General features: G+C 43.6%; 57 protein-coding genes and 2 tRNA genes. 46 read left to right on the top strand and 13 right to left on the bottom strand.

Annotation, left to right across the window (positions count from 1 at the left end; genetic code table 11):
- Nucleotides 1-85 precede the first annotated feature (85 nt).
- From BLP57_RS08520 to BLP57_RS08510, 3 genes are all read left to right on the top strand, one after another.
- A tRNA-Asn gene (locus BLP57_RS08520) sits at nt 86-158 on the top strand.
- A gap of 208 nt (nt 159-366) precedes the next feature.
- On the top strand, nt 367-936 hold the full coding sequence (locus BLP57_RS08515; RefSeq protein WP_092070931.1) for an NUDIX hydrolase: 570 nt from the start codon (nt 367-369) through the stop codon (nt 934-936).
- Nucleotides 937-942: 6 nt separating this feature from the next.
- Nucleotides 943-1,503 (top strand): flavin reductase family protein, encoded by a 561-nt coding sequence (locus BLP57_RS08510; RefSeq protein WP_092070928.1) that lies wholly within the window; start codon nt 943-945, stop codon nt 1,501-1,503.
- Nucleotides 1,504-1,595: 92 nt separating this feature from the next.
- Here the strand turns inward: BLP57_RS08510 and BLP57_RS08505 are convergent, their stop codons facing one another.
- Entirely contained in the window at nt 1,596-2,417 is an 822-nt protein-coding gene (locus BLP57_RS08505) for a Cof-type HAD-IIB family hydrolase (protein ID WP_175442967.1), read from the bottom strand.
- Nucleotides 2,418-2,494: 77 nt separating this feature from the next.
- On the opposite strand from BLP57_RS08505, the gene BLP57_RS08500 reads away from it, so the two are divergent.
- From BLP57_RS08500 to BLP57_RS08485, 4 genes are all read left to right on the top strand, one after another.
- Nucleotides 2,495-2,773 (top strand): hypothetical protein, encoded by a 279-nt coding sequence (locus BLP57_RS08500; RefSeq protein ID WP_092070922.1) that lies wholly within the window; start codon nt 2,495-2,497, stop codon nt 2,771-2,773.
- Between the two features lie 191 nt (nt 2,774-2,964).
- Nucleotides 2,965-3,108: a maltose acetyltransferase domain-containing protein gene (locus BLP57_RS08495; RefSeq protein WP_015526815.1), complete on the top strand. Its 144-nt coding sequence runs from the start codon at nt 2,965-2,967 to the stop codon at nt 3,106-3,108.
- 109 nt (nt 3,109-3,217) lie between these two features.
- Complete coding sequence (gene hydF / locus BLP57_RS08490; RefSeq protein WP_092070919.1) at nt 3,218-4,519, top strand: [FeFe] hydrogenase H-cluster maturation GTPase HydF; 1,302 nt, start codon at nt 3,218-3,220, stop codon at nt 4,517-4,519.
- A 98-nt stretch (nt 4,520-4,617) separates the two neighbouring features.
- Nucleotides 4,618-5,310: a hypothetical protein gene (locus tag BLP57_RS08485; protein ID WP_092070915.1), complete on the top strand. Its 693-nt coding sequence runs from the start codon at nt 4,618-4,620 to the stop codon at nt 5,308-5,310.
- A gap of 197 nt (nt 5,311-5,507) precedes the next feature.
- On the opposite strand, the gene BLP57_RS08480 is transcribed toward BLP57_RS08485, so the two are convergent.
- The gene (locus tag BLP57_RS08480) at nt 5,508-7,271 is read right to left on the bottom strand and encodes an ABC transporter ATP-binding protein (RefSeq protein WP_092070912.1); all 1,764 of its coding nucleotides are present in this window, start codon (nt 7,269-7,271) and stop codon (nt 5,508-5,510) included.
- On the bottom strand, nt 7,268-9,034 hold the full coding sequence (locus BLP57_RS08475) for an ABC transporter ATP-binding protein (protein ID WP_092070909.1): 1,767 nt from the start codon (nt 9,032-9,034) through the stop codon (nt 7,268-7,270). Before BLP57_RS08475 ends, BLP57_RS08480 begins: the two co-directional genes overlap by 4 nt.
- A 320-nt stretch (nt 9,035-9,354) precedes the next feature.
- Between BLP57_RS08475 and BLP57_RS08470 the strand changes: the two genes are divergently transcribed.
- Complete coding sequence (locus BLP57_RS08470) at nt 9,355-10,230, top strand: LysR family transcriptional regulator (protein ID WP_092070906.1); 876 nt, start codon at nt 9,355-9,357, stop codon at nt 10,228-10,230.
- A gap of 32 nt (nt 10,231-10,262) precedes the next feature.
- On the opposite strand, the gene BLP57_RS08465 is transcribed toward BLP57_RS08470, so the two are convergent.
- Entirely contained in the window at nt 10,263-12,422 is a 2,160-nt protein-coding gene (locus BLP57_RS08465; RefSeq protein ID WP_092070903.1) for a SulP family inorganic anion transporter, read from the bottom strand.
- Between the two features lie 205 nt (nt 12,423-12,627).
- Here BLP57_RS08465 and mnmA point away from each other — a divergent pair, with 205 nt between their 5' ends.
- Nucleotides 12,628-13,716, top strand: coding sequence for a tRNA 2-thiouridine(34) synthase MnmA (mnmA, locus tag BLP57_RS08460; protein WP_092070899.1), 1,089 nt, complete (start codon nt 12,628-12,630; stop codon nt 13,714-13,716).
- Nucleotides 13,717-13,977: 261 nt separating this feature from the next.
- Nucleotides 13,978-15,285 (top strand): O-acetylhomoserine aminocarboxypropyltransferase/cysteine synthase family protein, encoded by a 1,308-nt coding sequence (locus BLP57_RS08455; protein WP_015526804.1) that lies wholly within the window; start codon nt 13,978-13,980, stop codon nt 15,283-15,285.
- A gap of 177 nt (nt 15,286-15,462) precedes the next feature.
- Here the strand turns inward: BLP57_RS08455 and BLP57_RS08450 are convergent, their stop codons facing one another.
- Nucleotides 15,463-16,320, bottom strand: coding sequence for a polysaccharide deacetylase family protein (locus BLP57_RS08450; RefSeq protein ID WP_092070896.1), 858 nt, complete (start codon nt 16,318-16,320; stop codon nt 15,463-15,465).
- Between the two features lie 621 nt (nt 16,321-16,941).
- Here BLP57_RS08450 and eno point away from each other — a divergent pair.
- From eno to BLP57_RS08380, 14 genes are all read left to right on the top strand, one after another.
- On the top strand, nt 16,942-18,291 hold the full coding sequence (gene eno / locus BLP57_RS08445; RefSeq protein WP_092070893.1) for a phosphopyruvate hydratase: 1,350 nt from the start codon (nt 16,942-16,944) through the stop codon (nt 18,289-18,291).
- Nucleotides 18,292-18,361: 70 nt separating this feature from the next.
- A complete protein-coding gene (secG, locus tag BLP57_RS08440) occupies nt 18,362-18,595 on the top strand; it encodes a preprotein translocase subunit SecG (RefSeq protein WP_021652956.1) in 234 nt (77 codons plus the stop codon).
- Nucleotides 18,596-18,750: 155 nt separating this feature from the next.
- On the top strand, nt 18,751-21,042 hold the full coding sequence (gene rnr, locus BLP57_RS08435) for a ribonuclease R (RefSeq protein WP_092070890.1): 2,292 nt from the start codon (nt 18,751-18,753) through the stop codon (nt 21,040-21,042).
- A gap of 11 nt (nt 21,043-21,053) precedes the next feature.
- Nucleotides 21,054-21,524: an SsrA-binding protein SmpB gene (smpB, locus tag BLP57_RS08430; RefSeq protein WP_092070887.1), complete on the top strand. Its 471-nt coding sequence runs from the start codon at nt 21,054-21,056 to the stop codon at nt 21,522-21,524.
- A gap of 54 nt (nt 21,525-21,578) precedes the next feature.
- Nucleotides 21,579-22,070 carry an acyl-CoA thioesterase gene (locus tag BLP57_RS08425; protein ID WP_114002727.1) on the top strand — a complete coding sequence of 164 codons (492 nt, stop codon included), beginning with the start codon at nt 21,579-21,581 and terminating at the stop codon, nt 22,068-22,070.
- Between the two features lie 150 nt (nt 22,071-22,220).
- The gene (locus BLP57_RS08420; RefSeq protein ID WP_092070885.1) at nt 22,221-23,249 is read left to right on the top strand and encodes a hypothetical protein; all 1,029 of its coding nucleotides are present in this window, start codon (nt 22,221-22,223) and stop codon (nt 23,247-23,249) included.
- Nucleotides 23,250-23,263: 14 nt separating this feature from the next.
- On the top strand, nt 23,264-23,959 hold the full coding sequence (pyrH, locus tag BLP57_RS08415; RefSeq protein ID WP_021976283.1) for a UMP kinase: 696 nt from the start codon (nt 23,264-23,266) through the stop codon (nt 23,957-23,959).
- 45 nt (nt 23,960-24,004) lie between these two features.
- Nucleotides 24,005-24,556 carry a ribosome recycling factor gene (frr, locus tag BLP57_RS08410; RefSeq protein WP_015526785.1) on the top strand — a complete coding sequence of 184 codons (552 nt, stop codon included), beginning with the start codon at nt 24,005-24,007 and terminating at the stop codon, nt 24,554-24,556.
- A gap of 66 nt (nt 24,557-24,622) precedes the next feature.
- Nucleotides 24,623-25,330: an isoprenyl transferase gene (locus tag BLP57_RS08405; protein ID WP_015526784.1), complete on the top strand. Its 708-nt coding sequence runs from the start codon at nt 24,623-24,625 to the stop codon at nt 25,328-25,330.
- A 3-nt stretch (nt 25,331-25,333) separates the two neighbouring features.
- Complete coding sequence (locus BLP57_RS08400; RefSeq protein ID WP_015526783.1) at nt 25,334-26,128, top strand: phosphatidate cytidylyltransferase; 795 nt, start codon at nt 25,334-25,336, stop codon at nt 26,126-26,128.
- 11 nt (nt 26,129-26,139) lie between these two features.
- Entirely contained in the window at nt 26,140-27,282 is a 1,143-nt protein-coding gene (gene dxr / locus BLP57_RS08395) for a 1-deoxy-D-xylulose-5-phosphate reductoisomerase (RefSeq protein WP_015526782.1), read from the top strand.
- Between the two features lie 10 nt (nt 27,283-27,292).
- Entirely contained in the window at nt 27,293-28,570 is a 1,278-nt protein-coding gene (gene rseP, locus BLP57_RS08390; RefSeq protein WP_303006929.1) for an RIP metalloprotease RseP, read from the top strand.
- Between the two features lie 158 nt (nt 28,571-28,728).
- The gene (locus BLP57_RS08385; protein ID WP_092070879.1) at nt 28,729-29,553 is read left to right on the top strand and encodes a hypothetical protein; all 825 of its coding nucleotides are present in this window, start codon (nt 28,729-28,731) and stop codon (nt 29,551-29,553) included.
- Between the two features lie 80 nt (nt 29,554-29,633).
- Entirely contained in the window at nt 29,634-30,329 is a 696-nt protein-coding gene (locus BLP57_RS08380; protein ID WP_330389385.1) for a carboxypeptidase-like regulatory domain-containing protein, read from the top strand.
- Here BLP57_RS08380 and BLP57_RS08375 read toward each other — a convergent pair.
- The 5 genes from BLP57_RS08375 to BLP57_RS08355 all read right to left on the bottom strand — a co-directional run bounded on the left by BLP57_RS08375 (nt 30,297) and on the right by BLP57_RS08355 (nt 34,946).
- Entirely contained in the window at nt 30,297-31,865 is a 1,569-nt protein-coding gene (locus BLP57_RS08375; protein ID WP_092070876.1) for a recombinase family protein, read from the bottom strand. The genes BLP57_RS08380 and BLP57_RS08375 overlap by 33 nt on opposite strands.
- Nucleotides 31,866-32,035: 170 nt before the next feature.
- A complete protein-coding gene (locus tag BLP57_RS08370) occupies nt 32,036-32,740 on the bottom strand; it encodes an NYN domain-containing protein (RefSeq protein ID WP_242872581.1) in 705 nt (234 codons plus the stop codon).
- Between the two features lie 614 nt (nt 32,741-33,354).
- Nucleotides 33,355-33,822 carry an ImmA/IrrE family metallo-endopeptidase gene (locus tag BLP57_RS08365; protein WP_092070873.1) on the bottom strand — a complete coding sequence of 156 codons (468 nt, stop codon included), beginning with the start codon at nt 33,820-33,822 and terminating at the stop codon, nt 33,355-33,357.
- Between the two features lie 19 nt (nt 33,823-33,841).
- Nucleotides 33,842-34,114, bottom strand: a complete 273-nt coding sequence (locus BLP57_RS08360; protein WP_242872580.1) for a DUF2442 domain-containing protein — start codon at nt 34,112-34,114, stop codon at nt 33,842-33,844.
- 364 nt (nt 34,115-34,478) lie between these two features.
- On the bottom strand, nt 34,479-34,946 hold the full coding sequence (locus BLP57_RS08355; RefSeq protein ID WP_227588762.1) for a helix-turn-helix domain-containing protein: 468 nt from the start codon (nt 34,944-34,946) through the stop codon (nt 34,479-34,481).
- A 175-nt stretch (nt 34,947-35,121) separates the two neighbouring features.
- On the opposite strand from BLP57_RS08355, the gene BLP57_RS08350 reads away from it, so the two are divergent.
- Both BLP57_RS08350 and BLP57_RS18445 read left to right on the top strand, forming a co-directional pair.
- Nucleotides 35,122-35,355, top strand: coding sequence for a DUF739 family protein (locus tag BLP57_RS08350; protein WP_092070867.1), 234 nt, complete (start codon nt 35,122-35,124; stop codon nt 35,353-35,355).
- A 106-nt stretch (nt 35,356-35,461) separates the two neighbouring features.
- Nucleotides 35,462-35,587 carry a hypothetical protein gene (locus BLP57_RS18445; RefSeq protein WP_255363766.1) on the top strand — a complete coding sequence of 42 codons (126 nt, stop codon included), beginning with the start codon at nt 35,462-35,464 and terminating at the stop codon, nt 35,585-35,587.
- 1 nt (nt 35,588) lies between these two features.
- On the opposite strand, the gene BLP57_RS08345 is transcribed toward BLP57_RS18445, so the two are convergent.
- Entirely contained in the window at nt 35,589-36,296 is a 708-nt protein-coding gene (locus BLP57_RS08345) for a DUF4145 domain-containing protein (RefSeq protein WP_092070864.1), read from the bottom strand.
- A 492-nt stretch (nt 36,297-36,788) separates the two neighbouring features.
- On the opposite strand from BLP57_RS08345, the gene BLP57_RS08340 reads away from it, so the two are divergent.
- Complete coding sequence (locus BLP57_RS08340; RefSeq protein ID WP_092070861.1) at nt 36,789-37,118, top strand: hypothetical protein; 330 nt, start codon at nt 36,789-36,791, stop codon at nt 37,116-37,118.
- Here the strand turns inward: BLP57_RS08340 and BLP57_RS08335 are convergent.
- Nucleotides 37,104-37,289: a hypothetical protein gene (locus tag BLP57_RS08335; protein ID WP_092070858.1), complete on the bottom strand. Its 186-nt coding sequence runs from the start codon at nt 37,287-37,289 to the stop codon at nt 37,104-37,106. The two genes, BLP57_RS08340 and BLP57_RS08335, sit on opposite strands and share 15 nt — an antisense overlap.
- 126 nt (nt 37,290-37,415) lie before the next feature.
- Between BLP57_RS08335 and BLP57_RS08330 the strand changes: the two genes are divergently transcribed.
- Complete coding sequence (locus tag BLP57_RS08330; protein ID WP_092070855.1) at nt 37,416-37,613, top strand: hypothetical protein; 198 nt, start codon at nt 37,416-37,418, stop codon at nt 37,611-37,613.
- Here BLP57_RS08330 and BLP57_RS08325 read toward each other — a convergent pair.
- Complete coding sequence (locus BLP57_RS08325; protein WP_092070852.1) at nt 37,587-37,820, bottom strand: hypothetical protein; 234 nt, start codon at nt 37,818-37,820, stop codon at nt 37,587-37,589. The genes BLP57_RS08330 and BLP57_RS08325 overlap by 27 nt on opposite strands.
- A 162-nt stretch (nt 37,821-37,982) precedes the next feature.
- Between BLP57_RS08325 and BLP57_RS17825 the strand changes: the two genes are divergently transcribed.
- From BLP57_RS17825 to BLP57_RS18440, 18 genes are all read left to right on the top strand, one after another.
- Nucleotides 37,983-38,138 (top strand): hypothetical protein, encoded by a 156-nt coding sequence (locus BLP57_RS17825; protein ID WP_173739689.1) that lies wholly within the window; start codon nt 37,983-37,985, stop codon nt 38,136-38,138.
- Between the two features lie 15 nt (nt 38,139-38,153).
- Nucleotides 38,154-38,360 (top strand): hypothetical protein, encoded by a 207-nt coding sequence (locus BLP57_RS08320; protein ID WP_092070849.1) that lies wholly within the window; start codon nt 38,154-38,156, stop codon nt 38,358-38,360.
- 252 nt (nt 38,361-38,612) lie between these two features.
- Nucleotides 38,613-39,371, top strand: a complete 759-nt coding sequence (locus BLP57_RS08315) for a rolling circle replication-associated protein (protein WP_092070846.1) — start codon at nt 38,613-38,615, stop codon at nt 39,369-39,371.
- A 1-nt stretch (nt 39,372) separates the two neighbouring features.
- Nucleotides 39,373-39,885, top strand: a complete 513-nt coding sequence (locus tag BLP57_RS08310) for a hypothetical protein (protein ID WP_092070842.1) — start codon at nt 39,373-39,375, stop codon at nt 39,883-39,885.
- 50 nt (nt 39,886-39,935) lie between these two features.
- Nucleotides 39,936-40,337, top strand: a complete 402-nt coding sequence (locus tag BLP57_RS08305) for a hypothetical protein (RefSeq protein WP_139148832.1) — start codon at nt 39,936-39,938, stop codon at nt 40,335-40,337.
- A gap of 10 nt (nt 40,338-40,347) precedes the next feature.
- Nucleotides 40,348-41,130 (top strand): ParA family protein, encoded by a 783-nt coding sequence (locus BLP57_RS08300; RefSeq protein ID WP_092070950.1) that lies wholly within the window; start codon nt 40,348-40,350, stop codon nt 41,128-41,130.
- Nucleotides 41,117-42,829: a ParB/RepB/Spo0J family partition protein gene (locus tag BLP57_RS08295; RefSeq protein ID WP_175442965.1), complete on the top strand. Its 1,713-nt coding sequence runs from the start codon at nt 41,117-41,119 to the stop codon at nt 42,827-42,829. Before BLP57_RS08300 ends, BLP57_RS08295 begins: the two co-directional genes overlap by 14 nt.
- A gap of 112 nt (nt 42,830-42,941) precedes the next feature.
- Nucleotides 42,942-43,349 (top strand): hypothetical protein, encoded by a 408-nt coding sequence (locus BLP57_RS08290; RefSeq protein ID WP_092070833.1) that lies wholly within the window; start codon nt 42,942-42,944, stop codon nt 43,347-43,349.
- Nucleotides 43,324-43,593, top strand: coding sequence for a hypothetical protein (locus BLP57_RS08285; RefSeq protein WP_092070830.1), 270 nt, complete (start codon nt 43,324-43,326; stop codon nt 43,591-43,593). Before BLP57_RS08290 ends, BLP57_RS08285 begins: the two co-directional genes overlap by 26 nt.
- Nucleotides 43,560-43,814: a hypothetical protein gene (locus tag BLP57_RS18000; protein ID WP_207646696.1), complete on the top strand. Its 255-nt coding sequence runs from the start codon at nt 43,560-43,562 to the stop codon at nt 43,812-43,814. The genes BLP57_RS08285 and BLP57_RS18000 overlap by 34 nt, the downstream gene beginning before the upstream one ends.
- Complete coding sequence (locus tag BLP57_RS08275) at nt 43,811-44,239, top strand: hypothetical protein (protein ID WP_207646695.1); 429 nt, start codon at nt 43,811-43,813, stop codon at nt 44,237-44,239. Before BLP57_RS18000 ends, BLP57_RS08275 begins: the two co-directional genes overlap by 4 nt.
- 187 nt (nt 44,240-44,426) lie before the next feature.
- A complete protein-coding gene (locus BLP57_RS08265) occupies nt 44,427-44,612 on the top strand; it encodes a hypothetical protein (protein ID WP_092070819.1) in 186 nt (61 codons plus the stop codon).
- Nucleotides 44,602-45,525, top strand: coding sequence for an SPFH domain-containing protein (locus BLP57_RS08260; protein ID WP_092070817.1), 924 nt, complete (start codon nt 44,602-44,604; stop codon nt 45,523-45,525). The genes BLP57_RS08265 and BLP57_RS08260 overlap by 11 nt, the downstream gene beginning before the upstream one ends.
- 67 nt (nt 45,526-45,592) lie before the next feature.
- Nucleotides 45,593-46,009 (top strand): hypothetical protein, encoded by a 417-nt coding sequence (locus BLP57_RS08255; protein ID WP_092070814.1) that lies wholly within the window; start codon nt 45,593-45,595, stop codon nt 46,007-46,009.
- Between the two features lie 106 nt (nt 46,010-46,115).
- Nucleotides 46,116-46,202, top strand: a tRNA-OTHER gene (locus BLP57_RS08250).
- Between the two features lie 182 nt (nt 46,203-46,384).
- A complete protein-coding gene (locus BLP57_RS08245) occupies nt 46,385-46,696 on the top strand; it encodes a helix-turn-helix domain-containing protein (protein WP_242872579.1) in 312 nt (103 codons plus the stop codon).
- A 15-nt stretch (nt 46,697-46,711) separates the two neighbouring features.
- Nucleotides 46,712-47,266 carry an ImmA/IrrE family metallo-endopeptidase gene (locus BLP57_RS08240; protein ID WP_092070811.1) on the top strand — a complete coding sequence of 185 codons (555 nt, stop codon included), beginning with the start codon at nt 46,712-46,714 and terminating at the stop codon, nt 47,264-47,266.
- A 190-nt stretch (nt 47,267-47,456) separates the two neighbouring features.
- Entirely contained in the window at nt 47,457-47,585 is a 129-nt protein-coding gene (locus BLP57_RS18440) for a hypothetical protein (protein ID WP_255363765.1), read from the top strand.
- Nucleotides 47,586-47,685: the final 100 nt, after the last annotated feature.

The following is a 47,685-nucleotide window of genomic DNA, read 5'->3' as shown; positions in this document are numbered from 1 at the left end:
AGAATTGATTCAAAGAGTTTGATTAACGATCAACAAGCATGTATGTAGTTTTTAAGGTACAAACCTTAATTAAATATTTAAGTAATCCTCCTTAGCTCAGTCGGTAGAGCATGCGGCTGTTAACCGCAGTGTCGTTGGTTCGAGTCCAACAGGGGGAGTTTTTTTATGCCTGTAAACAAGGAATTGTTTACAGGCACTTTTTATATGTTTGTATAAATATCCGTTATATATATCGTAATATTTAACCGAATCAAGTAATCCTCTATAGAATGTTTTCTGATAACAGACTGGAAACTATTTCGAAATCATGCTAGAATGAAATTGGTTTGGTTAAGAAAGAATAATTTATGAGAAAGAAGCAAAAAAATGGAATTATTTGATATCATAGATGAAAACGGAAATCCCACTGGAAAGATCGTAGAACGGAGTATTGCTCACGCAGAAGGAATCCCTCATCGTACTGCTCATATCTGGATCATCCGTCGGAGGAATGAAAAAACAGAGATCCTTCTTCAGAAAAGATCCAGAAACAAGGACTCCTTTCCTGGAAAATTTGATACTTCATCTGCAGGTCACATACAGGCGGGAGATGAACCAATGGAATCGGCATTACGGGAACTGGAAGAAGAACTGGGAATCCATGCAGAATCAGCTGATCTGCAGTTTGCAGGAAAATTCCCCATATCTTTTGCCAGAGAATTTCATAGAAAAATATTCCGGGATGAAGAAATCGCTTTTGTTTATATTTACGATCACCCGGTAGAGATCGATCATCTTACACTTCAAAAGGAAGAAGTAGAAGAGGTACAGTGGTTTGATCTGGAAGAAACGTATCAGCAATGTAGTCAGCACAGAGATAAATTCTGTGTTCCGCTGGGAGGTCTGCAGCTTGTACGTCAATTTATAAAAAGTAACGGCAATACAATAAAGGAGTGAAAGATCATGAGAAAAGATTTCGGAGCAAAGCCTTACACTTATCCACAGCCGGTATTAATGATCGCTACATATGGTGAAGATGGAAAACCGGATGTTATGAATGCAGCCTGGGGAGGAATCAGCGATGATAAGGAAATTTCCATCTGTGTCAGTGAAAATCATAAAACAACTGAAAACATCCTGAAAAAAGGCGCTTTTACAGTAAGTATGGCAGATGTGGAGCATATGACAGCCTGCGACTATGTAGGAATTGTTTCCGGAAACAAAGAGCCGGATAAATTTGTAAAAGCCGGATTTACAGCAGAAAAATCTGAAAAAGTAGATGCACCTATTATCAAAGAGCTTCCAATCTGTATAGAATGTAAGCTGAAAAGCTATGACAAAGACACCTGCCGGCTGATCGGTGAGATCGTAAATGTCAGCGTGGATGAGAGCGTTCTGGATGAAAATGGAAACGTAGATGTTGCAAAAGCAGCACCGATCACTTTTGATCCGTTCAACAATGCATATATCCGTCTTGGCGAAAAAGTCGGCGATGCTTTTAAAGCCGGAACGGTACTGAAATAAATAATATCTACTGAAATACAGAAAGTCTCTTTCACAGGTACAGATAAAAAATTATCTTCTGGAAGAGACTTTCTATTTGTTATAAATATTCTTTAATTCAGAACTCCCAATTCTTTAAAGGCCTGAAAAATCCCGTCCTGATCATTACTCTTTGTTACAAAAGAGAAATGTTTTTGCAGCTCAGAAGGTGCATTTCCCATCAAAACTCCACATCCTACTGCCTCCAGCATTTCCAGATCATTATAATTATCTCCGAATGCAATAGTACTGGTAAGAGGGATTTTTCGAAGCTCACAAAGATATTTTACAGCTTCCGCTTTGTTTATGCCGCCAGCCATGATCTCCAGAAGAGAATCGGAAGATCTTGCAATAGATAATTCCGGAAAATATTTGCGAAGAAGTGTTTCTGACGGTGACATATATTCAGAATCGCACATACACAGGATTTTATCTACCATAAGCGTATCTGAGAGAGACTGAAGGGATCCCTCTATAGAGGTAGTTTCCACAACCGTTTCTTCATGGATCACATGAGGGTCTGTCCGGTCTTTTACGATCCAGTCTTCTGAGGTAAAAACATTCCAGGTCACGTGAGGACATTTTTTTTCGATCACATCAATGATTTTGGAAGCGTCGGAAATGCTTATTCCTTTTTCGTAAAGGATATTTTGATCTTCATCCAGGATTAGTGCACCACTGAATGCAATGGTACAACAATGGAAATCATTTTTTTTAATAATAGGACGGATGCCGGAAGGGCTTCGTGCTGAAGAAATAGTAAACAGAACGCCCTGATCTGTCAAAGTATGAATGGCGGAACTGGTCAGCGGAGATACCACATGTTCTGAGGTTAGTAAAGTGCCGTCAATATCGCTGAAAACAGCCTGTGGCTTAAATGAAGATAATGGTTTCATATTCGAGATCCTTTCTGCAAAAGATGAGTATAGGTGTTTCTGTATATAAAATAGCACATAAATAACAAAATAAAAATATATCCAGATTTCATTATGACAAAGCTTTTTTTGGAGCCAGTGCAGTAGATGCCTCTTTTGGAGCATCGGCCACTAGAGAGATCGAAGCAGCTGTGAAACGCTGCGTGTATGCCAATGCAGAGGAAAGCTATCTTCTGGCGGACCATACCAAGTTTGGCAAAAAAAATCTCATAAAATATAATGATGTCAGTGAGTACCAGTTGATCTTTACCGATGAAGAATTGGAAACGGAGCAGAAAAATAAAGTGATCCGACAGGGTGGAAGATTTTGTGAATAGCAAAAATACAGAAATCTGTTGACAGAAGATAAATCTGCAGATTATATATAAATATAACAGATTCACGAAAAAACCTCGGATTATTCAGAAAATTCATGCTTGTAGGTGAATATAGGATATGATAACATAAAAAATATCATTTTTGTAAAAACGCAAAAAAGGAGGTGCTGACATGCGCTCAATGAGAAAAAATGCATACAGGAGAGCTATATCTTCCTAATGATGATGAGATCATCCAGGATCAGATCAAAAAGCTGGATCGACTTTATGATTTCAATATGACACGTCCCACACAGTTGGATAAAAGAAATGCTGAAAGAGATACTACACTATGATATAAGAGTGGAAGGAATGTCCGGCTTTTGAAAAATCAAAAAGAAGCAGGTTGATAGGAACAGGAAAGGATGAGGACCTGTCTGATGCTGAAAGAAAAGAGGATAAATTATGGGAATGAATGAAACACCGTCAGCAGACCGTGTACATATCGGTTTTTTTGGCAGAAGAAATGCAGGAAAATCCAGTATCGTAAATAAGGTGACAGGCCAGGAGCTGGCTGTGGTATCCGATGTAAAGGGAACTACTACAGATCCGGTAAGTAAGGCCATGGAACTACTTCCTATGGGCCCGGTGGTGATCATAGATACACCAGGTATTGATGATGAAGGACATCTTGGAGAACTTCGCGTCCGCAAGGCGAAACAGGTGTTGAACAGAGTGGATGTAGCAGTTCTTGTAGTAGATGCCACTGTGGGAAAAACCAGTGTGGATAAAGAATTGATCCATATTTTTAAAGAGAAGGAGATTCCATATCTGGTTGTTTATAACAAGGCAGATCTGCTGAAAACAAAAGATGGGAACCGGCTTTCTTCAGATAATAACTTAAACCGGAATACCCATGCGGGTGCGGTCAAAGAGAGCAGTGTCAGCCAGAAACAGGATCATGAAAACCAGAACACAGAGCAATCTATTTATGCCAGCGCCGCCACCGGTCAGAATATCTACGAATTGAAAGAAAAGATCGCTTCTCTGGCAGTAACGGATGAACTGAAATTGCGTCTGGTAGGGGATCTCCTTGAACCATCAGATTTTGCGATTCTTGTAGTTCCCATAGATAAAGCTGCACCAAAAGGGCGTCTGATCCTTCCGCAGCAGCAGACGATCCGTGATGTGCTGGAAGCCGGAGCAGCAGCCATCGTGATTAAAGAGGATGAGCTTTCCAATACACTGGAAATCCTGGGGAAAAAACCAAAGCTTGTGATCACAGACAGCCAGGTCTTTGCCAGAGTCAGTGAAGAAACTCCAGAAGACATCTGGCTTACTTCATTCTCTATTCTGTTTGCCAGATTTAAAGGAAATCTAAAGACAGCGGCAGCTGGGGCAGCAGCACTGGACCGGCTGAAAGACGGTGACAAGATCCTGATCTCAGAGGGATGTACCCACCACAGGCAGTGTGATGATATCGGAACAGTCAAGCTTCCACGCTGGATCCGTAATTATACGGGGAAAGAGTTGGAATTTGAGTATTCCTCCGGAAGAGATTTCCCGGAGGATGTGACGAAGTACAGTCTGATCGTGCATTGTGGCGGATGTATGCTTAATGAGAGAGAAATGCGTTACCGTCAGAAATGTGCATTGGATCAGGAGATTCCTATCACCAATTATGGAATTGCCATTGCCTACATGCAGGGAATCCTGAAACGTTGTGTGGAAATGTTCCCGGATGTGAGGAAAGAACTGGATCAGTAATTTTTTTCAGGTGTTTACATTTTTTCCGAAAAATGATATAGTAGCGATTGTTCATTTTATAAATTTGCAAAAGGTGACGATAAGGAGTTGCAGATACAATGATCGATCAGACACTTTCACAGGCCCTACAGAAAGAAATTCCAATACTTACAGCTCAGATCCGAAGTCTCTATGCAGAATTCGATAAAAAATTTCATCTTAACGGAGCAAGGATCCCTATAACTTTTGGCATGGAGCCGGATCTGCTGGGATCTTATACAAGAGGCAGCTGCCACGAAAAAGAGCATTTCCATTTTTCTCTGCTGTTTATCGGCTATGCGGTAAAAAATCCTCTGAAAAAAGAAGACCGACTGGATCTTTACAAACATGAATATGCTCACTATATGCAGTATAATTTTCACATTCCCTCAGAGTATCAGTGGCAGCACGGAACCCACGGAAGTGCCTGGAAATACTGCTGTTCCTTGACTGGTGCGGCACCAACGCCATATTATAAGGCAGGGGAAGCTCTAATGAAACACAACTATGAGAAAAAACTCCGAAGCCCGATCCATGACCGTACTGTAACGGTGCGGGATACTTACAGAAGAGAGCAGCAGCACAGGAGTACTCAGAACAGTATTGTACGCTATGAGATCGGAGAGGATGTCAGTCATCCGAAATTTGGAACCGGAAATATTGAGCATGTAGAGCAGCTTCCGGGTTCTGTAAGGCTTCACATCCGTTTTGGAGAAGAACTGAAAGTGATCGATCAGAAATGGCTTCTTCGGACAAAATATAAAAAGATCTGAATATAGTTTTATAAAAATAGACATCATCCTGGATATCAAAATTGATATCATATGGAGATGTTTATTTTTTTATATCGTTGAAACAGTAAAAAAAATTCTCCGGTACAGAAAATCTGTGTTCCGGAGAACTTTAAGTCAGGCGGATATTTGCGATCCGCATTTAGCCAGTTGCCTGATTCGGTTAAAATCAGCTTATATTATTCAGAAACCTTCACAAACTGGCTGTTATAAAGATTCTGATAGAATCCGCCTTTTGCCATAAGCTCTTCATGGCTTCCCTGTTCGATGATGCTTCCGTCTTTCATGACAAGAATCTCATCTGCATTGCGGATGGTAGAAAGACGGTGTGCAACGATAAAGCTTGTTCGTCCCTGCATCATCCGGTCAAAGGCCTCCTGGATCAGCATTTCTGTTCGGGTATCAATACTGGAGGTTGCCTCGTCAAGGATCAGCATCGGCGGCAGACACAGCATGACACGGGTGATGCAGAGAAGCTGCTTTTGTCCCTGGCTTAAGCTGTCTTCATAAAGAATGGTATCCAGGCCATTTGGAAGACGGCGGATAAATTCCCAGCTGTGGGACATTTTAGCTGCCTGGATCACTTCCTCATCGGATGCATCTGGCTTTCCGATACAGATGTTGTCACGGACAGTTCCATGCTTGATCCAGGTATCCTGGAGAACCATGCCATAGCTTTCGCGGAGGGCATGTCTGGAAATATCGGTGATGGGGGTTCCGTCTACGGAAATACTTCCACCGGTGACGTCATAGAACCGCATCAGCAGGTTGATAAAAGTTGTCTTGCCACAACCGGTAGGGCCTACGATGGCAATACGTCTGCCTGGTTCTGTATGAAGATTAAAGTTTTTAATGAGAGGTTTGTCCGCTTCGTAGCGGAAGGAAACATTCCGGATATCCACTGCACCTTTTACATCGACAAGAGTTCCGGATGGATCCGGGCTTTCCGGCTCTTCCTCCAGAAGATCAAAGATCCTGGTAGCGCAGGCCAGAGCGTTCTGAAGCTCTGTGATCACGGAGCTGATATCGTTGAAGGGCTTCATATACTGGTTTGCATAAGCCAGCAGTACGGAAAGTCCACCGACAGTCAGATGACCGCCCGGGATCAGAAAGGCACCTGCAAGAGCTACACCTGCGTAAATGATGTTGTTGACACATCGTGTGGACGGGTTGGTGAGGCTGCTGTAAAAAACAGCCTTCTGGCTAGCATCACGGAGTTCTTCATTGATCGCAGCAAAACGTTCGGAAGAACGATTTTCGTAACCAAAGGCCTGAACCACTTTTTGATTTCCGATCATTTCCTCGATCAGTGCAGTCTGACGTCCACGGGCATCACTCTGCGCACGGAACATCTGGAAGGAATGGGAGGAGATGAATTTCGCCACAAAAAAGCTTACAGGTGTCAGGACAATGATCATCAGAGTGATCCACACATTTTTGGAGAACATGAAGAGCAGGGTTCCGATGATGGTGATGACACCGGAAAACAGCTGTGTAAATCCAAGGAGCATACCATCGGAAAGAATATCCGTATCTGCGATGACACGGCTGATGATATCACCGGTGCTGTGTCCGTCCAGGTAGGACAGAGGAAGCTTCTGAATATGGCGGATGGATCTTGCACGGATATCCTGTACTGTGCGGTAGGTCATACGGTTGTTGATGACACTCATGATCCAGGTGGCAATGCCGGAAAATACGATCATGACAAGAATACGGGAAAGATAGAATCCCATTCTTGTAAAATCAACTTCGTGGGCAGCAACGACCTCATCAATGGCATAACCAAAAAGTACGGGGACATACAGCTGCAAAATTACAGTGACTGCTGCCAGGATCACACTTAATACGAGAAGAAAACGGTATTTTCCAATGAAACGTAGTACCTTGAAAAAGGTTGCCATGCTGTTTTTGCTTTTGGCGGTTGTATCTGTTTTACTCATGCCAGGACCTCCTTTCCAGTCGCTTTTTCATATTTGGTACGCTCTTCCGGGAACTGTGAGAAAAAGATCTCACGGTAGGTTTCACAGGTAGAGATCAGCTCCTGATGGGTTCCTTTTCCGGAAAGCTGACCGTCATCCAGTACCAGGATCAGATCGGCCTGGCGGATGCTGGCGGCTCTCTGGGATACCAGGAAGGTGGTTGTTTTTCCACCAAGCTGGTGAAGGGATTTCCGAAGTGCCGCATCTGTGGCAAAGTCAAGAGCACTGGCACTGTCATCCAGGATCAGGATCTCTGGTTTTTTCACAAGGGCGCGGGCAATGGTAAGTCTCTGACGCTGGCCACCGGAAAGATTCCGGCCGTTCTGTTCCAGACGGAAATCCAGCTGACCGTCCTTTTTCTCTACGATTTCACGAGCCTGAGCGGTGGTAAGTGCTTCCCACATTTCTTCGTCCGTGGCATCTTCACGTCCCCAGCTTAAGTTATCGCGGATGGTTCCCTGGAAAAGTGCTGCTTTTTGAGGAACTACGCCGATTTTTTCCCTGAGTTCCTGCCTGGAATAGGTCTGTACATTCTGACCGTCGAGGGTAATGACTCCGGAGGTTGCGTCGTAGAAACGGGCGATCAGATCCACAAGAGTGGATTTACCGCTTCCGGTACCGCCGATGATTCCGATCGTAGAGCCTTTTTTTGCGGAAAAAGTGATATCAGAAAGGCTAGGTGCGCCGGTTCCTGCATAGGAGAAACTCACATGGTCAAAAGCGACTGCATAGTCACTGCTTTCCACAGTCGGTAAGGAAGCTTTGTCCGGGTAAGTCATGGTGGAATCGACTTTCAGGATTCCGGCAACGCGATCCGCACAGGCCATGGATTTGTTCAGGGTGATGATCAGGGACGCAAGCTTGATCAGTTCTACGATCATCTGTGCCATATAGTTGTAAAGAGCAACTATTTCACCCTGCTGCATGTTTCCGAGGTTTACCTGTACACCTGCAGTCTGGATCAGGATTACTGTTGCGATATTGATCAGTACATAAGTTGCAGGATTTAAAAGTGCAGAGATTTTTCCGACAAATTCGTTCAGTCTGGTAAGTGCAAGATTGCTTTCGTCAAACTCCGCAACGGCATCAGCTTCACGGCAAAATGCACGGATCACACGGACACCGGTCAGGTTTTCTCTGGTAAGACGGGTGACGGAATCCAGACGTCCCTGTACTTTTTTGAAAAGCGGGATACTTAAAAACATGATCACAAAGACAACCAGGAACAGTACCGGAATGGCAACTGCGAAGATCAGTGCACAGCGTACATTGATGGTAAAAGCCATTACCATAGAGCCTAGAACAATAAACGGGCTTCGAAGAAGAAGACGGAGTCCCATGTTTACTCCGTTCTGTACCTGATTGACATCGTCTGTAAGACGGGTGATCAGCGTGTCAGTGCCAAGGGTGTCCAGCTCCGTATAGGAAAGCTTCTGGATATGGTCAAATACAGCCTGACGCACTTCTGTGGCAAAGCCTACGCTGGCTTTTGCAGCAAAAAACTGTGCAGTAATGCTGACTGCAAGTCCTGCAGCAGCCATCAGTATCAGGATAAAAAACTTCTGAACGATATAGCCGTGGTCATTATTTGCAATTCCCACATCGATGATCTGGGCGATGACGACAGGCACCAGCAGATCAAATACAACTTCCAGAAACTTGAAAAAAGGAGCCAGAACGCTTTCTTTTTTGTAGTTTTGAAGATATTTTGCAAGTGTTCGCATTTCTTTTTCTTCCTCCGTTTCCTTATTTTTCTATAATAAACCTCTGTTATTATACTCCTATGGAGATAATACGTATAATATTGTTTTTAATGTATGATAATATAATTTTGCTATTGCCTGGGACGGAAATCTGTGGGATGATAGAAGTATGGTTTTTCGGATAATTGTGTGGGAAAGATATTCATAGTATTTACAAAGTATTGCAGATATAGTATTTCTTAACCGAATTAAGAAAGTACTCTGTGGGACAGCGAAAAGCAATAAGCGGTAGATGGGTTTTGCCTGTGTTATATATCAGATAAAGAAAGAAGGATTTATATATGGAAATCAGACAGCTGGAATATTTTCATGAGATCGCAGCAACAGGAAGCATCAATGAAGCCGCAAGGAGACTGAACATGTCCCAGCCGCCGCTGAGCTATCAGATCAAGCAGCTGGAAGCAGAGCTGAAGGTGAAGCTTTTTGAGCGGACCAGGGCAGGCGTGACACTGACAGAAGCAGGAAAGCTTCTTTATGACAGGACAGAGAACATTTTGAGCTACGTTCGTTCCACAGAACTGGAAGTATCCAAAGCAGGGAAAAAACAGGTTTTACGTATCGGGATCACGCCAACCACAGTGACCACCATTATGCCTTATATTTCCAGATTTTCCAGGGAAAATTGTGATGTAAACTTTGAGGTAAGGGATGCGATCACCTTTACACTTCTGAATTATCTGATGGATGGGATCATTGATGTTTCGGTAGTGCGTACACCTATCAAGCTGGAAGGTTTAAATTATCTGGAACTGGATGAGGAACCCATGATCGCGGTCCTTCCTCCGGAGATCCCGGAAAATGAGACAAAAAAAGAGGGCATCAGCCTTAAAGAACTGACTGAATGCCCTCTCATTATTTACCGGCGGTACGAAGAATTTCTGATGAAAGCCTTTGGAGAAAAAAATCTCCAGCCAGATATTTTCTGTGTCTGCGATGATCCCAGAGACGCCATGCTCTGGGTGCAGGAAGGTCTTGCAACCGCCGTTTTTCCAAGATCCATGGAAGATCTCTGTACAGATCTTCCAATCCGCATCATTGAAGAAGAGAAGCTGAAGACCAGGATCCTTCTTGCCTGGAAAAAGGATCGCAGGCCTTCTGCCGTGATGCAGGATTTTATCAATATCTGTGAGAAATATGCAGGAAACCCTGCAATCTGATCATGGACCTGGAAAGGGGATGTATGCAGAAATCAGTCTTTGAGATGCTCTTCCTTCCAGTGCTTCCATTTCTGAACAGCTTCCGGATTCTGCTTTTCCAGCCGTTCTTCCAGCTTTTTCCGGCGCTGTTCCAGCCGTTCTAGGACTTCCGGATGCTCGGCAAGGATTTTTTCTTTCAGCTTGCCACGGCGCTTTTCTAGAAGATGAAGGATCAGTTTCCGGTCGGAAGTTAATTCCTCAGGCAGCTCATCCATATGTAATTCAATTCTTCGAAGCAGTTCATCCTCATCCAGAACACCTAGCCCATGCCAGTTATCCAGAAGCTCTTCCAGACCTTCTTCGGAGAGACGTTGGATATCCGGGATCTGATGCAGCTGTTCAATAATGTGATGGACAGATTCTTCGATCTCTTTTACTGCATCATCACCAAAAGCCCAGGCGAACTCTTCCAGGGTATTTTCTTCCTCTGCCGGAAGAAAAGCGATACTGCGGCGCAGAAGCTTTGTCTCGTCTTCCTTTGGAACATCCAGTTCATAAGGGGCTTCGATCCCTGCGTCATGCAGAGCAGCAAGAATGGTACGGCGGACCATACCGTCCTTGATCATATGACCGATGCCGAACTGACGCAGCTGGTCATTGATCTGAGTGGAATGCTCTGTGAGGTAAAAACGGATCCCACGTTTTTTCAGGCTTGCGGAGATGGCATCCAGACGGTCTGCTGCTGTGACATCAATGCTGTTGATAGCACTGGCATCTACGATCACTACCCTGGTGTCTTTTCGGATGCTGTTCTCAATATCTTCCTGAAAAATCTTTATATTTGCAAAAAACAGGTTTTCACTGAAACGGTAGATCACAACGCCCTTAATAGGGTAGGCGAAACGGTTTTTGGACAGATCAAAATAAGCATCTCTTCCAGGGATCATACCACGGAAGGAGCGCGGCGGGTTGGTGGCCTTCAGGATCACAGCTACGAAAGAGAGCAGGATACCAATGATAACCCCATAAATGGTTCCAAGACAGAGCACACTGAAACCGGCAGCCATGAAGATGTAGAATTCTGTACGGCTTACTTTGAAAAGACGTACAGCCAGATGGGTTTCCACCACATCCATCAGAGCAGAGATCACAATGGCTGTCAGTACAGGAACTGGAAGATATCCGATAAAACAGGTGCCGAAAAGAAGGATCAGAGCCATGGTGATCCCGGCAGTGATGGAAACCGCCTGAGATTTTCCACCGTACTGTTCATTGAGGGAGGTGCGGGAGATACTGCCGTTTACTGGGCAGCAGCCTACTGCGGCGGCAGCAATATTTCCGGCGGCACAGGCCAGGATTTCCTGACGGTCGTTCAGCTTATAATCATTGCGGAACGCAAAGGTATTCTCTGCAAGAAGAGTTTCTGCCATAATGACAACAGCAACCATAAGACCGCGGCCTGCCGCCTGGGTCAGATCAACATTTCCGAAATCCGGGATCACCAGGGAGGGAAGCCCACGTTCTACAGACTGCAGGAGGACTACGCCTTTTTCGTTTACATGAAAAACAACGGTGGAAAGAACACCCAGAGCCATAATAACGATAGCCATGGGGAATTTCGGCGCCAGCTTTTTAAATGTGCGGATCAGCACCAGAGCACCAAGCCCCATGAAGAGGGAAAGCCAGCTGGTATTTTTGGCAGCAGCGAAGATATGCTCTGCCAGTTCCAGGAGCTCTCCGGATCCTGCAGGACTTCCCATAAGTTTCGGGATCTGCATCAGGATGATGGTAACTGCGATACCGCTGATAAAACCGCCCATCACAGGTGTGGAGATAAAGTCCACGATCTTATCAGCGTGGAGCAGAAAGAAGATAAACAGCCACAGACCTGCAAAAAGTGCGATGGCAGGAACATAATCCATGGCAGCTTCTGACTCTGCAGCAATGCCAAGAGTAGACAGTGCACCACCTACAATGGCAGCAGGTGCCGCATCAACTCCGAAGATAAACTGTCTTGAAGTGGAAAATAGAGCAAACAAAAGGATCGGCAGAACAGAACCGTATAGTCCGTATACCGCCGGGATCCCGGAAATCTGGGCATATCCCATGGAGATAGGGATGGAAACAGCTGCTATGATGATGCCGGAGAAAATATCTTTGGGAAGGTATTCCTTCCGATATCCTCGCAGCGTGGAAAATAGGGAAAGCTTCATATAGTCACATCCTTTTCTGAAAAATATTTTCTATTATATACCAAAGAGAGCCTGCAGGAAAGAAGCAAAGCAAAGGTTCCGGGTGAAAAATCGTGGACAAAGAATAACTGCCATATTATAATAAATGCGAAATTGCAGTAACCGTAAGAGAATACAGGCTGCAAAGCTGAGAAATTATCAATCATCAGGAAAGGTTAAGATATAAATGAAAAAAGCGATCATAGCAATGAGCGGCGGTGTAGACAGCTCCGTGGCAGCTCTTTTGACAAAGGAATCCGGTGACGAGTGCATCGGCGCTACCATGAAACTTTACAACAACGAAGATATCGGTGTCCACAGGGAAAAGACCTGCTGTTCCCTAGACGATGTTGAGGATGCCAGAAGCGTAGCCTATCAGATGGATATGCCTTACTACGTGTTTAATTTTACCGCAGATTTCCATACAGAGGTTATGGACAGGTTTGTAGATGCCTACGAAAATGGCTGCACCCCTAATCCATGTATCGACTGTAACCGATATCTGAAATTTGATAAAATGTTTCACCGCATGCAGGAGATTGGCTACGATTATATTGTAACCGGACATTATGCAAGAGTGGAGTACGATGAGAAACGGGACCGCTACCTTCTGAAAAAAGCAGTGGACGATACAAAGGATCAGTCATACGTTCTCTATATGCTGACCCAGGAACAGCTGGCACATGTAAAGCTTCCGCTTGGAGGTCTTCGGAAGGACCAGGTTCGTGTCATTGCCGAAAAACATGGCTTTATCAATGCCAGAAAGCATGACAGTCAGGATATCTGCTTTGTACCGGACGGCGACTATGCGAAATTTATTGAGAAGTACACAGGCAAAAAAACACCGGAGGGTGCTTTTGTAGATAAAGAGGGAAACTATATCGGACGCCATAAGGGGATCATCCATTACACGATCGGCCAGCGCCGCGGCCTTGGCATTCCGGCGGCCAGCCGTCTTTATGTCTGTGAGATCTCTCCGAAGACCAATACGGTAGTTCTCGGGGACAACGCAGATCTTTTCAGTAGTGAACTGGAGGCAGACAGTGTAAATCTGATCTCTGTGGACTGCTTAGCTGAGCCGAAAAGAGTGACTGCCAAGATCCGTTACCGTCACAAAGAGCAGCCTGCCACTGCATGGCAGACACAGGATGGCATCCTTCATGTGAAATTTGATGAACCGCAGAGAGCCATCACAAAAGGCCAGGCTGTAGTGATGTATGACGGAGATGAGGTTGTAGGTGGTGGCGTTATAAATAAAATCTATAGCCAGTCATAAATAAAGGTGAGAACCTAAATAGATAAACCCCATTGACATACTAGGAAAAGGGTGATATGATTGCATCATCAAAAAACGGAGCACACAAAACAAGGTGAGCAACGTGATGATCAGGAGGAAATCATGAAGGTTTTACAGAAGTCAACAAGGGTGTTTATCGAAGAAAAGCGAATGTGTTGTTGTCGCTGATAAGCAGATGATCATAAGATAAGAAATTACTATTTTACCGAATATAAGAATAAAAGAAAAGAGGACAAACACATGAGCAAAATTACAAGAGATCAGAGAAAATTCAAATTTGAGACATTACAGCTTCACGTAGGACAGGAACAGCCGGATCCGGTTACAGATGCAAGAGCAGTACCAATCTACCAGACATCTTCCTATGTATTCCGCAACTGCGATCATGCAGCAGCACGTTTCGGACTTGCAGATGCCGGTAACATTTACGGACGTCTTACAAACCCGACAGAGGACGTATTTGAGAAGAGGATCGCAGCACTTGAAGGTGGTTCCGCAGCACTTGCAGTAGCATCCGGTGCAGCAGCTATCACATACACGATCGAGAATCTTGCACAGCAGGGAGATCACATTGTAGCAGCCAAAAATATTTACGGCGGTACAACAAACCTTCTGGAGCATACGCTTCCGGCATACGGAATCACAACAACATTTGTTGATGTATTCAATCTCGAGGAAGTGGAGAATGCGATCCAGGAGAACACAAAAGCTGTTTATATTGAGACTCTTGGAAACCCAAATTCTGATGTTGTAGATATTGAGGCTCTTGCAAAAATTGCTCACAAACATAAAATTCCGCTTGTTGTAGATAATACATTTGCAACACCATACCTCGTAAGACCAATTGAGTACGGCGCAGATATCGTTGTTCATTCCGCAACAAAATTCATCGGTGGCCACGGAACTACTATCGGTGGTGTGATCGTAGAGAGTGGTAAGTTTGACTGGGAGGCATCCGGCAAATTTGCATCTCTTACAGAGCCAAACCCAAGCTATCATGGCGTAAGCTTCACAAAAGCATGCGGACCGGCAGCATTTGTTACAAAGATCCGTGCGATCCTTCTTCGTGACACAGGAGCAACAATTTCTCCGGTGAGCTCCTTTATCTTCCTTCAGGGACTTGAGACACTGTCTCTCCGTGTAGAGCGTCATGTTGAGAACGCACTGAAGGTTGTACAGTATCTGAATGATCATCCGCAGGTAGAGAAGGTTCATCATCCGTCTGTATCCACAGATCCAAGCCAGCAGGAGCTTTATAAGAAATATTTCCCTAACGGCGGCGGTTCCATCTTTACATTTGAGATCAAGGGAGACGCACAGAAGGCAAAGGATTTCATTGATAACCTTGAGCTGTTCTCACTTCTTGCAAACGTTGCAGATGTGAAATCCCTTGTTATCCATCCGGCTACTACAACACACAGCCAGTGCACAGAGGAAGAGCTTCTTGATCAGGGAATCAAGCCAAACACGATCCGTCTTTCCATCGGAACTGAGAATATCGATGATATCATCCAGGATCTTGATGAGGCATTCAAGGCTGTCCAGTAAATAAGACAATTAAATAAGAAGAACACCTTCTGAAATCAATAGCACAGAAAAATCTGTCCCAGGACATATGAGAACATAGTCCCGGGGCAGATTTTTTTTGTGCTTATCTGGAAAATCCAAAAGTGGGAAGATCCGTGTCGATGGCACTGAGGATGCATGGATCATGTGCGCTTTTTTTCAGGCGGATCCCGATGCCACAAGTTCTTCTAATGTTCCGAAGGTATATCCCATCTCTTCCCATTTTGTCAGTAGCTCATCCAGAATGGAAGCATTGGTGGAAGAGGTGCTGTGCAGTAGCACGATGGCACCCGGATGGATCCGTCCCAGAAGCTTTTCAAAAGCTTCTTCTTTCGAAGGCTGCTTATCCTGATACCAGTCCACATAAGCCAGACTCCAGAAAAAGGTGTGGTATCCCATCTCTTTTGCCATCTCTAAATTTTCCACGCTGTAAATGCCCTGGGGCGGGCGATAAAATTTTGTCATTTCTTTTCCGGTGGCTTCCTTATAAAGAACCTCCACATCCTCAAGCTGCTTCTGAAAGGCTTCCTTTGTGGAGATGCCGGACATATCCGGGTGTGTCATGGTGTGGTTGCCTATGGTATGGCCTGCATTTACGATCTCACGGATCAGTTCCGGTTTTTCACGGATCAGAGTCCCCACAACAAAAAATGTGGCATGTATCTGATGCTTATGTAAGGCATTCAGAATGGCAGGCATATTTCCATTGTCATAGCCTGCGTCAAAGGTAAGATAGATTTTTTTCTCATCGGTATCGGCTGCATACCAGGCATTGTATTTTTTTAATTCTTCCATAGAAGCATTTCCTGTGGGCCGTTTGCCTTCTTCCTGAAAACCGAGCCCCCAGTTTTCATTTTGGAATGTCATAGAAGCAGAAGAGGTCTGGTTGCTTTTGGCAGAATTCGGATCGGATCGTGGGTTGGAAGTAAAATGAGAATAGATCTTTCCTACAAGACTGCCAAGAGCAAAAGCCATGACAAAGAAAAAAATAAGACGGTAGATGTGTTTTTGTTTCATGGGAACCTCAGAGAAAATGGAGTTATTAATATGTTTATGAACACAGAGAAGAAGATATGAAAGCAGAAGATCATGAGGCTATGTTTGTAAGAAAGGGATAAAAATAAGAGCCATCAGCGATTGATTTCTTCTGCCGATGACTCTTTTAATTTTCATTATCCAATGGAATATACCTCTCATTTCTTAGATTTAAAACTTATACGGAATTAAAATTTACGTTCTCGGTGGTCCGTACCTCCTTGTTTTAATTATAATGTAAAATCGTTAAATCTTCTGGTGGACTGTACCTCTCTTTCTTAGATTATGGGAAGTAAGTTATGTTTTCGGTGGGTTCACGCTCCTTTTTGATTTAGTTTTTTGTTTTCCGTTTGTTTTATTTGATGGTTAAACTATAACAGATAAAATAGAAAATGTCAATACTAAATTTAAAAAATAATAAAGATAAGCATAAAAAGAAAAATAATAAAAATAAAAGAACTGAAAAATCAGACAATATCAAGGACGGATAAAAGGTATAGACCCAACCCTTTTCGGACAAGCTACCCTCATAAACATAAGAAGAAAACTACAAAGTGCAGGAGATCATAAACAGTATTATTATTTTCAAGGAGGGAAAAACTTATGCTACGTTATCTGCCTGTTCGAAAAGTTCATGCAAGACAGGTCCTTGATTCCAGGGGGAATCCTACAGTGGAAGCGGAAGTGACGGTAGGTGAAGGAATTGTGGGGATTAATGGATACACAGGAAGAGCCATGGTGCCGTCCGGAGCATCCACAGGTAAATTTGAGGCTGTGGAGCTACGGGACGGAAACCGGGAGGAATATCTGGGACAGAGTGTGAAAAAAGCAGTGGAAAATATCAATACACGTCTGGCAGATGCCATTATCGGAGAGAATGCCCTGAACCAGGCATGGATCGATCATCTTTTGATCGAAACCGACGGAACGGAGAACAAAAGCAGTGCAGGAGCCAATGCCACGCTGGCAGTATCTCTGGCAGCAGCCCGTGCAGCAGCCGGGGCCCTTCGGCTTCCTCTTTATCAGTATCTGGGCGGCTGTCATACCCTGCAGCTCCCTGTGCCGATGATGAATATTTTAAACGGGGGAAAGCATGCGGACAATACGGTAGATCTTCAGGAGTTTATGATCATGCCAACAGGAGCTTGCTGTCTGGAAAAGGGTATCCGCATGTGTGTGGAAGTCTACCAGCACTTAAAGCTTCTTCTCCGGGAAAAAGGACTCTCCACAGCGGTTGGAGATGAAGGCGGCTTTGCTCCGGATCTTTCTGATTCGGAGGAAGTGCTTACCCTGATCGTTCATGCCATAGAAAAAGCAGGATATAAGTCAGGAGAAGAGATCACCATTGCCATTGATGCAGCCTCCAGCGAGCTTTATGATGAGGAAAAGGGCGTATACTTTTTCCCTGGGGAGAGCCGCATGAAAGGAGAAAAGATCTACCGGGATGCCGGTGAGATGACAGAGTATTATGAAAAACTGGTGGAAAAATTTCCCATTGTTTCCATTGAAGATGGTCTCTGGGAGGATGACTGGGAAGGCTGGAAATATCTGACGGAACACCTGGGGAAAAAGATCCAGCTGGTAGGCGACGATCTGTTTGTCACCAATATCAAACGGCTACACTGTGGCATCGGACTTGATGTTGCCAATGCTATCCTTATTAAAGTAAACCAGATCGGAACTCTCACGGAAACTCTGGATGCGGTGGAGATGGCTCAGCATGCCGGGTATCGTGCAGTGATCTCTCACAGGTCCGGGGAAACAGAGGATTCCTTTATCGCAGATCTTGCAGTTGCCTGTGGGGCGGGACAGATCAAAACAGGCGCACCCTGCCGTTCGGACCGGAACGCCAAGTATAACCAGCTTCTGCGGATCCACGAACAGCTCGGAGCTCTTGGAAGATATAAAGATCCTTTTGCAAAAAAATCTCAGAAAAAGCCCTGCATAAAATAAACGGAAAATGGTTGAAATCCCGGTTTAGCTATGGTAAAATAACCTCTAGTTGATTAGGAGGTGTAACCGCGTGAACATTTTGAAGATTATTCTGACTGTAATTTATGCAATAGATTGTATCGCTCTGACTGTTGTCGTACTGATGCAGGAGGGCAAGCAGCAGGGTCTTGGCTCTATCGCCGGAGTAGCTGATACTTACTGGGGTAAGAATAAGGGCCGTTCCATGGAAGGTGGTCTTGTAAGAGGTACCATTATCATGGGAGTTATTTTCTTTGTACTGTCAATCGTACTGAACATTATCTGATCTGCCAGGGGCAGAACAGAAGTTGGTAACACTCTTGCTGCGTTAGCATGCAGAAGAAACTCGGATGGGGACTTCTTTTGTTAATCAGCAGGAGTGTTTTTGCGTTGATACAGGGGCACGGGTGAGCCTTCCTCCGGAATGATAACAGGGTAAAAATGAAATATAAATATGAAACAGGAGAAAATGTGAAAAGATCGAAAAATTTTGAAAAAAGAAAAAAGTTTATAATGGAGCTTCTGGGAGATCCGCTGTATAAGCCCATGCGCCTGCGTGAGATCGCATCTCTTCTTCAGCTGGATAAGAGTGAGAAAAAAGAGCTTTTTGACGTGCTGGACGAGCTTTGCGCCCAGGGCAAGGCTGAAGTAGATAATAAAGGAAGATACAGCAAGGTTTCCGGCAAGCGCAGAGACAGACGAAAGAATAAAGAAGCTCTGAAGGCAGAAAAGCCGGAGCGTGGCCGTAAGGGAAGAGAATGCAGAGAGAAGAATCATGAGGAATATCGTTTCTCCGAGAAGGACGGAACCCTCATGGAGGGAACTTTTATTGGCCATTACAAGGGCTTTGGCTTTGTGGAAGTGGAGGGTCAGGAACAGGATATTTTTATTCCGGAAAATGACACGGGAAGCGCCATGCATCAGGATAAGGTGCAGATCCTTGTACGGAACGGACATAAAGAGGGAAAACGTCAGGAAGGCGTTGTGCTGAAGGTTCTGGAAAGGGGAATGCCTTCGATCGTGGGAACATACCAGAGCAGCCGTGATTATGGCTTTGTGATCAGTGATAACCCCAAATTTTCCAAAGATATCTTTATTTCCAGAAAAAACTCCATGGGAGCAAAGGACGGAGACAAGGTAGTTGCAGAGATCACAGATTACGGCTCCAGAAACCGGAAGCCGGAAGGAAAGATCACGGAGGTGCTGGGAAACTTACGTTCACCTGGAACAGATATCCTTGCTATTGTGAAGAGCTTTAACATACCAAGTGTATTTCCTGACAAAGTACTTCGTCAGGCTGACCGTGTGCCGGATCATGTACAGGAAGCGGATCTGGATGGAAGACTGGATCTCAGAAATCTTGTTACAGTTACCATTGACGGTGAGGATGCAAAGGATCTGGATGATGCCATTTCCCTGACAAAGGAGGATGGAATCTACCATCTGGGTGTGCACATCGCAGACGTGAGCAACTATGTTCAGGGCGGCAGTGCCCTTGACAGAGAGGCACTGAAGCGCGGAACTTCCGTCTATCTTGCAGACCGTGTCATTCCCATGCTCCCGGAGCGGCTTTCCAACGGTATCTGTTCTCTGAACCAGGGACAGGACCGTCTGACCTTAAGCTGTCTGATGGATGTTGATGAAAAAGGAAAGGTGATTTCCCATAAGATCGCAGAAACCGTGATCCGTGTAGATGAGCGTATGTGTTACACAGATGTGAAAAATATTCTGGAAGATACTGATGAGGTGGCGAAGAAACGCTATGAAGCTCTGATCCCCATGTTTTTCCTGATGAAAGAGCTTTCCGGGATCCTGCGCAGCCGCCGTCATACAAGAGGTTCCATTGACTTTGATTTTCCGGAAAGTAAGATCATCCTGAATGCGGCAGGAAGAGCTATTGATGTGCAGCCTTATGAAGCCAATGTGGCAACTAGGATCATTGAAGATTTTATGCTTCTTGCCAATGAAACTGTGGCACAGGAATACTGCACCGGAGATTATCCCTTTGTATACAGAACGCATGAAAATCCGGATCCGGAAAAGATTGAAAGTCTTCTGATGCTTCTTCATAATGAAGGAGTCAACATACAGAAATCCGGACAGGAGATCACGCCTGGTGAGATCCAGGAGATCCTGGAAAGTATTGAGGGAATGCCCAATGAGGCACAGATCAGCCGCCTGACCTTGCGTACCATGAAACAGGCAAAATATACTACGGAATGCAGCGGACATTTCGGACTTGCAGCGAAGTATTACTGCCACTTTACTTCTCCGATCCGAAGATATCCGGATCTTCAGATCCACAGGATCATCCATGACCGTCTGAGAGGCAGACTGGTAAGGGAAGGACGTACCGAGCATTACAAGGAGATCCTGGATGAAGTGGCGCGCCAGTCCAGTGTGTGCGAACGGCGTGCAGACGAAGCAGAAAGAGAATCCGATAAGCTGAAGAAAGCAGAGTATATGTCCTATCATCTCGGAGAGGAGTATGAGGGGATCATCTCCGGCGTTACAGGATGGGGACTTTATGTGGAGCTTCCGAATACCGTAGAAGGACTGATCCATATCAATACATTACGAGATGACTATTATGTATTTGACCAGGATGCATATGAACTGCGGGGCGACATGACAGGAAAGATCTTCCGTCTTGGGCAGAAGGTCCGTGTCCGTGTGGCAGATGCGGATAAAATGCTGAAAACCGTGGATTTTGTCCTGGCTGAGGAAGACTGAGGGAGCGCGAAATGGCAAAAAAAACAGGAATGAAACTGATCGCAAATAATAAAAAGGCTTTTCATGATTATTTTATCGAAGATACCTATGAGGCCGGGATCGCACTTGCAGGAACCGAGGTGAAATCCTTACGTTCCGGTAAATGCAGCATCAAGGAGGCCTTTGTCCGTGTGGAAAACGGAGAAGTTTATGTATATGGAATGCATATCACTCCTTATGAGAAAGGAAACATTTTTAACAAAGATCCTCTTCGTGTGCGTAAGCTTTTGATGCATCGCTACGAGATCAATAAGATCGAAGCTAAATTAAAGGAAAAAGGATTGACTTTGGTACCACTGAAGGTTTATTTCAAGGACAGCCTGGTAAAAATAGAGATTGGCATGGCACGTGGTAAAAAGCTTTATGACAAGCGCCAGGATATTGCAAAGAAGGATCAGAGAAGAGAAGCGGAGCGAGACTTTAAAGTAAAAAATCTTTATTGATCGGCTGGTTTCAACTGAAAAAGTAAAAGTATGATAAAATGCGGGGAATGAGAAATGACAGAGGTACAGGATAGACGTAAAAAAACGGTAGAAGCATCGATGACGGAGCAGGTTCATCTGATCATGCAGCAGCATCTGAACGGAGGCGGAAGACTTTTTGGCGGAGCGCTGATGCAGTGGCTGGATGAGGTTGCCGGAGTGGTAGCTATGCGTCATGCGGAGACATATCGGGTGGTAACTGCGGCAGTGGACAATCTTCAGTTCAAGCATGCGATCTATGAGGGAGAGATCGTAGTACTTAAGGGATATGTGACTTATGTGGGAAGAACTTCCATGGAGGTCGAGATCGATACGTATGTGGAACAGCCGGATGGCATGCGTCATACTGTAAACCGGGCATTTTTTGTGATGGTGGCTGTAGATGAAGACCAGAAACCGATCCAGGTGCCGGAACTGATCATTACCACAGAAGCGGAAAAAGCCCGGAATGAAGCTGCGAAAATGCGCCGTGATATGCGCAGACAGCGAAGGGAAAACGGGTTCTGACCTCAGCTGTTCCAATTTTTGACATAGTTTAAAATATCTAAAGATTCTGTGAAATTCAGAACGGTCAGGTTGACAAGAAAGTGATACTCTGTAATAATAGAAAAGGAAAACCTGACAGCGAATAGGACCATTTTATATGGAGGAGATATAATGAAAAAACGTTATTTGATTCTTGCCGGAATTCTTGCAGCGAGCATGCTTGCAGCCGGTTGCGGAAAGAAGAACTCTGTGGCACCGGAGCAGAAGGTGGAGGCAACGGCAACCCCGACGGTAACGGAAGCTGCGAAAACGGATGTGGTGGAGATGCAGACCTCTACGGATGAAACAGCAAATATCAAGAACGTAATGGGAACCAAGAGTGAGACCACTACCAGTATTGTATTTACCAATAAGATGAACTCCACGATTTCTGCAATTTATGTCCGTCCTACCAGAGATGATGGCGATGACAGTGATGAGACCTGGGGAAGCGATCTTGTAAATGGTAAATTCACACTGGCTTCCAACGACAAGGCTGTTTATTATATGGAGAAGAGTCAGAAGGACGATAACGGAGATACAGCAACAAGCTTTGATGTAAAGATCACATTTACTGACGAAGAGCAGAATGAATGTTTCTTCCGCCAGCTGCCGCTTCCGACGATCTCACAGCTGAGCCTGTGCATGGATGGTGAGGGTGAAGACGGAATTCCATATGCTACATATCTGGCGAGCGGAAGCACCAAGGAGGTGTCTACCCTGAAGGATGTAAAGGCAAGGCTTGGCATTGAGGATGACAGTGAAAGTGACAGTGACAGTACAGATTCTTCAGACAGTACGGCTGTGACTCCGACTCCGGAGAGTTCTGATGATAATGGAGACAGTACAGACAGCAGTTCGTCCGGCAGTTCGGACTCCACATCCACACCGGATCCAACATCTGCACCAGCTTCCTCTGATTCTTCCGATGCACCGGATCCTACGGAAGCACCATCCGGCGAGGATGATCCGGCATCTGTAGCAGCAAGATATATCGGTCAGTCCATGTCTGAGCTTGAGAATGCATGCGGCAGCCCAAATGGCAGTGATTATGAGGACGAGCCGGAGTCCGGTAAGACAGGTTATTATTATTATGATACGTTTACGGTATCCACAACTTTTGACAATGACGGCAATGAAGTTGTATCCGGCGTATGGTAAAGGAGAATAAACATATGAAAAGAGTGTTACTGAAATTAAGCGGAGAGGCTCTTGCAGGAGAGCAGAAGAGAGGCTTTGATGAAGCAACTGTTACAGAGGTTGCCAAACAGATCAAGACGATCGTGGATGAAGGACTTCAGGTTGGTATCGTGATCGGAGGTGGAAATTTCTGGAGAGGACGTACCAGCGGAGCCATGGACAGAAGCAAGGCGGATCAGATCGGCATGCTTGCTACTATCATGAACTGTATCTATGTGTCTGACATCTGCAGATATGTGGGACTTAAGACAGAGGTGTTTACCCCGTTTGTATGTGGTGCATTTACCACACTTTATTCCAAGGATGCTGTAGAAGAGAGCTTCGCAGAAGGAAAGGTTGTATTCTTTGCAGGTGGTACCGGCCATCCGTATTTCTCTACAGATACAGCTACTGTACTTCGTGCTGTTGAGATCGGCGCAGATGCCATTCTTCTTGCCAAGGCTGTTGATGGAATCTATGACAGTGATCCGAAGGTAAATCCGGATGCCAAGAAGTATGATGAGATTTCCATCGATGAAGTAGTTGCAAAGAAGCTGGCAGCTATGGATCTTACCGCTTCCATCATGTGTATGGAGCAGAAGATGCCGATGCTGGTATTCGGTCTTGATGAAAAGGACAGCATCGTCAATACCGTACATGGCAAGTTCTCCGGAACAAAGGTAACCGTGTGATCAAAAGGGAATAATAAAAAAAAACCATACAGGGAGATATGTGAAATGGATGAGAGAATTCAGGTATACGAAACAAAAATGGGAAAAACACTGAATGCTTTGGAGAGTGAGCTGACAACCATCAGAGCCGGCCGTGCAAACCCGCATATTCTTGACAAACTTACCGTAGATTATTATGGAGCACCGACTCCGCTCCAGCAGGTTGCAAACATTTCTGTACCGGAGGCACGTATGATCCAGATCCAGCCGTGGGAATCCAGCATGATCAAAGCGATCGAGAAAGCGATCCTTTGCTCTGATCTGGGATTAAACCCGAGCAACGATGGAAAAATGATCCGTCTTGTTTTCCCGGAGCTTACCGAGGAGCGTCGTAAAGAGCTGGTGAAGGACGTTAAGAAAAAAGGCGAGGGTGCCAAGGTTGCAGTAAGAAATATCCGTCGTGATGCCAACGATGCATTTAAGAAACTTGCAAAACAGGATGTTTCTGAGGATGAGATCAAAGAGCTTGAGGATCAGATCCAGAAACTTACAGATAAGTACATCAAGGAAGTTGACAAGGCGATCGAGAACAAGTCTAAAGAGATTCTGACTGTATAATTGTAAGAAATACGAGGATAGAGAGGGCTTCTTTGAAGAAGCTCTCTTTCTGTATGGAGGAGATTTATGAACGTACCAAATCATATCGCGATCATTCTGGACGGAAACGGACGTTGGGCAAAGGAACGAGGAATGCCGAGAACCTACGGACATGTAAAGGGATGCGCCAATCTTGAAAACATTTGTTATGATATCAAAGACCTTGGGGTGAAATATCTTACGGTTTACGCTTTTTCCACAGAAAACTGGAAACGATCCAGAGAAGAAGTGGAAGCACTGATGAAACTGTTCCGCGGTTATCTTAAGAAATGTATCAAGATTTCCAAGAAAAATAATATGAAGATGAAAGTCATCGGAGATGTTACTGCCTTTGCACCGGATATCCAGCAGAGTGTCCGGGAACTGGAGGAATATTCCAAAGATTTTGATGGTATTTATTTTCAGCTGGCATTAAATTACGGAAGCCGTGATGAGATCCGCCGTGGAATGCAGAAGATGGCACAGGATGTAAAAGACGGAAAAGTTGAGCCGGATGGCATTACAGAAGATACAATTGAGAGCTATCTGGATACTGCAGGTGTACCGGATCCGGATCTTTTGATCCGCACAAGCGGTGAGCAGCGGCTTTCCAATTTCCTGCTTTGGCAGCTTGCCTATTCCGAGTTTTATTTTACACCGGTTGCATGGCCGGATTTCAATAAAGAAGAGCTGATCAAAGCCATCGAGAAATACAATCAGAGAGACAGACGCTACGGTGGCGTCAAGGAGGAGTAGATCATGTTTAAGACAAGACTGATAAGTGGTATCGTCCTTGTCATTATTGCCCTGGCAACTATCATTTCCGGAAGCTGGATCTTATTTTTTACACTTCTGGCTGTTTCACTGATCGGAATGAGAGAGCTTTACAAGGTAATGAAGGTAAGCGATGAGCATGTTACTGTGCTGGAACTTGTAGGATATCTTGGAGCAGTGCTTTATTATATTGCCATGAAAGCTGATTTTGGAAATTACGGAACAATGGCGATCATCATCAGTATGATCCTGATCCTGTTTGTTTATGTATTCGGTTATCCGAAATACCATGCAGAACAGGTGATGGCAGCATTTTTTGGAGTTGTATATGTTGCTGTGATGCTTTCCTTTATCTATCTTACCAGAAGCCTTCCGGACGGAAAATTCCTGGTATGGCTGATATTCCTGTGCTCCTGGGGATGTGACACCTGTGCTTACTGTGTGGGAATGCTTATCGGAAAGCATAAAATGGCGCCAGTTTTAAGCCCGAAGAAATCCATCGAGGGAGCTGTAGGAGGCGTTGCGGGAGCGGCGCTTCTTGGAGTGATTTATGCAGCAGCAACACAGGGAAAAATGGCTGAGTATGCCTTGATCTGCGCAGTTGGAGCTCTGATCTCCATGGTGGGTGATCTGGCTGCATCTGCGATTAAAAGAAACCAGAACATCAAGGACTATGGAAAGCTGATCCCGGGCCATGGAGGAATCCTGGACCGTTTTGACAGTGTGATCATCACAGCCCCTGTTATTTACTATCTTGCAAAAATGATTCTTGGAATTTAGGAGACATTAAAATGAAGAATATTGCAATCTTAGGTTCTACCGGCTCCATCGGGACCCAGACACTGGATGTGGCAAGAAAAAACGAAGACCTTCGGGTTGTTGCAGTCAGTGCAGGCAAAAGTGTGGAGAAGCTGGAAGAGCAGATCCGTGAGTTTCATCCGCTTTTGGCAGCAGTCTGGGATGAAGAAGCAGCCCGGGATCTGAAAACGCGTATTGCGGACACAGATACAAAGGTAGTCAGCGGAATGGAGGGACTTCTGGAGCTTGCGTCCATGCCGGAATCAGAAATTCTTGTCACTGCGATCGTGGGAATGATCGGGATCCGTCCTACCATGGAGGGAATCCGTGCCGGAAAGGACATTGCCCTGGCAAATAAGGAAACCCTTGTCACAGCCGGTCATCTGATCATGCCCATGGCAAAGAAATATGGCGTATCTATCCTTCCGGTAGACAGTGAACACAGCGCTATTTTCCAGGCTATCCACGGAGAAGAAAACAAAGAGATCCACAAGCTTCTGATCACGGCATCCGGTGGTCCCTTCCGCGGACGTACCACAGAAGAGCTGCGAAGGGTCACTGTTGCAGATACTCTGAAGCATCCAAACTGGGTAATGGGACGAAAGATCACCGTAGATTCCGCAACCCTGGTAAACAAAGGGCTGGAAGTTATGGAAGCCAAATGGCTGTTTGACATGGATTTGGATCATATTCAGGTGGTGGTGCAGCCGCAGAGTATCATCCATTCCATGGTGGAGTTTAAGGATGGTGCGATCATGGCACAGCTTGGAACTCCGGATATGAGACTTCCGATCCAGTACGCTCTGTACTATCCGCACAGACGATATCTGGACGGAGACCGCCTTGATTTCACGAAGCTTCATGAGATCACATTTGAGGTTCCGGATATGGAGACATTCCGGGGACTTCCTATGGCGATCCAGGCATCCCGGGAGGGCGGAAGTATGCCGACTGTCTTTAATGCAGCCAATGAGCTTGCAGTAAAGAAATTCCTGGAGGAAAAGATCGGCTTTCTGGATATTTATGAGATTATTGCACAGTCTATGGAAAGACATAAAAAAATCGCACATCCGGATCTGGATGAGATCCTTTCTGTAGAGCAGGATACTTATCAGTGGATCGAAAGCAGGTGGTAAATTGAAATTTGTGATTGCTGTAATTATTTTCAGTGTTGTGATACTGATCCATGAGCTGGGACATTTTCTTCTGGCAAAAAAGAACCATATCGAGGTATTGGAATTTTCTCTTGGTATGGGACCCAGGATCATAAGTACGGTAAAGGGCGGCACACGTTATTCCGTGAAACTGTTTCCTCTTGGAGGTTCCTGCGCCATGGCCGGAGAGGATGCGGAAGATGACAGTCCGGGAACCTTTAATTCGGCTCCTGTGTGGGGCAGGATCGCAGTGGTTGCTGCAGGTCCGGTATTTAATTTTCTGCTGGCATTTGTTTTGTCTGTGATCATTGTAGGCTGTATGGGCTATGATCCGGCAACCGTATTAGAAGTAACCCAAAATTCTGCTGCGGAAAAGGCCGGATTGAAAAAGGGCGATGTGATCACGGAATATCAGGGCTACCATATTGATCTGGGGAAAGATCTTTATGTATATTCGTATCTCAACGAACTGAAAGAGGGAGATACCATCCGGCTGAAAGTAAAACGTGATGGAAAGGAACAGGAGATTTCCTATAAACCAGATGTAAATGTGCGGTATCTTCTTGGCTTTAACCGTTCCGATGTAAATTCCATGACAGTGGAATCACTGATCAAGGGAATGCCACTGGAAGAGGCAGGTCTGGAAGCCGGCGATGTGATCACGAAGATCAACGGTGTGGAGGTTCCGGATGGAAATGCATATGAAAAATACATCGAGGAGCATCCGTTATCCAAGAAACCTGTGACGATCACCTATGAGCGTAACGGACTGGAATATGAGGCAGAGATAACACCAAGGGAATACAGAACACCGGTTTCCGGTTTCGGATATAACACATACAGTGAAAAAACTTCCGGCTTTAATGTTCTGAAATATGGTGCTGTGGAAGTGAAATACATGATCCGTACTACGATCTTAAGCCTGAAAGAGCTTGTGACCGGTCACCTTGGAATGAAAGACTTAAGTGGTCCTGTGGGTATTGCGGATGCCATTGGCGACACTTACGAACAGTCCAAGAGTGAGGGAACGCTGATGATCTGGATGAATTTGTTGAATATGGCAGTTCTTCTTTCTGCAAACCTGGGAGTGATGAACCTTCTTCCTCTTCCTGCGCTGGATGGAGGAAGGCTGGTATTTCTGGTGGCAGAAGCGATCCGGAGAAAACCGGTAAACCGTCAGGTAGAAGGCATGATCCATTTTGCGGGGCTGATGCTTCTGATGGCGTTGATGGTTATCGTTATGTATAATGATATTCTGAAGATATTCTGATATCTGGCGGAAGAAGGTAAATATTAAGTGTTACTGAGAACGGAGTGAACAATAACTATCAAGTGCTGTATGATCTGTGAGGAGATGATACAGCACTTTTTTTTGTACAGATATTTATTATATAATAAAGGCATCAGAGTAAAGGGGGATATATAAATTTGAAAAAGGATATTTTAATACTGGCGGCATTGATAGCAGTTGTTATAGCAGTTCCATTTCTGGCTACAAAGGCAGAAGAGGCAATCCAGATTAAAAATGAGGAATTTAAGGAAAAACAGAACAGGGAATGTTATGAAAAAGCGGAAGAATGCATGAATGCAGGCAAATATGATGAGGCGATAGAGCTGCTGGAAAAACTTCCGGGATATTATGAGGATGTAGAATATATTATCCAATATGCAAAGTTTTGCGATGCTGTTCAGAATGGAGAAGGAATTGAGGAACTGTATAAGCTTATATGGTATGTTCCAAAGGGAGATGAGTACAGTAGCAAATATATAGAAGAATTGAGGAAGGCCCAGAAAGATACAGAAGAACAATACAAAAAATATATGGCACAGAAAGAAAAAGAAGAGGAAGAAAGAATGAGAAAAAAGGATGAGCCATATAAGGGAATGAAAGAAAAATACATAAACATTACGCTTCTGGGAAGGGCAAAAGAGAAAAGAACAGAACATTACTGGCGGGACACACCGGGAAAAAGGACACAGGACATTCAGTACAGATATATGTGGTATAACAGCAATGGAGCAAAAAAATTCATGGCAGTCTGCAGAAACGGACGGGTCAGCAGTGTAGTGGAATTTGTTTCATCCACAACATCCGGGAAAAAAACTTACCGTGGAAATACCAGCAGGAATAATGACAGAAAAGATATGTACGATGTGCAGGATTATGATGATCCGGAAGATTTTTATTATGATCATGCAGATGAGTTTGATGATATCCAGGATGCGGAAGATTACTGGGAGGAAGCACAGTAGGAGATATGGCATTTTGAGATTCTGTACATATACTAGCAGAGAACCAGTGTGCTTTCAGGCACAAAAAGGAGCCTCTGTTTATGAAAAATCATTCTTATATTTCCATGCAGCAGGATATGCCGGATCAGGGACAGCTGCAGGTGACGGTGCTGGACAGTGCCAGTAACCGTCCTGTGGAAAATGCTGCAGTGCGGATCTCGTACACAGGAGTCCCGGATAATGTGATCGAAGAAGTCCGTACGGATTCCTCCGGAAAAACGCCCATGCTGGAGCTGGCAGCTCCTCCACTGGAATACAGCATGAAACCGGTGGAGCAGCAGCCTTATGCAGAATATACAGTTCGGATCAGTGCAGAGGGTTTTACACCAAAAGAAGTTGCCGGGACAGAAGTTCTTCCCCATTCCATTGCCAGGCAGGGAGCATCCCTTAGCAGACAGCAGGGTAGTGGAGAGGACTATCAGCGGATCGTCATCGGACCCCATACGCTTTTTGGGGAATATCCTCCCAAAAATCCGGAAGCAGAGATCAAGCCGATAAATGAAACCGGCGAGATCGTATTAAACAAAGTGGTGATCCCGGAGTATATCGTAGTCCACGACGGGCCAATAGGGGATACCTCTGCACAGGATTATTATGTAAGATATAAGGATTATATCAAAAACGTGGCCAGCAGTGAGATCTACGCAACTTGGCCGGAGGACACGATACGTGCCAATGTGTGGGTGCATAAAGGCTACCCACACTTACTTTTGCTGGATTTTCGGATAAATATCTAAAGTAAAAGAGATGTCATCGCCATTTTTCCATGTATTTTTTGCGTTTTTAGTATAAACAGCCTTTTCTATCAATTCACGGAGAAATCGATTCTTTGTAGAGGTATCCCACGTCCAGTAATTTGCGAGAAGATCCTCGCACTTGGGAATAAAAGAGGAACGTTGAAACTGAAGTTCCTGTTCATGTTCAATTTCTTGCTTCAGAGAAAGAATTACTGCATCGCAGGCAGACAGCTCGGCAGCAGTAGCACGGGAGCGTTCAAGAAATTCTTCCGTGGAGTAAATTCCCTGTTCAAGAAGATCGTACTGCCTTTGTTTCCTTTTCTTTAAAATATCAATTTCTTTTAATTTTCCTTGAATCATTTTTTCTCTTTCAGAAATAGAAAGAGAATACTTCTGATCGGAAACACTGTTATTTAGTCTGTAGCCATCTACAAGCTCTTGGATTCCGTCAAGAAGAGCTTTTTCAACAAGAGGAAGCTTGCTGCTTATATTGCTACAAGAACTGTATGGGCACCGGATCAGATCACCCTGTCTTCCGTTAGGGGATTTACGAGTCATAACATGATCACATTTTCCACAACGAACAATACCGGCAAGAGGGTTACGAAGAACATGCAAAGAGTTAAGCGGCCGTGCAGGATTTTTGTTTACGATATCTTGAGCTTGCTGAAAGAGTTCCCTTGATACAATAGCAGGATGCCTGCCTTTGACAAGAATATAATCCTGAGCGAAAGGACGGGAGATAGTTATTTGCCCATCCTTTATATGCTTTACTGCTTTCCGACTGTTCCATCGTATCATTCCTTCATATACTGGATTTCTGAGGATTGCCTGCACACGAGAAATGGTCCATAGGCCACCATCCATGGTCTTGATTCCGGAATCATTTAATTTACGGCAGATCTTAGCCATTCCAATTCGCTCACCTGCCACTCCGTGGACATACAAATGGAATATGAGCTTAACGATCTCTGCCTGATCAGGAACAGGCTGCAGCGTCCACCCTTTTTCACCAACAAGTTTTACACGGGAATATCCGTAAGGCGGTTTACTGCCACAATATTTCCCCTCTTTTGCAGAAGATTCGCGACCCGCAGTGAGACGGCGGCGAATGGTCTTGTATTCACGCCGGGACATAAAAAGTCCGAATTCAAAATACTCTTCGTCGTATTCGTTGTTTGGATCGTAAGTTTTAAGTGGAGTAATGATTAATGTGTTGGAGTATTGGAAAGATCTGGCAACAACACCCTGGTCAATGGTATCGCCTCTGGCCAGACGTTCCACTTCAACAACAAGGACGCCATCCCACATACCGGATTCAACTTCCCGAAGAAGTTGTTGCATAACAGGCCTTGCAGAAATCGTCTCACCGGAAACAATCTCTTTATAGATCGCCCCTACATTATAGCCACGCTTTTTTGCAAGATCCAGCAGAATCCGCTCATGCCGGGCGAGAGTTTCACCTTCGCCCCTGGCTTCAGCCTCCTGATCAGCACGGGACTTACGCAGGTAGATACATACATTTAAAAGTTCCATAATATCACCTCGGTTTAAAATATGTAAAAAAGGGTACAAAAATAACGACCACACAAACGTTCTGATTGTGCAGCCGCTCCGAAGATGATACAATATTTTTGCGAAATGAGTAGCATCTTCGGAAGCTACATACCGGTTCCTGTTGGCGCAGGAGCCGGTTTTTTATTAAATCAATCTTGTCTTTTATCAGTGTTTATAAATCTTGAAAGCTGTGATTGAATTCCATCTATATGTTCGAAGAGATCATCTTTGATAGTAGCTCCCATTGGATCTAAGATGAAATCAATACCTTCCCTACGTGCTTGCTTAGCGGCAGGAACGAAGTCGCTGTCACCAGAAATTAAAATAATCTGATCAACCTGATTCTTATAAGCAAGAGAGGAGATGTCGATTCCAATTTTCATATCAACCCCTTTTTGCTCAAGATTGATTGAAAAGTCAGATTCTTTGAGCTGGTCTATACTTATAGAACCATTTAATAATTTTTTTACAGCATCAAATTTTAAATTATAATAAACTTGGTTTTCACTCATACGTCCCAAACGTAAAGCAAATTTTCGCTGATGCTTCAATTCTTTAAAAAAAGCAGTTGTCCAGGCGTATTCATCAGTTTTTCCAAGATTAATACTTCGCTTTAAGAGAGGATGATAAGCATTTTTTTCAATAGGTGGGCAATCATAGTAAAATATACGATATAAATAGCGATATTCATGTTTGTGCTTTAAGTGAAGATAACAATAATCACTCAATTCTTTGGCACGTTGTTCAGGCGTTTTTTCACCAAAATAATAATATGCCCGTTTACGATAAAATCCACCATCTACTAAAATTGCAGTACGTATAATAGGTTTTTCTGAATAAATTTTCTCTTTCATAAGTACTCCTTTACGAAAATACCCCTAGCTTGGCCGATTCCCTTATAGTGGGAGGGCTACTGCTAGGGGTACGCTGTCTTTAATTGGTCACATAAGTGACGATATCATTCGCATTGCGTAATCATGAAGATTACATATTTATATTACGCAAAATAGACAGATATGTCAACCCCTTATTTCAAAATACAACCAGAAAGAATGAAACGTATTCACCTACGATGGACAATATGGAACGTCTGGCAGCAGTGATGAAAGTACGGATATCAGATCTTTACGATTCTCAGTATAAGTGAGCGGTCAAATTCTATTGTAATCCAAGTTCTTTCATAACATCGTCGTGAGAAAGAGAAGGCTGATAATCAGGATCTCCGGAAGCGTAAGCTTTCAAAGCAGCGAGCTCATCAGGACCAGGCGCAACTTATTTTGCATTACTGAGAGCGAAAGAACTCTGAATTAAATTCCAGACTTTTTCTGCATCCTCTTCGCTCATAATTGTAACTGCACCAAGAATCCGTTCTTTTACATTAGACATAAAGATCACACTCCTTTATAAATCTGTCCACGATTTCCAATATCTATAATTTCCATGTGTATCCAAATAAATATACCCTCCTTTATAAATTATCAATTCTCATCACTGCCAACCGTGGAATAAAGTAAATCATATAATTATCCACAGCAACATACCGTCCGTACTTGGAACGGTAGCAGTCAATCACCTCAGTGAGATAATCCTCCGGCACTTCCAGATACTCAGCCATTTCGTGAAGATTCCGGCAGCAGGCCTCATAAGCATTGATGATCCCGATCAGGCCAACCCGGAGGTTATAGCCGTAAAGTTTGGCACGGTATTCCTGCTTCTGGTTCATCACATTAGTTGATTGATCTAGAATATTACCAGTAGTAGTGTAGTGATGACCAAGTTCTTCAGCCAGCACACAGGACTTTTCAGCCTGAGTGTCAATACTTTTTCGAATAGCAATGCGATTGCCCCGGATCAGACCATCATGTTTTTGAAGTGGACGTTCTTTTACCGTAAGACCGGCCTGATCGGCAGTAGTTAAAAGTTGTTCGTAGGTCAAATAAATCAGTCCTTTTAATTCAAATTGCGGATTTTAAGGACGGATACGCATAACTATGCTCGTACATATATTCAGGAGCACAGTCAATATCTTCGTCCATCCAGGTGACAACTCCATCTACGATTTTGCAGTCTTTGAATATTTTTTCATCAGTTAATGGAGCGAAAGCAGGGCCATTTAATAAGGAAGCATCAAAAAGTCGCTGTTCACCATTTGAAAAAGTGAGAAGCATCATCATATCATCCAATGCTTTTGCTGCAATAACCTGTACATTTTCCGAAGCATTAAACACAAAAACCCCTCCTTACTGTAATAGTTTTAAGGTAAAATATGGTTTGACAAATATTTTAACACTTTGTATAATATACTTAACAAGAGAACCGTTGGTCAGCGTACACCTGACCGCCGGCAAGAGTAATTGTTAAAAATAGCGCCTTATCTTACCAGGACGAGGGCGCTATTTTTTATGCATAAAAGTGATAACAAGAGTTGTGACTGCACAAAGCATAATTACAAAAGTAAATAAATCATTGTATGTAACCATCAGCACCAGCCTCCTTTCACAGAAGTGTCCGGCGGCTGACATAACGCCCCAACAGTTCCCTGGGTAAGTATATTATATTGTCAAAGTATCTGTCAGTCCGATCGGATATGTTCTATTCCCATTGAGAATCATCGTTCATAATATCCAGATCATGCTGAACACCTTCAGGTGTTTGTTCTACATCAGTTCTAACGTGAGCAGCGAGAAGATCTTCCTCCATCTGTTGGGTGGAGAGAAGGTTCTTTGAATATGTGAAAACTTTTCTCTGGTTGTGTGGCGTAAGCTGTTCGCATACTTCAATGATTTCCTTGCATTGAGCAGACTTTGGAGCTGTCTGAAAGGATTTCACCTTATCTGAAACTCTCTCCATAGGAACATCAAATCCCATAAGCCAGGCCTCATTAACATTTAATGCAGCAGCGAGAGCATCTATATTATTTTGACGTGGTTTATATTTCCCAGATATATAAGAACTTAATTGACCTTTATCAATGTTTGCTTTTGAAGCAAGCTGACTCTGAGTTATTTCACGAAGCTCCAGCCCCTGCTTTATTCGCTCTTTTATTTCAACTTTATTCAAGGCGTTATGATCCTCCTTAAAGATTTCTTTAATAGCATTATAAAACAGGGTTGAGAAAATATCAATAATTATTTAAAAGAATTGAGAAAAACTTAAAAAATACATTGACACGAGCGTAAGGCAATGCTATTATAAATACAGTTGAGAAAAACTCAACGCAAGGAGGTGAAAGAACATGCCTTATGATTACAGGAAACTGAGAGGCCGTATAAAAGAAAAGTTTGGAACACAAGCGGAGTTTTCAAAGAATATAGGACTGTCAGAGGTTTCGGTAAGCAATAAGTTAAATAATGTCGTGGACTGGGGGCAAGACGAAATGGAAAATGCGATACACGCATTGGAAATTCCGTTTTCAGATATACACGCTTATTTTTTTACTCATAAAGTTGAGAATATCTCAACTAAATAAAACTGCATAGGAATAAACACAACTATAGAAAAGAAGGTGAAGAGAGATAGAAGGATATTACACAAAAAAAACTGAAGTAGGAACAGGGAGACTTCATATAGAAGTTATGAATTTGCCGGAGTTCAAAAAGTTGATAAAACAGGCAAAAAAAGAAGCCGATCAATTGCGGGAGACAATCAATCGGCTGGAAAATTTTGAACTGGCAATAGATTTTAAAACTCTTGATGAATAAGCTATTTTGGCGAGATAGCTGATGCTTTTTCAACAACAAGGTCCATCGAAATGAAATATTGAGTAGCTTCTATAAAGTTTTTCATATCGGTGAAATTAAACTCCTCGTGTTTACGGACATAATGAGTTTCGTCATTTCCAATCCAAGCGGAACGTTTTGCAAGTGTAACGATTGAATCTGCGGATATATATTTCTCGATACATTTAGCTAATGGTGTGTTCTTTATTTCTTCACTTGAATCAGGATTTTTATGAATGGCGTAATCTTTTATAAGAAACTCCAAAGCTTTACGGTATCCAATTCCACATATTTCGGTTAAACCAGTAGTTTCTGCCAGTTCTGCTTGATTATAGATTTTAACAAACTGCGGAGAAAGTTGTTTTATTTGTTCGGGAAAGTCTGTAGTTCGTAAAGATCTTGGAAATATGTGCTCTATGTGTCCAGCATCTATAAAGCTAGGGGAGACGGAAAAAGTAGAGTATTTTACCATAAAACATTGCTGACAATGCGGGCAAAAGAAAATCGAGTATAAAAAGCTCCCAGAGTAATCGGAGATATAAAAACTTGACTTTGGAAATTCTCCATAGGCTGTATCACATATTGGACATTGACTTGGTAGTTCGATTTCAAAGCTTTTTTTAGGACAATCTGGGGAAAGAGGAGTTGCGTTGATACGTTTTTGTAAATTCATGAGCAGAATTCCTTTCATTTGTATGTATTAGGAAATGCCAGTACCTATATCACAAGAATATGAAAGAAAGCAGGGAAAGTCAATGAGTACACCAAATAATTTTAATCATTTTACTGGGAAAAAGAAAATTAAAGTAAAACATCAACACAGAAACAAATACCAGAAGGGAGGAGTCTGAGATAGAAGAAAAGGTAATTATTTCAAAGAAAGTGTGGATATCACTACTTTCATCTATGCTGACGTTAGCTGTTTTTTCGGCGTGCTGGTGGTTTCATAAAATGTTTTTTCTTATTTTAGTTTGTACATTTTACTCTACAAAGAAGCTTATCGGTGAAGTAATTGGAAACATAAAGTTTGAAGATGAGAAAGCTGATTAGCATTTTATGAAAGATATTACAACAGTATTGAAGGATGATACCATGCTACATAGGAATAAACACAGATACAGGAAAATATGGAATATCTGCTGTCAGATCAGAAGGAATCAGCATAGAGAAGAGGTGAATTAGGATGGAAAACATAAGAAAACCACAAATATTAATTCAGACAGATGGAATTACAAACACAAAAATTCTCATTGACGGAAAAGAGCTTCCGGGAGTTGCAGGAGTGAGATTTTCGCAGAGTTACAAAGAAAACAAAGGACTTCCTGTGTTACAGATCGAACTGAAAGCAACGAATGTTACGTTAGACGCAAAAATGCTCCCTGCATTGCCGGAACCATATAAAGGACAATACATATCAATCAGTAGACTGCTTGCATCGGGTGTAATTCCTAAAGATAAAATGGTAGAGCTTTGCAGGGAGAATGGAATAGAACTGGTTTTAGATACTCCTTAATTCATCTGGAGCAGAAGCGAGAATAGGACATTCGTCTTTACACGGAGATGAACAAGGGAGTTCGCTAATGCCTTTTTCCCATACATTAGTGTTGAAGACATATGTGGCTGATACCTTGATGTCCTTATTTGCTTTTGGACAAAAACCAATTACAGAATACTTTCTTTCCATAAAGATCCTCCTTTCTTTGATACTCGGCATGGCAGTGCCTGTATTTACAGGATAGGAGCATACAGCTCGACAGTCAATGAAAGACGTTCGACAATTTGCTTAAATTTTTATAAAGAGGTGGAAAAAATGAACAGATTTGATCTCTTAAAACAGACAAATACAGATCTTGCAGCTCGCATAATTATAGAATTTGGAAAAAGATTCCACGATAATCCAGAAGCTTTAGTAGAACATCTGGAAAGCAAGATAACAGAAGAAGACCTGCGCCGGATTAATGATGCAGGTCGTAAGGAAGGGTTAAGACCGATCGTCTTTATCCCGTAGGCAATAGTAACAGCCATTTCCGTTTGGGCATCCCATCATTTTTGCATAAATCAAACAAGACATATAAGAATTATCCATTCTAATGTGTTCTGGCTTAATTTTATCAATTTTGCATTCTGCTGTTTCATTATCCAAGTCGTGAATTTCGCCGGTATTGATATTAAGCAGAAAACGTTTGCCATTAAACGGTGTCTGAGATCTTCGCATAATCAACCCTCCTTCCATATGTACTCGGGTGTGTCAGCACCCTGTATATACAGAATAGGAGCGCACTGTCGAAAACACAAGAAAAAGCGTTCGACAAAGTAGTAAAAATTCTATAAACACAATAAACACAATCTTCATACGATAAAACAGGAGGTGAACTAGATGGCAGTTATCAAAGAAATCAAAAACGGATCCGGAGGAGTAATCCGGATCCATGACGACTACTGCAAGAACAATACTCCGGAAGACAACCAGAAGATCATAGATAACGTATCTCGGATAGTCAATGATTATTACATAAGAAAATCAGTGGGGTAGAGGAGACGAATAAAGATGCAGAAGAACCTGATCATCAGTCTGGTCATAGGCCAGCTAGTAGCATTGCTTCCGATCTGGGACTGGGGTGACAAACTCACATTCCTGACAGGAAGCATCTGCATAACAATCGTGGCCATGATAGTGATCACATGGCTGGAAGATAGAACCAGAGCAATGAAAAGAGCCCTCACATCGGCAAATGTAAAGGGCTCACGTAATTAAAGACAACTTCAGTATATCAAATTTGGAGAAGAAATCAAGAGGTAAAAGAAAAAAGGCTCAGGTGTTGCACCACCTGAGCCAGGATCATCCGGTCCCTGGAGTAAATTAGTTTACATAAATATAACACCAGGGAGCCGGAAAGTCAAGCATCCGGCGGTTATGTACCGCTATATTTTTAACCTTTTTTTGAGGGGACAAGATCCCCTTGCAGGCTTGATTAAACGTATTAGAGATGAGACGAGGGACACTTTTATGAAGTGTGGGTATATAAGGCAGACCTGGGACTGTGGGAACACCAGAGAAGTAGAAGAAAAACATACAGGAAGATATGGTGCCAGGGGACAGAAACGCCAGAAAAGACGGAAAGCTACCCCGGAAGAAATTGCAAAGCAAAATCAATGGAAAAGGGAAAGGGATGTTCGCAGGCTGATCAAGTGGAATTTCGGAATAGGAGATTACTGGTTCACGCTGACGTACAAGAAAGGCTCACGGCCACCCAGGAAACAGATGCAGAAAGATATGTCAAAGTTTATCCGGAAGCTCCGGGACAAGTATAAAAAATATGGATGGGAACTGAAGTATATATACCGGTTAGAAATCGGGAAGAATGGAGGACCCCATGTACATATTTTAATCAATCGGAAGTCAAACGATGAAACAGACACAGGCCTGCTGGTAGAAACACTCTGGGAACATGGCCATGCACAGACAAAAAGGGTGTATGACGTTGATTCTGGAGAACTAGCACAGTACATAACCAAGCCGCTGCAGGATCATGAGCCGGAAGATCTGAAACGGTATCACCCGTCCAGGAATCTAATCCGCAAAGATCCAGAAAAAGAAGAGATAAACAGAAGAAGCTTGCTGGACAAGCATGGAAGGCCGCGAGATCCGAAGCCGCCAAAAGGCTGGGCGATCGTGCCAAACTCAGTAAAATGCGGAAAAAACAAGATAACAGGATACGCATACCGACATTACATATTGATCAAAACAGAAAAGAGAAGGAATTAACATGCAGCAAGTAAATGTTTTTATTGAGACAAGCAGCCGGTTTCGCGGAAATGTGGAAAGAAAATGCGGATATGTGCTGTCGACTCAGCTCCGGACAGGGAAAGCGACAAGGGAGCATTTTGGAAGGGTAACTGGAACATATCATCAGGCCATATTGCTTACCATGGTGGATGCATTGGATCACATGACGAGAACCTGTGACGTGTGCTTTTACATAAGCGATCTGTATGTTACAAGTCGCCTGGGAAAGATCACGGAAATGGCCGGATCCGGCTGGTTGGACACAAAAGGAAAGCCAATCGCGAACAGAGAGGAATGGCGCAGACTGTTTAAAGCTATAAATCAGCTTCCGGATCCACACAAAATCTCTGCAAAAACAGAGAAACACAGTTATTCCGCATGGCTGCGAGAGGAGATGAAGCACCGTGAATGTGGAAGAATACTGGGGCAGGGGCTGGAGCCTGCGCCCGGAACAGGACATATTAACAATGGAATGTCTGGGTACCATTACTAAATCAGGTACCCGGTTTACATACTACAAAGACGAAAAAGGAGGAATATGGTTTGATGATGAACCGATCGGAGGAAAACCAGAATGGATGCAGAGAGCAGACAAGGAACGAAGACGAAGGCATAGACGGCATCCTTGAGAAATTAATGGCATATGTCTGCGATGAATTGTGCTGGTTTCGAGAAGAAATGCAGGGAGATTTGATGGACAGGATATGCGGACGTTGCGGATTACAACAGTATGCTGACAGAATCCGGGAGGAATATGAGAAGATCAATAACTTTGATAAGAGCCAGACCGGTCAGCTTATGAACAGATATCGTAAGATCACACTCTGCAAAGACTGCAGGTACAGAGCTAAAGGAAAGTCAGGATATCACTATTGTAGAGGGTTTGGCCTTCCAGCTGTACAGTTGAGAGAAAATGATGGATGCAGCATGGGAGAGGAAAGATAAGGAGGATATCATGAGAACAATAGCAATCATCAATTTAAAGGGCGGTGTGGCCAAGACCACATCAAGCATTAACATCGCATACATACTGATGCGGAAAGGATACAAGGTGCTTCTGGTTGATAATGACAAGCAGGGGGACTGTTCACGTGGAATGAACCGCCGTACCCAGGATGGGGAAGGGATTGACCGGATCATGGTAGACCGGCATCCGGATATGGAAAAACTGATCAACAAGACTGACTATCTGCATCTGGATATCATCACAGCAAACCTTGGTCTCCTGACTGCAAACATGGAAGTAACCATGGACCGTGTACGCCCACAGCAGAACCGGTTGAGAAAGGCACTGCAGCAGGTAGCCGATAATTACGATTTCTGCGTGATCGATAATGCTCCGGATATCAATGTGTCGGTGATCAACGCCCTGACTGCCACAGACGATGTCCTGATTCCGGTAGAAGTAGATGATAACACGCTGGAAGGTATGAACGAGCTTCTGGATCAGATCGATGATGTAAAAGAAGAATTGAATCCGGATCTGAAGAACGTGCGCTGCTTTATAACAAAATATCAGAAATTCAACCAGGCGCACCTGCAGGGAGCGGAGATCATAGAAGAACAGTACCCGATCATGAGAACGAAGATACGCTTTTCCGGTGTAGTAGCAAGGAGCACATTCGTGCGCATGCCTGTAGCCCTGCACAGTCCCAGATCAGCGGCAGCAGAAGACTATGAAACCCTTGTGAATGAGTACCTGGATATGATTGGAGATGAAGACGATGGCGAAATTTGATCTGAAAGGACTTCTCAATGACAGATCAGTCCCGGACCGGCAGCAGGACCAGAAGATCGTATACCGAAATCCAAAAGATCTGATCCCGTCAGAAGAAAACTTCTACAACACAGAGAAGCTTGAAAGGCTGAAACAGTCGATCAAGCTTCTGGGGATCCTTCAACCGCTCCTGATCGAGAACAGGGATGGGAAGGATTACGTTATAGCCGGCCATTGCCGCCGGAAGTGCTGTATTGATCTGCTCAATGAAGGAAATGACAGATTCAGCCGGGTTCCATGTATATATAAAACACAATCGAAACTGGAACAGGATGCGGGTCAGGAAAACGACATAGTACGCCAGATCATGATCATCCAGGCGAACTGTTATCGTGATAAATCCGACTGGGAAAAAATGACTGAAACGCTCAAGATGGAAGGCCTTGTGAAAGAACTCCGTGAGAAATCACAGATGGAAGGAAAGACAAGAGACATCCTGAAAGACCTGATCGGAACATCCGGTGGCCAGTTGGGAAGATATCATGCAATCAGCACAAACCTCTGCGAACAGCTGATGTCAGAATTTGAAGAAGACAGGATTAAGATTTCCGTGGCCTATGAAGCGTCCAAACTCAACAGAGAGTATCAGAAACAGGCCTGTGAGTTATACGAAGAAACAGGAATCCTGACACTGGACGATATCAGAGACCTGTACCGGCAGCAGGAAGCAGAGAAAGGTATTCCTGGCCAGATGACCATCGAAACAGCAACAGGCCAGAATCGGCCGCCGGAAGATGATACGGAGATTCCGGCAGAGACACAGATTGAGCGTTTCTATGAGAGCACAAACAAGAACATGAAGAACTACATCATCCAGGAAGACAAGAACATGACCATCTTCATGCTTTCGAACTTGTATGGATCAGCACGTGTCCGAAACGGACACCTCAATTACCAGGGATCAACCGCCGGGATCACCTTTAATCCAGGAGGGGTATTTGAACACGAGCTGTCCTGGCAGTCCCTTGCCAAGATCCTGATCGGGAAGTATGGGCATAAGAAACCGGTCAAGATGGTACCTGTAGATACACCGGATAATGCAGAATACACAATATCGGCAGCAGTGAAAGCATTCTGTGGGGCATATCCTGAAAAATTAAAAACAATCATGAGAATATGCAGGCTATACAATAACAATGGAGAAGCTGCCAGAGCAGTGCAAAAGAGGATTGCGCCGCATGGATATCACGGATGTACCGGACCTGAGGTAGGCTATACATTCATGAGCTTTAACGCAGGACTGGAGATTGAGGTTGGCAAAGAAAAAGTGTCCATGAAGTACGGAAGGTTGATTGCAGAAGCAAAGAAACTTTACGATCCATGTGATTCTAAGTTCAATGAAGAAGAACGCTGCCAATCAGTAGCGGAAACACCGGACGAAAAGCAGCACGATTTTGTTGAAGATACCAAAATCACAGATCATTTCAGTGATACCACCGAGATGCCAGATGCCTGGCCGCCGGAACTGAAGGACATCCCAATTCCAACGGAAACAGAAATAATGGGATATTTGTACGATGAAGAGCGAAAACTCAGGGAAATTCTTGAAGTGGAAAAAGAAGAACCTGGGATGCCGCACATGGAGATTATGAGACAGCAATTAATCACAGCAGGATTGAGATTGATCAAGAATCTTGTCGAAGATTGTCGAGAAGAATAAACAAGGGTGTTTTCGAAAAACCGATTAACATATAAACCCATCAGTCCTGCCGCATGAGCCTGTCAGAAATGCGGCAGGGGAAAGGAGGGTGTCCGATTCGGACACACGGAAAATGAATTACGATAACTTGAAATTCCCAAAACAGGGAAAGAAAAAAAGAAAGAGGTCAAAAGCTTGGAAATATCCATGCAAAAGAAAGAGGGAAAGTATTATTCCTGGAGATAGAAAAGATAGATGTTACATATGCGGAAGTCATATAAACATAGAAAATCATCATATTTTCTTCGGAAGTAGAAACAGAGATAATTCAGACTGGTGTGGCCTTACGGTTCATCTGTGTCTAGAACATCATAAAGAAGGCAGGATATCTGCTCATAAGTACCGGGAAGTTAACGATGCACTAAAGCGGATTGCACAGAAAGCGTTTGAAGAGAAAATCGGCAGTAGAGAAGATTTTATGCGAATATTCGGAGAAAACTGCCTGGAGGAAGAAAATGAGAAAGAGGATGAACCTGTATAAGGTAGTAGACCAGAACGGGAAGCAAGTGTTTGAGAATCTTCTGACGGCTAAACAGGTCACAGAAAAGACCGGCTGCACAAAGAATAATGTAGCACAGGCGGCAGCCAATTTTGCTCTTGTGAATAAGAAGTATCGAATTATCCCGGAAGACATCAAGCTGAGTAAAGCATTAGATGTTGAGCTCCTGGCAGAATGGGACAGGTATCGGAAGTGGATGCTGAAGGCAGTAGGGAGGATGAAGTGAACAAAAGGCAGAAAAAGAAACTGTTCAACAGAAAATGTGGATACCGGCTTGTAAAGCTCCCACACAATTTCCAGACGTGGGTATTCCAATATTACACTGGTATCGGAGCAGTAACATACAAACGCATTTGCACAGAGAAAATCCCAGACAGAGCGAAATGCTTGATAAACACCAGAAACGTGGAGAATTTCAACCGGATCATGGCAGAAAGGAGAAAATGATGGAGAACACATGTAAAACCTGCATCAACAACGATGATGGTCTTTGCGACCGCAAAGGAATCCTTGTAGAAGATGAAGATTTCTGTGAGTATCACTGGGCAGCAGGAAAGAAGATCAGAATGAAAAGACATGAGAAGAAGATGGATATCACACCAGAACTGATGCTGTCAGCATATAACACGCTGATACAGGGATGTAAAAGCCGGCCGGCCAGTGAAGATGGAACCTGCAGCAACTGCATCTTGTATCAACACTGTCCAGGTACATCAAATCTTCTTCCGGAAGACTGGCAGGAGATACACTATCCGTTTTTGACAGGAAACACACTGCATTACATAAAAGCCGGCAAGGTCAAGCAGATTGTATTTGCCAGACGGGAAGATGCAGAGGAAAGACTTGCGGAAATGAAAGAAGGTGTGAAATGAGTTATAAGAACAACGAAGGCTATCCAGATCCGACAGCTGGCAAGGCAGTCCGGTCAGCTGGTAGGATGCCGACACATATCTACAATGCCTTTTGTGTCCTGAATAATACGGCAGGTCTGCTGGGGTTGGAGATTACAGGGCTGAGGGATAAAAAAACGGGTCGTGAATGGCCACAGAGGAGGTGAGAATGATGTGGGTAATATTTCTTGGTTCCGGCATGGTGTTCGGAGCCGCAGCCCTGGTACTGATCTGGATAGGAAGCAGAGTGATCCTGTCAATTAGGCGGCAGCAGAAGAAGTTTGAGATTGAAGATGAAACATACAACAAAGTAAAAGAAGCTATCAAAGAAAAGGAGAACAAAAATGAAAAGTAAGATTATTATCGGAACCGTGGCAGCAGTAGCAGTTCTTGGCGGAGGATACACTGTATCAAGAATGGATTTTATCGGCACAGGTAAAGTTGGTATCGTCTACAACTATAAAGATGGAGTACAGGACACAGTACTCACCCCGGGAATGCATTTTATCGCACCGATGAACAAAGTAAAGGAATTCAGTACCAGCAACGAGATCCTTGTTCTCACAAAGGACAAAAGGGACGGCAGTAAAGAGGATGATTCTTTTAAAGTGGCCACATCAGACGATGCCAGCATTGCAGTATCTTTCCAGATGAGTTACCGATACGATCCGGATACAGTGATTGATACATACAAACGTTTCAAGGGAATGGACGGGGAAGATATTATCGAAAACCGTGTCAAAACTGTTTTGAAGTCAAAGATTTCTGAGGTTACAACCGATTATTCAATGATGGACATCTATTCCGGAAACAGATCCGAGCTGAATAACGCTATCACGGAATATCTTAACAAAGATTTTCATAAAAAATACGGCATTGAAGTCCTGGATGCTTCCATCGTAGATGTGCATCCGGATAAAAAGCTGAAGCAGGCCATTGATAATAGAGTGACAGCCTTGCAAGAGAAACAACAGGCTCAGGCAGAGCAGGAAAAGGTTAAAGTCCAGAAAGAAACAGAAAAACTCCAGGCTGAAGCAGATGCCCAGATCGAACTGACTAAGGCAAAGGCAGACGCAAAGAAAGCTAAGGTTAAAGCAGCAGCTGAAGCAGAAAACACAAAAACCAAGGCAAAAGCACAGGCAGAGGCTAATAAAGAACTCAGTGCATCCATTACAGATGAATTGATCAAAATGAAGGAGGCAGAAGCTCACTACAAAAACGGCTGGGTTACAGTCCAGGGAGCCGATGCCGTGATCGCGGATAAATAAAAGAAATGCAGAGAAAGCCGGGAGCATACACGTTCCCGGCTAAAAGCATCGAAAGGGGAGGATACCAGTGGGCGAGATCAAGATCACCAGGAAGCTTCTGGATAACTACAGAAAGTTAAAGAGGGAAATACCGGTCCTCAGCATGGAACTGGCTGAAATGAAACAGGGGGAGGCTGGTCTTGGAAACAGTACGATATTTGACTACACCACCGGCTTTGCGCGACCACAGAGTGTAGTTGGATTCGACCAAGCACGATATGACCGGAGAAAGCACACATACGATCATAAAATGGCACAGGCGGCAGCAGTGGAACGATGGATCCAGAGCATTGAAGATGGCCAGACAAGATATGTGTTCAAGGCATTTTACCAGCAGGGAATGACCTGGGAGAAGATAGCAGAAAAGACAGGATATTCCCAGAGCCCGGATTATCCAAGGCTCTATATCAGAGATACATATTTGAAAAAATGTGAGATTAAGTAAAAAATATCGTTTATATCGGAAATATCGTTATAGAATACAATAGAAGCCAAAGGCATAAAGGCCGGCGGCTTTCAGATATTGACTGACAGGGCCGACCACCCTGTAATGGAACGTAGCTTAGTGGCAGAGCAACTGTGTAACCAGAAATTGACTGATGAAGTCGATGGCGATGGTTCGAATCCATCCGTTCCGATCAGGTGTACACACCTGCATATATAATATTCCAATCATCACAAGAAAGCATCTGGCAGCGGGTGCTTTTTTTATATAAAAAATGACAATAAATGCGACGAAAAATATAATAACTTGACAAAGTGATAATTGAATGATATAGTATGGATGTAGCAATCGATTGCTAATAAGGAGGAAGACAAAATGGCAAGGGGCATAGCAGAGCGTATGGCAGAAATAATTTCTGACCGTAAAATGACGCAAAAGGATCTGGCATTTTTATCAGGAGTGACAGAATCTGCCATTTCCCATTACTTAAAGGGAGATCGCATACCGAGAGGCGCCACTCTGATTAAAATTGCGAAAGCACTTGATACATCAACGGATTATTTATTGGGCCAAGATAATACAGGTGGCTTACAGAAAGAGTTTGATGATGCACGAGTGATTTTAGCACGAAATGCTTCAAAAATGAGTAAAGAGCAAAAAATGGAACTTATCAATCTTTTAATGTAACAAGCAGGAGAACATATGCGTCTGGAAGATGAGCAGTATGAAGAGATTAAGAGGACAGTGATAGATACCTTTTCTGTGTATGGAATCAGATGCATTCCAATTAGTGCATTTGAAATGGCTACAAAAATGGGAATCAAAGTTATTCCGTACTCGGCATTGAGTGAGGAAAAGAGAAGTGCAGCAATGCGTGAAAGTAAAGATGGATTTTCAATAGGCAGTTCTCGTAGCCAAGAGTGGATGATTTTTTATAACGATGCTTGCGAAAGTTATGGAAGAATCAATCAGACCATAATGCACGAAATTGGTCATTACGCAATGGGCCATATCAAAGATGGAGAAGAGGAAGAATCGGAGGCAAAATTTTTTGCTAAATATGCACTTGCGCCGCCGCCGTTGATTCATACTTTCATAGAACATATCACTCCAGATTCGATAAGAAACGTTTTTGATCTAAGTAATCAGGCAGCGAAAAATGCTTATTGGTATTATCGAAGTTGGCTGTATAATAGCGGAAGTTATTATACAGATTACGAAAAGAAAATACTTGAGTTATTTAAGGCTGAATGTTAAGTAAAGGTGTATAAGTCAAAAGGCTTTATACATAAACAAAAAACCAAGCACCCATTTATATGGAGATGCTTGGCTCTTGCGAAAAATGTAAATGCAGTTGTTCAACTGGTTACAATTCTCTCTCGACAATTGAATTGTAACACTGTATTTATCCTTTTGCAAGAGTTACTTGCGAAAGGAGGGGATATTCATGTGGATTTTTAGAACGTGGATTACCAGGAAAGATGGCACGAAAGATTATGCCAAGGATCATGGTAAAAAAGCCTTTAGATTCTGGGTAGGTCCTGGACCGGAACCAGATAAAAAGAAGAATCAGTAGTATTTTAATTAAAGAGGCGTATTTACCAGTTGGACGCTTCTACCCAAAAGAAAGGCATAGGTAGAAGAATATGGCTAAGACAAAATCCAGTGTTAGAGGA

Origin of the sequence: Blautia sp. SF-50, assembly GCF_900101315.1 — a bacterium.
GTDB classification, from domain to species: Bacteria; Bacillota; Clostridia; order Lachnospirales; family Lachnospiraceae; genus Blautia_A; species Blautia_A fusiformis.
Note: the sequence above shows the minus strand (reverse complement) of the source record. Positions and strands in the feature narration are given on the sequence as shown.

Excerpts from the sequence above, each read along its gene's own strand:
- BLP57_RS08515 (WP_092070931.1), top strand. The coding sequence starts at position 367 with ATGGAATTATTTGATATCATAGATGAAAACGGAAATCCCACTGGAAAG.
- BLP57_RS08510 (WP_092070928.1), top strand. The coding sequence starts at position 943 with ATGAGAAAAGATTTCGGAGCAAAGCCTTACACTTATCCACAGCCGGTA.
- BLP57_RS08505 (WP_175442967.1), bottom strand. The coding sequence starts at position 2,417 with ATGAAACCATTATCTTCATTTAAGCCACAGGCTGTTTTCAGCGATATT.
- BLP57_RS08495 (WP_015526815.1), top strand. The coding sequence starts at position 2,965 with ATGCATACAGGAGAGCTATATCTTCCTAATGATGATGAGATCATCCAG.
- hydF (WP_092070919.1), top strand. The coding sequence starts at position 3,218 with ATGGGAATGAATGAAACACCGTCAGCAGACCGTGTACATATCGGTTTT.
- BLP57_RS08485 (WP_092070915.1), top strand. The coding sequence starts at position 4,618 with ATGATCGATCAGACACTTTCACAGGCCCTACAGAAAGAAATTCCAATA.
- BLP57_RS08480 (WP_092070912.1), bottom strand. The coding sequence starts at position 7,271 with ATGAGTAAAACAGATACAACCGCCAAAAGCAAAAACAGCATGGCAACC.
- BLP57_RS08475 (WP_092070909.1), bottom strand. The coding sequence starts at position 9,034 with ATGCGAACACTTGCAAAATATCTTCAAAACTACAAAAAAGAAAGCGTT.
- BLP57_RS08470 (WP_092070906.1), top strand. The coding sequence starts at position 9,355 with ATGGAAATCAGACAGCTGGAATATTTTCATGAGATCGCAGCAACAGGA.
- BLP57_RS08465 (WP_092070903.1), bottom strand. The coding sequence starts at position 12,422 with ATGAAGCTTTCCCTATTTTCCACGCTGCGAGGATATCGGAAGGAATAC.
- mnmA (WP_092070899.1), top strand. The coding sequence starts at position 12,628 with ATGAAAAAAGCGATCATAGCAATGAGCGGCGGTGTAGACAGCTCCGTG.
- BLP57_RS08455 (WP_015526804.1), top strand. The coding sequence starts at position 13,978 with ATGAGCAAAATTACAAGAGATCAGAGAAAATTCAAATTTGAGACATTA.
- BLP57_RS08450 (WP_092070896.1), bottom strand. The coding sequence starts at position 16,320 with ATGAAACAAAAACACATCTACCGTCTTATTTTTTTCTTTGTCATGGCT.
- eno (WP_092070893.1), top strand. The coding sequence starts at position 16,942 with ATGCTACGTTATCTGCCTGTTCGAAAAGTTCATGCAAGACAGGTCCTT.
- rnr (WP_092070890.1), top strand. The coding sequence starts at position 18,751 with ATGAAATATAAATATGAAACAGGAGAAAATGTGAAAAGATCGAAAAAT.
- smpB (WP_092070887.1), top strand. The coding sequence starts at position 21,054 with ATGGCAAAAAAAACAGGAATGAAACTGATCGCAAATAATAAAAAGGCT.
- BLP57_RS08425 (WP_114002727.1), top strand. The coding sequence starts at position 21,579 with ATGACAGAGGTACAGGATAGACGTAAAAAAACGGTAGAAGCATCGATG.
- BLP57_RS08420 (WP_092070885.1), top strand. The coding sequence starts at position 22,221 with ATGAAAAAACGTTATTTGATTCTTGCCGGAATTCTTGCAGCGAGCATG.
- pyrH (WP_021976283.1), top strand. The coding sequence starts at position 23,264 with ATGAAAAGAGTGTTACTGAAATTAAGCGGAGAGGCTCTTGCAGGAGAG.
- frr (WP_015526785.1), top strand. The coding sequence starts at position 24,005 with ATGGATGAGAGAATTCAGGTATACGAAACAAAAATGGGAAAAACACTG.
- BLP57_RS08405 (WP_015526784.1), top strand. The coding sequence starts at position 24,623 with ATGAACGTACCAAATCATATCGCGATCATTCTGGACGGAAACGGACGT.
- BLP57_RS08400 (WP_015526783.1), top strand. The coding sequence starts at position 25,334 with ATGTTTAAGACAAGACTGATAAGTGGTATCGTCCTTGTCATTATTGCC.
- dxr (WP_015526782.1), top strand. The coding sequence starts at position 26,140 with ATGAAGAATATTGCAATCTTAGGTTCTACCGGCTCCATCGGGACCCAG.
- BLP57_RS08380 (WP_330389385.1), top strand. The coding sequence starts at position 29,634 with ATGAAAAATCATTCTTATATTTCCATGCAGCAGGATATGCCGGATCAG.
- BLP57_RS08375 (WP_092070876.1), bottom strand. The coding sequence starts at position 31,865 with ATGGAACTTTTAAATGTATGTATCTACCTGCGTAAGTCCCGTGCTGAT.
- BLP57_RS08370 (WP_242872581.1), bottom strand. The coding sequence starts at position 32,740 with ATGAAAGAGAAAATTTATTCAGAAAAACCTATTATACGTACTGCAATT.
- BLP57_RS08350 (WP_092070867.1), top strand. The coding sequence starts at position 35,122 with ATGCCTTATGATTACAGGAAACTGAGAGGCCGTATAAAAGAAAAGTTT.
- BLP57_RS18445 (WP_255363766.1), top strand. The coding sequence starts at position 35,462 with ATGAATTTGCCGGAGTTCAAAAAGTTGATAAAACAGGCAAAAAAAGAA.
- BLP57_RS08345 (WP_092070864.1), bottom strand. The coding sequence starts at position 36,296 with ATGAAAGGAATTCTGCTCATGAATTTACAAAAACGTATCAACGCAACT.
- BLP57_RS08340 (WP_092070861.1), top strand. The coding sequence starts at position 36,789 with ATGGAAAACATAAGAAAACCACAAATATTAATTCAGACAGATGGAATT.
- BLP57_RS08335 (WP_092070858.1), bottom strand. The coding sequence starts at position 37,289 with ATGGAAAGAAAGTATTCTGTAATTGGTTTTTGTCCAAAAGCAAATAAG.
- BLP57_RS08330 (WP_092070855.1), top strand. The coding sequence starts at position 37,416 with ATGAACAGATTTGATCTCTTAAAACAGACAAATACAGATCTTGCAGCT.
- BLP57_RS08325 (WP_092070852.1), bottom strand. The coding sequence starts at position 37,820 with ATGCGAAGATCTCAGACACCGTTTAATGGCAAACGTTTTCTGCTTAAT.
- BLP57_RS17825 (WP_173739689.1), top strand. The coding sequence starts at position 37,983 with ATGGCAGTTATCAAAGAAATCAAAAACGGATCCGGAGGAGTAATCCGG.
- BLP57_RS08320 (WP_092070849.1), top strand. The coding sequence starts at position 38,154 with ATGCAGAAGAACCTGATCATCAGTCTGGTCATAGGCCAGCTAGTAGCA.
- BLP57_RS08315 (WP_092070846.1), top strand. The coding sequence starts at position 38,613 with ATGAAGTGTGGGTATATAAGGCAGACCTGGGACTGTGGGAACACCAGA.
- BLP57_RS08310 (WP_092070842.1), top strand. The coding sequence starts at position 39,373 with ATGCAGCAAGTAAATGTTTTTATTGAGACAAGCAGCCGGTTTCGCGGA.
- BLP57_RS08300 (WP_092070950.1), top strand. The coding sequence starts at position 40,348 with ATGAGAACAATAGCAATCATCAATTTAAAGGGCGGTGTGGCCAAGACC.
- BLP57_RS08295 (WP_175442965.1), top strand. The coding sequence starts at position 41,117 with ATGGCGAAATTTGATCTGAAAGGACTTCTCAATGACAGATCAGTCCCG.
- BLP57_RS08290 (WP_092070833.1), top strand. The coding sequence starts at position 42,942 with ATGAATTACGATAACTTGAAATTCCCAAAACAGGGAAAGAAAAAAAGA.
- BLP57_RS08285 (WP_092070830.1), top strand. The coding sequence starts at position 43,324 with ATGAGAAAGAGGATGAACCTGTATAAGGTAGTAGACCAGAACGGGAAG.
- BLP57_RS08275 (WP_207646695.1), top strand. The coding sequence starts at position 43,811 with ATGATGGAGAACACATGTAAAACCTGCATCAACAACGATGATGGTCTT.
- BLP57_RS08265 (WP_092070819.1), top strand. The coding sequence starts at position 44,427 with ATGATGTGGGTAATATTTCTTGGTTCCGGCATGGTGTTCGGAGCCGCA.
- BLP57_RS08260 (WP_092070817.1), top strand. The coding sequence starts at position 44,602 with ATGAAAAGTAAGATTATTATCGGAACCGTGGCAGCAGTAGCAGTTCTT.
- BLP57_RS08245 (WP_242872579.1), top strand. The coding sequence starts at position 46,385 with ATGGCAAGGGGCATAGCAGAGCGTATGGCAGAAATAATTTCTGACCGT.
- BLP57_RS08240 (WP_092070811.1), top strand. The coding sequence starts at position 46,712 with ATGCGTCTGGAAGATGAGCAGTATGAAGAGATTAAGAGGACAGTGATA.
- BLP57_RS18440 (WP_255363765.1), top strand. The coding sequence starts at position 47,457 with ATGTGGATTTTTAGAACGTGGATTACCAGGAAAGATGGCACGAAAGAT.